This window comes from Kitasatospora sp. NPDC059327 (genome assembly GCF_042752535.1).
Taxonomy (GTDB): domain Bacteria; phylum Actinomycetota; class Actinomycetes; order Streptomycetales; family Streptomycetaceae; genus Kitasatospora.
In genome coordinates this window covers 1-42,123 of the sequence record NZ_JBHYYB010000080.1, presented here as the reverse complement: position 1 = coordinate 42,123, position 42,123 = coordinate 1, and the positions used below count along the sequence as shown (strand labels likewise).

37 protein-coding genes and 1 tRNA gene are annotated in these 42,123 nt (G+C 73.5%); 12 read left to right on the top strand and 26 right to left on the bottom strand.

What is annotated here, in order from left to right; translation table 11 throughout:
- On the bottom strand, positions 1 to 1,265 hold a 1,265-nt coding region (gene arc, locus ACFXHB_RS33915), incomplete at its 3' end, for a proteasome ATPase (RefSeq protein ID WP_380578918.1).
- Positions 1,266 to 1,550: 285 nt separating this feature from the next.
- Between arc and ACFXHB_RS33910 the strand changes: the two genes are divergently transcribed.
- On the top strand, positions 1,551 to 1,853 hold the full coding sequence (locus ACFXHB_RS33910) for a ferredoxin (protein ID WP_380578916.1): 303 nt from the start codon (positions 1,551 to 1,553) through the stop codon (positions 1,851 to 1,853).
- Between the two features lie 208 nt (positions 1,854 to 2,061).
- Here the strand turns inward: ACFXHB_RS33910 and ACFXHB_RS33905 are convergent, their stop codons facing one another.
- From ACFXHB_RS33905 to ACFXHB_RS33895, 3 genes are all read right to left on the bottom strand, one after another.
- On the bottom strand, positions 2,062 to 2,667 hold the full coding sequence (locus ACFXHB_RS33905; RefSeq protein ID WP_380578914.1) for a hypothetical protein: 606 nt from the start codon (positions 2,665 to 2,667) through the stop codon (positions 2,062 to 2,064).
- A gap of 142 nt (positions 2,668 to 2,809) precedes the next feature.
- Positions 2,810 to 3,769 carry a tRNA (adenine-N1)-methyltransferase gene (locus ACFXHB_RS33900; RefSeq protein ID WP_380578912.1) on the bottom strand — a complete coding sequence of 320 codons (960 nt, stop codon included), beginning with the start codon at positions 3,767 to 3,769 and terminating at the stop codon, positions 2,810 to 2,812.
- 45 nt (positions 3,770 to 3,814) lie between these two features.
- Positions 3,815 to 5,041: a site-2 protease family protein gene (locus ACFXHB_RS33895; protein ID WP_380578922.1), complete on the bottom strand. Its 1,227-nt coding sequence runs from the start codon at positions 5,039 to 5,041 to the stop codon at positions 3,815 to 3,817.
- Positions 5,042 to 5,208: 167 nt separating this feature from the next.
- On the opposite strand from ACFXHB_RS33895, the gene ACFXHB_RS33890 reads away from it, so the two are divergent.
- Both ACFXHB_RS33890 and ACFXHB_RS33885 read left to right on the top strand, forming a co-directional pair.
- On the top strand, positions 5,209 to 6,117 hold the full coding sequence (locus ACFXHB_RS33890; RefSeq protein ID WP_380578910.1) for a RecB family exonuclease: 909 nt from the start codon (positions 5,209 to 5,211) through the stop codon (positions 6,115 to 6,117).
- Entirely contained in the window at positions 6,118 to 6,789 is a 672-nt protein-coding gene (locus ACFXHB_RS33885; RefSeq protein WP_380578906.1) for a response regulator, read from the top strand.
- A 99-nt stretch (positions 6,790 to 6,888) separates the two neighbouring features.
- Here ACFXHB_RS33885 and ACFXHB_RS33880 read toward each other — a convergent pair whose 3' ends face one another.
- The 3 genes from ACFXHB_RS33880 to metH form a co-directional block, all read right to left on the bottom strand.
- Positions 6,889 to 8,502: an ABC transporter substrate-binding protein gene (locus ACFXHB_RS33880; protein ID WP_380578904.1), complete on the bottom strand. Its 1,614-nt coding sequence runs from the start codon at positions 8,500 to 8,502 to the stop codon at positions 6,889 to 6,891.
- 357 nt (positions 8,503 to 8,859) lie between these two features.
- Entirely contained in the window at positions 8,860 to 9,564 is a 705-nt protein-coding gene (locus ACFXHB_RS33875) for an HAD family hydrolase (RefSeq protein ID WP_380578902.1), read from the bottom strand.
- A gap of 145 nt (positions 9,565 to 9,709) precedes the next feature.
- Positions 9,710 to 13,213 (bottom strand): methionine synthase, encoded by a 3,504-nt coding sequence (metH, locus tag ACFXHB_RS33870; RefSeq protein ID WP_380578900.1) that lies wholly within the window; start codon positions 13,211 to 13,213, stop codon positions 9,710 to 9,712.
- A 255-nt stretch (positions 13,214 to 13,468) separates the two neighbouring features.
- Here metH and ACFXHB_RS33865 point away from each other — a divergent pair, with 255 nt between their 5' ends.
- Entirely contained in the window at positions 13,469 to 14,446 is a 978-nt protein-coding gene (locus ACFXHB_RS33865; RefSeq protein ID WP_380578898.1) for a glycoside hydrolase family 18 protein, read from the top strand.
- A 50-nt stretch (positions 14,447 to 14,496) separates the two neighbouring features.
- On the opposite strand, the gene ACFXHB_RS33860 is transcribed toward ACFXHB_RS33865, so the two are convergent.
- Positions 14,497 to 15,015, bottom strand: coding sequence for an SRPBCC domain-containing protein (locus ACFXHB_RS33860; RefSeq protein WP_380578896.1), 519 nt, complete (start codon positions 15,013 to 15,015; stop codon positions 14,497 to 14,499).
- Positions 15,016 to 15,175: 160 nt separating this feature from the next.
- Here ACFXHB_RS33860 and ACFXHB_RS33855 point away from each other — a divergent pair, with 160 nt between their 5' ends.
- Together ACFXHB_RS33855 and ACFXHB_RS33850 are read left to right on the top strand one after the other, a co-directional pair.
- On the top strand, positions 15,176 to 15,988 hold the full coding sequence (locus tag ACFXHB_RS33855; RefSeq protein ID WP_380578894.1) for an SGNH/GDSL hydrolase family protein: 813 nt from the start codon (positions 15,176 to 15,178) through the stop codon (positions 15,986 to 15,988).
- A gap of 277 nt (positions 15,989 to 16,265) precedes the next feature.
- Positions 16,266 to 17,216 carry a PAC2 family protein gene (locus ACFXHB_RS33850; protein ID WP_380578892.1) on the top strand — a complete coding sequence of 317 codons (951 nt, stop codon included), beginning with the start codon at positions 16,266 to 16,268 and terminating at the stop codon, positions 17,214 to 17,216.
- A 29-nt stretch (positions 17,217 to 17,245) separates the two neighbouring features.
- On the opposite strand, the gene mshC is transcribed toward ACFXHB_RS33850, so the two are convergent.
- The 6 genes from mshC to ACFXHB_RS33820 all read right to left on the bottom strand — a co-directional run bounded on the left by mshC (position 17,246) and on the right by ACFXHB_RS33820 (position 23,324).
- Positions 17,246 to 18,475: a cysteine--1-D-myo-inosityl 2-amino-2-deoxy-alpha-D-glucopyranoside ligase gene (gene mshC / locus ACFXHB_RS33845; protein WP_380578889.1), complete on the bottom strand. Its 1,230-nt coding sequence runs from the start codon at positions 18,473 to 18,475 to the stop codon at positions 17,246 to 17,248.
- A gap of 217 nt (positions 18,476 to 18,692) precedes the next feature.
- On the bottom strand, positions 18,693 to 19,571 hold the full coding sequence (locus ACFXHB_RS33840) for a carbohydrate-binding protein (RefSeq protein WP_380578887.1): 879 nt from the start codon (positions 19,569 to 19,571) through the stop codon (positions 18,693 to 18,695).
- A 129-nt stretch (positions 19,572 to 19,700) separates the two neighbouring features.
- Positions 19,701 to 20,618, bottom strand: a complete 918-nt coding sequence (locus ACFXHB_RS33835; RefSeq protein ID WP_380578885.1) for a helix-turn-helix domain-containing protein — start codon at positions 20,616 to 20,618, stop codon at positions 19,701 to 19,703.
- A gap of 211 nt (positions 20,619 to 20,829) precedes the next feature.
- Entirely contained in the window at positions 20,830 to 21,636 is an 807-nt protein-coding gene (locus ACFXHB_RS33830; RefSeq protein ID WP_380578920.1) for an SCO1664 family protein, read from the bottom strand.
- Between the two features lie 44 nt (positions 21,637 to 21,680).
- Positions 21,681 to 22,250, bottom strand: a complete 570-nt coding sequence (locus ACFXHB_RS33825) for a DUF3090 domain-containing protein (protein ID WP_380578883.1) — start codon at positions 22,248 to 22,250, stop codon at positions 21,681 to 21,683.
- Positions 22,251 to 22,610: 360 nt separating this feature from the next.
- Positions 22,611 to 23,324, bottom strand: coding sequence for an MSMEG_4193 family putative phosphomutase (locus ACFXHB_RS33820; RefSeq protein WP_380578881.1), 714 nt, complete (start codon positions 23,322 to 23,324; stop codon positions 22,611 to 22,613).
- A 210-nt stretch (positions 23,325 to 23,534) separates the two neighbouring features.
- Here ACFXHB_RS33820 and ACFXHB_RS33815 point away from each other — a divergent pair, with 210 nt between their 5' ends.
- Positions 23,535 to 24,527 (top strand): magnesium and cobalt transport protein CorA, encoded by a 993-nt coding sequence (locus tag ACFXHB_RS33815; RefSeq protein WP_380578879.1) that lies wholly within the window; start codon positions 23,535 to 23,537, stop codon positions 24,525 to 24,527.
- Between the two features lie 124 nt (positions 24,528 to 24,651).
- On the opposite strand, the gene ACFXHB_RS33810 is transcribed toward ACFXHB_RS33815, so the two are convergent.
- Positions 24,652 to 25,701, bottom strand: coding sequence for an LLM class F420-dependent oxidoreductase (locus tag ACFXHB_RS33810; protein ID WP_380578877.1), 1,050 nt, complete (start codon positions 25,699 to 25,701; stop codon positions 24,652 to 24,654).
- 434 nt (positions 25,702 to 26,135) lie between these two features.
- Here ACFXHB_RS33810 and ACFXHB_RS33805 point away from each other — a divergent pair, with 434 nt between their 5' ends.
- Both ACFXHB_RS33805 and ACFXHB_RS33800 read left to right on the top strand, forming a co-directional pair.
- Complete coding sequence (locus ACFXHB_RS33805) at positions 26,136 to 27,116, top strand: aldo/keto reductase (RefSeq protein WP_380578875.1); 981 nt, start codon at positions 26,136 to 26,138, stop codon at positions 27,114 to 27,116.
- 247 nt (positions 27,117 to 27,363) lie between these two features.
- Positions 27,364 to 29,535: a helix-hairpin-helix domain-containing protein gene (locus ACFXHB_RS33800; RefSeq protein ID WP_380578873.1), complete on the top strand. Its 2,172-nt coding sequence runs from the start codon at positions 27,364 to 27,366 to the stop codon at positions 29,533 to 29,535.
- Positions 29,536 to 29,679: 144 nt separating this feature from the next.
- Here ACFXHB_RS33800 and ACFXHB_RS33795 read toward each other — a convergent pair whose 3' ends face one another.
- Entirely contained in the window at positions 29,680 to 30,060 is a 381-nt protein-coding gene (locus ACFXHB_RS33795) for a hypothetical protein (RefSeq protein ID WP_380578871.1), read from the bottom strand.
- Between the two features lie 1,025 nt (positions 30,061 to 31,085).
- Positions 31,086 to 31,691, bottom strand: coding sequence for a hypothetical protein (locus ACFXHB_RS33790; RefSeq protein WP_380578869.1), 606 nt, complete (start codon positions 31,689 to 31,691; stop codon positions 31,086 to 31,088).
- A 332-nt stretch (positions 31,692 to 32,023) separates the two neighbouring features.
- Here ACFXHB_RS33790 and ACFXHB_RS33785 point away from each other — a divergent pair, with 332 nt between their 5' ends.
- Positions 32,024 to 32,233, top strand: coding sequence for a DUF5703 family protein (locus ACFXHB_RS33785; RefSeq protein ID WP_380578867.1), 210 nt, complete (start codon positions 32,024 to 32,026; stop codon positions 32,231 to 32,233).
- A gap of 401 nt (positions 32,234 to 32,634) precedes the next feature.
- Here the strand turns inward: ACFXHB_RS33785 and ACFXHB_RS33780 are convergent, their stop codons facing one another.
- The 3 genes from ACFXHB_RS33780 to ACFXHB_RS33770 all read right to left on the bottom strand — a co-directional run bounded on the left by ACFXHB_RS33780 (position 32,635) and on the right by ACFXHB_RS33770 (position 35,699).
- The gene (locus ACFXHB_RS33780) at positions 32,635 to 33,486 is read right to left on the bottom strand and encodes a chaplin family protein (RefSeq protein ID WP_380578865.1); all 852 of its coding nucleotides are present in this window, start codon (positions 33,484 to 33,486) and stop codon (positions 32,635 to 32,637) included.
- Positions 33,487 to 33,850: 364 nt separating this feature from the next.
- Positions 33,851 to 34,096, bottom strand: a complete 246-nt coding sequence (locus ACFXHB_RS33775; protein ID WP_380578863.1) for a chaplin — start codon at positions 34,094 to 34,096, stop codon at positions 33,851 to 33,853.
- 256 nt (positions 34,097 to 34,352) lie between these two features.
- Entirely contained in the window at positions 34,353 to 35,699 is a 1,347-nt protein-coding gene (locus tag ACFXHB_RS33770; protein ID WP_380578861.1) for a M20/M25/M40 family metallo-hydrolase, read from the bottom strand.
- A 293-nt stretch (positions 35,700 to 35,992) separates the two neighbouring features.
- On the opposite strand from ACFXHB_RS33770, the gene ACFXHB_RS33765 reads away from it, so the two are divergent.
- Both ACFXHB_RS33765 and ACFXHB_RS33760 read left to right on the top strand, forming a co-directional pair.
- Positions 35,993 to 36,077 (top strand) — tRNA-Leu (locus tag ACFXHB_RS33765).
- Positions 36,078 to 36,310: 233 nt separating this feature from the next.
- Positions 36,311 to 36,658: a zinc ribbon domain-containing protein YjdM gene (locus tag ACFXHB_RS33760; RefSeq protein WP_380578858.1), complete on the top strand. Its 348-nt coding sequence runs from the start codon at positions 36,311 to 36,313 to the stop codon at positions 36,656 to 36,658.
- 8 nt (positions 36,659 to 36,666) lie between these two features.
- Here ACFXHB_RS33760 and ACFXHB_RS33755 read toward each other — a convergent pair whose 3' ends face one another.
- The 6 genes from ACFXHB_RS33755 to ACFXHB_RS33730 form a co-directional block, all read right to left on the bottom strand.
- Complete coding sequence (locus ACFXHB_RS33755; protein ID WP_380578856.1) at positions 36,667 to 37,920, bottom strand: SWIM zinc finger domain-containing protein; 1,254 nt, start codon at positions 37,918 to 37,920, stop codon at positions 36,667 to 36,669.
- 50 nt (positions 37,921 to 37,970) lie between these two features.
- Entirely contained in the window at positions 37,971 to 38,213 is a 243-nt protein-coding gene (locus tag ACFXHB_RS33750; RefSeq protein WP_380578854.1) for a hypothetical protein, read from the bottom strand.
- 126 nt (positions 38,214 to 38,339) lie between these two features.
- Complete coding sequence (locus ACFXHB_RS33745) at positions 38,340 to 39,374, bottom strand: DUF2278 family protein (RefSeq protein ID WP_380578852.1); 1,035 nt, start codon at positions 39,372 to 39,374, stop codon at positions 38,340 to 38,342.
- Between the two features lie 167 nt (positions 39,375 to 39,541).
- Positions 39,542 to 40,954 carry a chloride channel protein gene (locus ACFXHB_RS33740; protein ID WP_380578850.1) on the bottom strand — a complete coding sequence of 471 codons (1,413 nt, stop codon included), beginning with the start codon at positions 40,952 to 40,954 and terminating at the stop codon, positions 39,542 to 39,544.
- A gap of 249 nt (positions 40,955 to 41,203) precedes the next feature.
- Positions 41,204 to 41,956 carry a TetR family transcriptional regulator gene (locus ACFXHB_RS33735; protein ID WP_380578848.1) on the bottom strand — a complete coding sequence of 251 codons (753 nt, stop codon included), beginning with the start codon at positions 41,954 to 41,956 and terminating at the stop codon, positions 41,204 to 41,206.
- A gap of 77 nt (positions 41,957 to 42,033) precedes the next feature.
- Positions 42,034 to 42,123: acyl-CoA dehydrogenase family protein (locus tag ACFXHB_RS33730; protein WP_144385854.1), on the bottom strand; the 90-nt coding region annotated here is incomplete at its 5' end.

Sequence of the window (42,123 nt, the reverse complement as noted above, 5' to 3'; positions counted from 1 at the left end):
GCCTCGGCGTCCGGGCGCTCGATCTTGATCTTGACGTCCAGGCGGCCGGGCCGCAGGATCGCCGGGTCGATCATGTCCTCGCGGTTCGAGGCGCCGATGACGATGACGTTCTCCAGGCCCTCCACGCCGTCGATCTCGGCGAGCAGCTGGGGGACGATGGTGTTCTCCACGTCCGAGCTGACACCCGAGCCGCGGGTGCGGAAGAGCGACTCCATCTCGTCGAAGAAGACGATGACGGGGGTGCCCTCGCTCGCCTTCTCCCGGGCCCGCTGGAAGACCAGGCGGATCTGCCGCTCGGTCTCGCCGACGTACTTGTTGAGCAGCTCGGGGCCCTTGATGTTGAGGAAGTAGCTCTTGCCCTGCGGCCGGCCGGTGACCTCGGCGACCTTCTTGGCGAGCGAGTTGGCCACCGCCTTGGCGATGAGCGTCTTGCCGCAGCCGGGCGGGCCGTAGAGCAGCACGCCCTTGGGCGGGCGCAGCTCGTACTCCTTGAAGAGCTCGGCGTGCAGGTAGGGCAGCTCGACCGCGTCGCGGATCAGCTCGATCTGGTTGCTGAGGCCGCCGATCTGGCGGTAGTCGATGTCCGGGACCTCTTCGAGGACCAGTTCCTCGACCTCGGACTTCGGCACGACCTCGTACACGTAGCCCGAACGGGGTTCGAGCAGCAGCGCGTCCCCCGCCCGGATGGTGAGCTCGCGCAGCGGTTCGGCGAGCCGGACCACCCGCTCCTCGTCCGTGTGACCGACGACCAGGGCGCGCTCGCCGTCCTCCAGGACCTCCTTGAGGGTGACGATGTCGCCGATGCGCTCGAAGGCCATCGCGTCCACGATGTTGAGGGCCTCGTTGAGCATCACCTCCTGGCCGCGCCGCAGCTCGTCGAGGTCGACGGTGGGGCTGACGTTCACGCGGAGCTTGCGCCCCCCGGTGAAGATGTCGGCGGTGCCGTCCTCGTTCTGGCTGAGGAAGGTGCCGAATCCGGCCGGGGGCTGTGCCAGCCGGTCCACTTCCTCCTTGAGGGCCACGATCTGGTCGCGGGCCTCACGCAGGGTGGAGGCGAGCCGTTCGTTCTGGGCGGACGCGCCGGCCAGGTTGGTCTGGAGCTCGACGATCCGCTCTTCGAGGATTCTCGAATTGCGCGGCGAGTCGGCGAGCTTGCGGCGCAGCACGGCGATTTCCTGCTCAAGGTACGAGACCTGAGCGGCCTCGTCGGAACCACGAGCGGGCCTGCCGGTGCTGCGGTTGTAGTCGTCATCGTGGGCTGCCACGGTCCTCACCTCCTCCGGGGAGCTGGACGCTTCCAGACCCTACCTGGGACCAGGGGTCCGTAAACCCCTAGATCAAGAAAGATGGAACGGGCGTGTCCGATCTTCGCCCTCGCGTGCTTCCCCTCTGCTAAGGAGATACCCAGCGCGCACCACCCAAAGCCGACCAGATGTATCGTCGAACAGGTCGATATCCGATCGGGACCGCGGGTCGCGGTCAGATCGTTGTACGAATGGCGGGATTGCCTCCCAATAAGGGGCGACCCGGGACAAAAAAGGCAGGGGACCATGTCGGTGACCGAAGAGGCGACGGCCGGCGAGGCGCTGGAGGTGTGGATCGACCAGGATCTGTGCACCGGCGACGGCATCTGCGCGCAGTACGCGCCCGAGGTCTTCGAACTCGACATCGACGGCCTCGCCTACGTGAAGGGCTCGGACGACGAACTGCGCCAGCAGCCCGGCGAGACCGTGCCGGTGCCGCTGACGCTGCTTCAGGACGTGGTCGACTCGGTGAAGGACTGCCCGGGCGACTGCATCCACGTCCGCCGGGTCTCCGACCGGGCCGAGGTCTACGGCCCGGACGCCGACTAGCCCCGCGCCGGCGCCGGGACACCCCGAGCCGAAGGGCCGCGCCGGCTGCCGAAAGAGTGGGCCCCTCCTGCCCGATGGCGGCCAGGAGGGCAAGCGAGGACGACGCGAGGGACGAGTGTCGTCGGAGCGCCGACCGTCGGCACCGGGTCGAGCGGCCCGGAGGCGAGCGGGCGAAGACACTGCCCGAGGGGCGAGGCGACAGCCCCCCTCAGGCCTGCGCCAGCGGAGCGGCGGTCTGGGACCGGTTCCAGCCGCCGCTCCCGCGCGTCCAGGTGAGGTCCAGTGAGATGTCCGGGCTGAACCGCGGCACGTCGTCGCTGGAGTACCCCTGCGCGTGGCCGGTGATGACGCCGTCGCTGCGCAGGCCGAGCCGGCCGACGGTGAGGTTCTCGCGTTCGGAGAGCAGGGTGGCCACCACGGCGGGCCGGCCGTCGGCGCCGGGGGCGAGCAGGTAGACGGCGTCCGGCGGAGTGCCGTTCTCGGCCGCGCAGTGCGCGGCGGCGACGGTGCCGGGCCGGCCGTCGCCGAGGTCGGCGGCGAAACTGACGGATATCTTGACCGGGAACGGTCCGCAGTCCAGCGGGAGTTCGGCCTTGGCCGGATCGGGCGCGGCGGCGGCCGGGAGGGCCTTGACGGTGGGACGGGCGGGTTTCGGCGTGCCGGTCGCCGGGTCCGCGGCGAGCGCGGTGGCCACCACGGCGGCGCAGCCGCCGATCGCGAGGGCCCAGTGCCAGGGGGCCGACCGGGCGTGTCCGGGCCCGCTGCGGGCCTGCGGTGTCTGCTGCTCAACCGTCGCCGTGACCGCGGTCTCCACCAGGCGTTCCCCTCCAGTGGGTCGGTGTGAGCGAGCATCGTCCCACACCGGGGTGAGCCGGAGGCGGCCCGGGTGCGCCGGTAGCACGAAGGGGTGGTACCCGGGCGCGAAACCCGTGGTACCACCCCTTGGCGACGTACCGTCAGCCGAGGTCCGGCTGCTCGCCGTCGCCCGCGCGGGCGGCGGCCCGGGCGGCGGCGCGCTCCTGGAGGCTCGGCTCGGGCGTGCCGTTGTCGTAGTCCTCGCCGTACGCGCCCTTGGCCGGACGGCGGCGGCGCAGGGGCGGCTCGACGCCGTCGGCGAGGCGACGGGAGGTCAGCAGGAAGCCGGTGTGCCCGATCATCCGGTGGTCCGGGCGGACGGCCAGGCCCTCCAGGTGCCAGGTGCGGACCATGGTCTCCCAGGCCTGCGGCTCGGTGAAGGTGCCGTGGTCGCGCAGCGCCTCGACGGTCTTCGACATCTGCGTGGTGGTGGCCACGTAGCAGCAGATCAGACCGCCGGGGACGAGCGCCTTGGAGGCGACGTCCAGACACTCCCAGGGGGCCAGCATGTCGAGGATGACGCGGTCCACGTCGGACTCGACCAGGTTGTCCTGGAGGTCGCCCACGGTGAGCTTCCACGCCGGGTGGGGCCCGCCGAAGTAGCGCTCGACGTTGCCCTGGGCGATGTCGGCGAAGTCCTGCCGGCGCTCGTAGGAGGCCAGCATGCCGGTGTCGCCGACGGCACGCAGCAGGTACGTGGAGAGCGCGCCGGAGCCGACGCCGGCCTCGACGACGCGGGCGCCGGCGAAGATGTCGGCCATCGCCAGGATCTGCCCCGCGTCCTTGGGGTAGATCACGGCGGCGCCGCGCGGCATGGACAGGACGTAGTCGGGGAGCAGGGGGCGCAGCGCGAGGTACGGGACGTTCCCCGTCGTGCGCACGACCGTGCCCTCGGGGGCGCCGATCAGCTCGTCGTGCGGGAACGCACCCTTGTGGGTGTGGAACTGGTTCCCGGCCTGGAGCGTGAACGTGTAGTGGCGGCCCTTCGGGTCGGTCAGCTGGACCTGGTCCCCGACCTGGAAGGGCCCGCGTCGGCGGGTGGCACCGGTCGGTTCGGACATGCGGACAATCTTAAGGGAAGCGGGCGCTCCGGCCGACCACGATGATCACCGGCCGGCGATGGCGGCGGTCAGCCGCTGCTCGATGTCGCTGAGCGTGGCCACGCCGTAGACCCGGCCGTCGGGCTCCACGACCAGGTACTCGGTGGCCGGGCTGGCCTGGAGGGCGCTCAGCAGGTCCTCGCCGGCGAGGTCGACGGGCAGCCGCAGGCCCGGTTCGAGGTCGCGGGACAGCGCGCCGACGGCGACCCAGGGGCGGCGGTGCTCGGGGATCTCGCGGACCTGGGACTCGCGGACCAGGCCGATCGGCTCGCCGCGGCCGTCGATCACGACGAGGGCCCCGGCCTGCGCCTCGCCGACCTGGCGCAGGGCCTCGCCGAGCGGGGTGTCGGCGGTGACCTCGACGACCCGGCGGACGAGGTCGCGCAGCCGCAGACCGGGCAGGACCTCCTTGAGCCGGGCCTGGTGCACGCCGGCGCCGGCGCCGTTCCAGATGATCACCGCGAGGACGGCGGCCAGCACCGCGTCGACCAGGGTGTCGGTGGTGGTGCGCTCGACGCCGCGGGCGGCGCCGAGCAGCGGGAGGCCGATCAGGACGGCGACGGCCAGCGCGCGGCCGACCCAGGCGGCGGCGACGGTGCCGGCCATCGGCCGGCCGGTGACGGCCCAGACGACGGCCCGCAGCATCCGTCCGCCGTCCAGCGGGAGCCCGGGCAGCAGGTTGAAGGCGGCGACGACGAGGTTGGAGACCATCAGACCGGTGAGCAGCACTCCGGGGACGCTGGAGAGCTCGACGGCCTGGCCCCCGAGGTAGAAGACGCCGCCGAGCACCAGGGAGAGCAGCGGGCCGACGAAGGCCAGCCAGAACTCCCGCCAGGGGCTCTCGGCCTCCTTCTCGATCTCGGAGACGCCGCCGAGGAACTGCAGCCGGATCCGGCGGACCCCGAGCCGGTAGCGGAGCGCGACCACGGTGTGGGCGAGTTCGTGGATCAGGACGGAGCCGTAGAAGGCGACCGCGAAGAAGAACGCGACCAGGTAGCGGGTCGCGCCGAGCCCGGGCAGGACGTGTTCCAGCTGGCCGCCGAAGACCCAGGTGATCAGCGCGGCGATGACGAACCAGGAGGGGGTGACGTAGACCGGCACGCCGAACGGGCGGCCCATCAGGATGCCGCTGCGCCGGTCCGGCCCGTCGGGCGGCCGGGGGCCCGGCCGGGCACCGCCGTCCTGCGGTGGCCGGTCGGAGGTCTGCCGACCGCTGCTGTCGCTCACCGTGATCCCTTCGGTCGGTCCACCGCTCGTGCGCCGTACGCCGGTCCGCCCACGCTACGTGATCGGCGCCGGGTACCGTCGCTCGCCCCTCTCGCAGGGTTCATACCCACTGGGAGGGCGGTGTGGCAGCACCGTGGCAGCGGGATGACAGTTCGGGGCAATAGGGTCGGGGTATGCAGCAGACCGACACCAGCAGCGCCGTCGCGGCCCCGGCGCGTCCCCCGGCACCGCCGACCGGGCTGTCCCCGTCCCGCGCGGGGGACTTCCTGACCTGCCCGCTGCTGTACCGGCTGCGCGTCATCGACAAGCTGCCGGAGCCGCCGAGCGCGGCGGCGACCAGGGGCACGCTGGTGCACGCGGTGCTGGAGCGGCTGTTCGACAGCCCGGCGGCCGACCGGACCCCGGAGCGCGCGCTGGGCCTGCTGCGGCCGCAGTGGGAGCGGCTGCTGGGCGAGCGCCCGGAGCTGGTCTCGCTGTTCCCGGAGGACCCGGACGGCGCGGCGCTGACCCGCTGGCTGGCGGACGCCGAGAAGCTCGTCGAGCGCTGGTTCCGGCTGGAGGACCCGACCCGGCTGCACCCGGTGGAGCGGGAGCTGTACGTGGAGACGGCCCTGGAGTCGGGGCTGCTGCTGCGCGGGTACATCGACCGGGTCGACGTCGCGCCCACCGGGGAGGTGCGGCTGGTGGACTACAAGACCGGCCGGGCGCCCTCGCGGGACTTCGAGGGCAAGGCGATGTTCCAGATGAAGTTCTACGCGCTGGTGGTGTGGCGGTGGAAGGGCGTGATCCCCAAGCGGCTGCAGCTGGTCTACCTCGGCGGGGGCGGGGACGTGGTCAGCTACGACCCGGACGAGGCGGACCTGCTCGCGGTGGAGCGCAAGTTGCAGGCCCTCTGGGAGCGGATCGCCGAGGCCGTGGCCACCGGAGACTTCCCCGCGACCCGCAACCGGCTCTGCGACTGGTGCGACCACCAGGCCAGCTGCCCGGAGTTCGGCGGCACTCCCCCGCCGTACCCGCTGCCGCTGGCCCGTACGTCTGACGAGGACGATCCCACGGGGGATCCGATGAGCAAGGAGTCCTAGGTGACGATCCGAGTGCTGCTGGTCGACGACCAGCCGCTGCTTCGCACCGGTTTCCGGATGATCCTGGAGGCCGAGGCCGACCTAGTGGTGGTCGGTGAGGCCGGCGACGGCCAGCAGGCGCTGGACCAGGTCCGGGCGCTGCAGCCCGACGTGGTGCTGATGGACATCCGGATGCCCCGGATGGACGGCGTGGAGGCGACCCGCCGGATCGCCGGCCCGGGTCGGGACGGCCCGGCGAAGGTGCTCGTGCTGACCACCTTCGACCTGGACGAGTACGTGGTGGAGGCACTGCGCGCGGGCGCCAGCGGCTTCCTGCTGAAGGACGTGCCGGCCGAGGAGCTGGTGCAGGCGATCCGGGTGGTCGCGGACGGCGCGGCGATGCTGGCGCCGAGCATCACCCGGCGGCTGCTGGACATGTACGCCACCAAGCTGCCCTCGGGCGAGGACGCGCCGCCGCAGGCGCTCAACGCGCTGACCGAGCGTGAGCTGGAGGTGCTGAAGCTGGTGGCGCGCGGGCTGTCCAACGCGGAGATCGCGGCGGAGCTGTTCGTCAGCGAGACCACGGTGAAGACGCACGTCGGCCATGTGCTGACCAAGCTCCAGCTGCGCGACCGGGTGCAGGCGGCGGTGTACGCCTACGAGAGCGGGCTGGTGCGCCCCGGCGCGCTCTGAGCCCGGCCGGACCGGAACATGACGGTGGCCCGTCCGCTCCCCTTGCACCCTGGGGGGAGTGGACGGGCCACCGTGCTGAGGGTCACCCGGTGGACCGGGTCACTTGCCGAGGCGGCCGATCTCCCAGAAGCGGAAGAAGCCGGTGGTGTCGACGGTCGACTCCACGCCGGTGATGTTCGAACGCGACGCGAAGAAGGCCTTGTTCTGGAACAGCGGGATCAGCGGCGCGTTCTCGGCGACGATGCCCTGGATCTGCGCGTAGGTGGCGGCGGCCGCCGCGCGGTCGGCCTGCTTGAGGCTCTCGGGCACCAGCTTCTGGCTGATCCGCGCGTCGTCCCAGCCGTGGTGGTAGGCACCGCCGTCGACGACCAGCGGCGCGACGTAGTTGTCCGCGTCCGGGTAGTCGGCGAACCAACCGATCGTGTAGGCCTGGTACTTGCCCTCGACCCAGCCCTTCTTGTAGACCTCCCAGTCCGCCTCGTGCTGGACGGTCACCTGGAAGAGGCCGCCGTTCTCCAGCTGCTTCTTCAGCGCGTCGGCCTCGGCGCCCTCGGCGCGCGAGCGCGACCAGGTGAGGGTCAGCTTGACCGGCACCGGGACCTTGGCCGCGGTCAGGATCGCCTTGGCCTTGTTGACGTCCTGGTCGCCGTACTTGTCGAAGAAGGCGGTGTTGTGGCCGGCGACGCCGGCCGGGACCATCGAGTAGAGCGGCTGGACGGTGCGCGCGAAGACGTCGCGGGCGAGCGACTTGCGGTCGACCAGCTGGGCGGCGGCCTGCCGGACGGCGACGTTGCCGCCGGTCGCGTCCTTGGTGTTGAAGACCAGGTAGCGGGTGTCGTTGCTGTCGCCCTCGACGACCTGCAGGTCGCTCTTGCCGCCCTGCTGGTCGGCCAGGACCTGGGCCGCGGTGTTGGGCTCCAGGCTGTTGTCGGCCAGGTCGATGTCGCCCTTGTCGAGCGCGGCCTTCAGCTCGGCCGGCTTGTCGAAGTACCGGAGGGTGAACTTCTTGTTCCGGAGCTTGGCGTCGCCGGTGTACTTGTCGTTGGGGGACAGCGCGACCTTGCCGGGGACCTTGGCGCCGCCCTCGACGGCCGTGGTCTCGATCGAGTCGATCTTGTACGGGCCGGAGCCGACCAGCTTGTCGTTGGACAGCAGCTTGTCGGCCGGGAAGACCTCCTGGTCGACGATGGCACCGGCCGGGCCCGCGAGCTTCGCGGGGAGGGTCGCGTCGGGCGCGGAGAGGTGGAAGAGCACCTCGGCGTCGCCCTTGGCCTCGACCGACTTGATCGACTCCAGCAGGCCCGCCGGGCCGCTCGGGTCGGCGATCTTCTTCGTCCGCTCGATGGAGTGGACGACGTCGGCGGCGGTGAGCGCGTGGCCGTTGGAGAACTTCAGGCCGCTCTTGAGCGTGCAGTGGTAGTGGGTGGCCTCGCCCGCGGTGAACTCGCAGGACTGCGCGGCGTCGGGGCCGGGGGTGCTGGAGGCGGCCGGGTAGGACAGCAGCGACTGGAAGGTGTTGCGCAGCAGCAGCCAGGAGCCGGCGTCGTACGCGCCGGCCGGGTCCAGCACGTTGGTGACCGAGGTGGTGCCCATCGTGATCGCCTTGTCGCCGCCCCCCTTGACGGCGTCGGTGACCGAGCCGCAGCCGGCCACCGAGACGGCCACCAGGCCGGCGCAGCCGAGCGCTGCCAGTCGTTCAGCTGAAGTCTTCACGGGTCGCGTCCTTCGGGTGCGGTCCAGCCGGGGGGCCGGCGGCCCGCGCTCGGTTGGTCCTCCGGGGTCGTGGAGGTCGCGCACGGACCGGGCGCCGTACGACCGCGGGCAGGACGGGGTTGCCCGTCAGCGGCGGTGGCATGGCTCGGGGGTGGGGAACGAACTGGAGTAGCGTGCCATATCGAACACACACCACCGATACCCGTACAAGTGACAGTTGGGACACGAGGGGACGGTGCGATCGCGGCCGCTCGACGAGTTGTCAGGCAATGCCCGATTTCTCCCCGAGGGCGTGCCATGAGCGGACGGCACCGGCCACGTACCGGTCGGTAAGACCCCTCCGCAATGAGACGACAATCACACTCGCGAGGCGACCAGCGAGCGGAGCAGCTCAAGATCGACACGCTCCAGCGAGGGCAGCACGAGCCGGCCGGGGGCCGGCTCGATCGCCGCCACCGACGGCACCGCGATCACCGGGCAGCCCGCCGCCTCGGCCGCGCGGACCCCGGTCGGGGCGTCCTCCACCACCACGCAGCGGGACGGCTCCGCCCCCAGCCGGCGCGCCGCCTCCAGGTACGGGTCCGGGTGCGGCTTGGTGCGCGGCACCTCGTCCCCGGCGACCGTGAAGGCGAAGTGGTGGGCGCCCAGCGACCGCAGCACGATGTCGATCACGTGCCGGTGCGAGGCGGACACCAGGGCGGCCGGAACGCCGTGGGCGGCAAGGGTGTTGAGGAGCCGCTCGGCGCCCGGCATGAGCGGCACGCCGCCGCCCAGCAGATCCACGAAGCGCTGGTTGATCAGGACGGTCAGGTCGGCCGGCGCGAGGTCCACCCCGGTGGTGGCCAGCAGGTAGTCGATCACCCGGCTCATCGGGCCGCCGACCACGTGGGACCGGTCGTTCTCGTCCAGCGTGTAGCCCAGCTCGGCGAAGAGCGAGGCCTCGGCCTGCCACCAGAAGTTCTCGGTGTCCACCAGGGTCCCGTCCATGTCCAGCAGCACCGCCTGCAGGCCCCGGCCCTCGTTGTGGTCGAGGGCGCGGGTGGCGGTGGAGATGGTGGTCATGGCGGGGTCCTTCCGTCCGTGCCCCGGGGCGACCGCCCCTGGGGATGGCACGGGCCGGCCCGCTGGTGAGCGGACCGGCCCGTTCAGGATGATCCAGGATACGCCCCGCCTCGCGGAAAAGGGCGAACGGTGCGCGACGCGGGGGTTACCGCGCGTTGAAGTACGTGGCCTCCGGGTGGTGGATCACGATCGCGTCGGTGGACTGCTCGGGGTGCAGCTGGAACTCCTCCGACAGCACCACGCCGATCCGCTCGGGCCGCAGCAGCTCGGCGATCTTGGCGCGGTCCTCCAGCTCCGGGCAGGCGCCGTAGCCGAGCGAGAAGCGGGCGCCCCGGTACTTCAGCGCGAACATGTCCTTGACGTCCTGCGGGTCCTCACCGGAGAAGCCCAGCTCGAAGCGGACCCGGGCGTGCCAGAACTCGGCCAGCGCCTCGGCCAGCTGCACCGAGAGCCCGTGCAGCTCCAGGTAGTCGCGGTAGGAGTTGTTGGCGAACAGCTCGTTGGCCGCCTCGGAGATCCGGTTGCCCATGGTGACCACCTGCAGGCCCACCACGTCCTTGGCGCCCGACTCCTCCGGACGGAAGTAGTCGGCCAGGCAGAGCCGGCGCCCGCGCCGCTGGCGCGGGAAGGTGAAGCGGGTCCGCTCGGTGCCGTCCTCGTTGAAGACGATCAGGTCGTCGCCCTTGGAGTTGGCGGGGTAGTAGCCGTAGACCACGGCCGCCTCCAGCCAGCCCTCGGTCTGCAGCCGGTCCAGCCACATCCGCAGCCGCGGCCGGCCCTCGGTCTCCACCAGCTCCTCGTACGAGGGGCCGTCGCCACTGCGGGCGGCCTTCAGGCCCCACTGCCCCTTGAACAGCGCATCCTCGTCCAGCCAGGAGGCGTAGTCGGCGAACGGGACGCCCTTGACGATCCGGTCGCCCCAGAACGGCGGGGTCGGCACGGTGTTGTCGACCGAGACGTCCGAGCGGATCTGGCCGAGGTTGACCTCCTCCGGCTCCTCGACCTCCACCCGGGCGTGCCGGCGCTGCTTGAGCTCCGGCAGGGTGGCGCCGGGCACGCCGCGCTTGACCGCGATCAGCGCGTCCATCAGCCGCAGGCCCTCGAAGGCGTCCCGGGCGTAGCGGACCTCGCCCTCGTAGATCTCGTGCAGGTCCTGCTCGACGTAGGCGCGGGTGAGCGCGGCACCGCCGAGGATCACCGGGTAGTCGGCGGCCAGCTTGCGCTGGTTCAGCTCCTGCAGGTTCTCCTTCATGATCACGGTGGACTTGACCAGCAGGCCGGACATCCCGATCACGTCCGCCCGGTGCTCCTGGGCGGCGTCCAGGATCGCCGAGACCGGCTGCTTGATGCCCAGGTTGACCACGGTGTAGCCGTTGTTGGACAGGATGATGTCGACCAGGTTCTTGCCGATGTCGTGGACGTCGCCCTTGACGGTGGCGAGCACGATGGTGCCCTTGCCCTCGTCGTCGGACTTCTCCATGTGCGGCTCCAGGTGGGCCACCGCGGTCTTCATCACCTCGGCGGACTGCAGCACGAACGGCAGCTGCATCTGGCCGGAGCCGAACAGCTCGCCGACCACCTTCATGCCGGCCAGCAGCGTGCCGTTGACGATCTCCAGCGCCGGACGCTCCGTCAGCGCCTCGTCCAGGTCCGCCTCCAGGCCGTTGCGCTCGCCGTCGATGATCCGGCGCTGGAGGCGCTCCTCCAGCGGCAGCGCCGCCAGCTCCTCCGCCTTGGACGCCTTCATCGAGGTCGAGGAGACGCCCTCGAAGAGCTGGAGCAGCTTCTGCAGCGGGTCGTAGCCCTCGCTGCGGCGGTCGTAGACCAGGTCGAGGGCGACCTCGCGCTGGTCCTCGGGGATCCGGGCCACCGGCAGGATCTTGGAGGCGTGCACGATCGCGGAGTCCAGGCCGGCCTCGACGCACTCGTTCAGGAAGACCGAGTTGATCACCATGCGGGCGGCCGGGCTCAGCCCGAAGGAGATGTTGGACAGGCCCAGGGTGGTCTGCACGTCCGGGTGGCGGCGCTTGAGCTCGCGGATCGCCTCGATGGTCTCGATGCCGTCCCGGCGGGACTCCTCCTGGCCGGTGCCCAGGGTGAAGGCCAGGCAGTCGACCAGGATCGAGCCCTCGTCGATGCCGTACTCGGTGGTGAGCTGGGCGATCAGGCGCTCGGCGATGGCGACCTTGGTCTCGGCCGTCCGGGCCTGGCCGTCCTCGTCGATGGTGAGGGCGATCAGGCCGGCCCCGTGCTCGCGGGCCAGCGAGGCGATCCGCCCGAACCGGGTGTCCGGGCCGTCGCCGTCCTCGTAGTTGACCGAGTTGAGCAGCGCGCGGCCGCCGAGCGCCTCCAGGCCCGCCCGCAGCACGTCCGGCTCGGTGGAGTCCAGCACGATCGGCAGGGTGGAGGCGGTCGCCAGCCGGCCGGCGATCTCCTTCATGTCGGCGACGCCGTCGCGGCCGACGTAGTCCACGCAGAGGTCCAGCAGGTGGGAGCCGTCCCGGATCTGCTCACGGGCGATCTCCACGCAGGCCTGCCAGTCGCCGGCCAGCATCGAGTCGCGGAACTTCTTCGAGCCGTTGGCGTTGGTGCGCTCGCCGATCGCCAGGTACGAGGTGTCCTGACGGAACGGCACCGCCTGGTACAGCGAGGCCGCCGAGGGCTCCGGGCGCGGGTCGCGGGCGACGACCGGACGGCCCTGGACGCGCTCGACCACCTGGCGCAGGTGCTCGGGCGTGGTACCGCAGCAGCCGCCGACCAGCGAGAGGCCGTACTCGCGGGTGAAGACGTCGTGCGCCTCGGCCAGCTCGGCCGGGGACAGCGGGTAGTGGGCGCCGTCCTTGCCCAGCACCGGCAGGCCCGCGTTCGGCATGCAGGACAGACCGATCTTCGCGTTCTTGGCGAGGTAGCGCAGGTGCTCGCTCATCTCGGCCGGGCCGGTCGCGCAGTTCAGGCCGATGTAGTCGACGCCCAGCGGCTCCAGGGCGGTCAGCGCCGCGCCGATCTCCGAGCCGAGCAGCATGGTGCCGGTGGTCTCGACCGTCACCTGGACGAGCACCGGCAGGTCCAGCCCGGCCTCGGCGAGCGCCCGCTTCGAACCCAGGATCGCGGCCTTGGTCTGCAGCAGGTCCTGGCTGGTCTCCACCAGCAGCGCGTCGGCGCCACCCGCGATCAGGCCGGCCGCGTTCAGCTGGAAGCCGTCGCGCAGGACCTCGTACGGGGCGTGGCCGAGGGTGGGCAGCTTGGTCCCGGGGCCGATCGAGCCCAGGACCCAGCGGGTGCGGCCGTCGTCGAAGGAGTCGGCGGCCGCGCGAGCGATCGCGGCACCCGCCTCGGAGAGCTCGAAGATCCGCTCGGGGATGTCGTACTCGCCGAGCGCCGAGAAGTTGGCGCCGAAGGTGTTGGTCTCCACGCAGTCCACACCCACCGCGAAGTACGCGTCGTGGACGGAGCGGACGATGTCGGGCCGGGTGACGTTGAGGACCTCGTTGCAGCCTTCCAGGTTCTGGAAGTCCTCCAGGCTCGGGTCCTGGGCCTGGAGCATGGTTCCCATCGCCCCGTCGGCCACCACCACCCTGGTGGCGAGCGCCTCACGCAGCGCGTTCGCGCGGCTCTGCTGAGTGATGGACGGGTCGGCTGCAGTGGCCATGGGGCTTCTCCCTGGGTGCGACGGCTGTCGGCTTTGCGCACCCGCTGAATCGGGCACGCACGTGGCCAGGGTATCCGGCCGGTGGCGTGCACCGGTGGAGCATTTCGTATCCTGAGCACTCGGCCGCACGGGGGGAGCGACTGCATGACGGGGACCGGTGCACGGATCCGACGGTTCGGACGGGCCCTGGGGGCGCCGTCACGAGCCCTGCGAACGCGCTGGCGACGGTGGTCGCGGTGGCGCCGGACCCTCGCGGTGGCACTGGTCGTGGCCGCCGTCGCCGTACTGCCGGTCGGCTCGGCGGCGCTCGCGCTGCGGCTGCAGTACGTCGGCGACCCCTCCCCCGAGGCCCGCACCCGCGGCAAGGACGTCGTCTGGCTGGGTCACGCCTGGGTGGACGGCCGGAAGGGTGACGCCGATGTCGCCGACCTCGCCCGGCGGCTCGCCGGGACGGGCGTGCGCGACCTCTACGTCCACACCGGCCCGCTGGAGCACGACGGCTCGCTGCCGCCGGCCGTCCACCCCCGCGCCCGGTGGTTCACCGAGGCGGCCCACCGGGCGCTGCCCGGCATCCGGGTGCAGAGCTGGCTGGGTGACGAGGTCAAGCCCGAGAAGGACGCCCTGGACCTGGAGGACGCGCCGACCCGGGACCGGGTCACCGCCTCCGCCCGCCAGGTGCTGGACCTCGGCTTCGACGGGGTGCACTTCGACATGGAACCGATCCGCCCCGGCTCCGCGGGCTGGCTCGCGCTGCTGGACCAGGTCCGGCCGGTCACCGCCGGCCGCGGCGCCCGGCTGTCGGCGGCCGTCCCGCAGATCGACCCGCTGCCCTACCAGCACGACGTCGCCATCGCGCTGACCGACCACGGCAAGTGGTGGGACCAGGCCTACTTCGCCGAGACCGCCCGCCGGGTCGACCAGATCGCGGTGATGACCTACGACTCCAGCATGCCGACCGAGTCCCTCTACGGGGGCTACAACGCCTACCAGACCGAGCTGGCCCTGGAGGCCACCCCCGAGGACGTGGACCTGCTGATGGGCCTGCCGTTCTACTGGGACGACAAGTGGGGCCACTGGGGTCACGCCGAGACGGTGACCGCCGGAATCCGCGGCATCCGGCTCGGCCTCGGCCGGTACGACCTCGACCGGGAGAACTTCGGCGTCGGACTGTACGTCGACTTCGCCGCCACCGAGCAGAACTGGACCGACTACCGGCGCGACTGGGTGCGCTGAGCCCGGGCGGGCGCGCCGGGTCCGCCGGGCCGTGACGAGCACCGTCCCGGCTACGCCATCCGGTGCGCGAGGGCGGCCAGGTAGCGCCGGACGCCGGCGCTCTCCCCCGGGCCGTAGTGCGAGACGGCCCGGTAGAACGGCTGGTACACCTCGCCGCGCTCGGTGACCGTCAGACTGCAGCCCCGGCCGGCGGGCGTCAGCACGAGCGTCCAGGTGCCGCCCCAGGGGAGGTCCGGGTCGGCCACCCCGGTCACCAGGCGGTGCGGGGCCTCGCTCTCCACCACCTCGAAGGTGGCGTGTCCGTGCCGCCCGTACTCGCGCCAACGGGGCCGGCCGCCGACGCCCGCCGGCAGCCGCTCGACGTGGGACAGGCCCGGGCGCCACGCCGGGTAGAGGTCGATGTCGGTCAACACGTCCCAGACCGCGCCCGGCGGCTGGGACAGCTCCAGACCGCCCTCGGTCACATGCTCCACCGGCAGGCGCCGGCCCGCCGCCACGGCCGCCAGCACCACCGCCGCGGCCCCGGCGGCCACCACCGCGCCGACGCCGATCCACCACCGTCCGTCCATCCGCCCGGCTCCTCACGCCCGCCGTCCGACCCCTCCCCCCATCATCGCGCCGCCCCGGCGCGCGGGCACGGGAGACGACTGTGCGTCACCATTCCGATACGATCCGTGCCCGATGGGCCGAGGCGGACCGCGCCCGGCCGCCGGACTCCGGAGAACCGCCGTGCAGCGCCACCCCTTCCTGGCCGCCCTGGCCGCCGTACCGCTCCTGTTCTGCGCCGCCCCCGCCGGCGCCGCGCCCGCCGACACCCCGCCCCGGTACGCCGCCCTGGGCGACTCCTACGCCGCCGGGGTCGCGGCCGGCGCCTACGACCCGGCCTCCGGTGACTGCCACCGCAGCGCCAACGCCTACCCGGCACTCTGGGCCGCCGACCACGGCGCCGCCGGCTTCCTCTCCGCCGCGTGCGGCGGCGCGACCACCGAGGACGTCCGGAGCGGGCAACTGCCCCGGGTCGACGCGGACACCACCGTCCTCACCCTCACCGTCGGCGGCAACGACCTAGGCTTCGCCGGGGCCGCCACCGACTGTCTCCAGCCGCTGACCACCGAGGCCCGCTGCACCGCGACCCTGGACGAGTCCGCCCGGCGGCTGCGCGAGGAGCTGCCCGGTCGGCTCTCCGGCCTCTACGACGCGGTACGGGCCGCCGCCCCGGCCGCCCGGGTGGTGGTCACCGGCTACCCGCACCTGCTGCGCACCGGCACCACCTGCCTGATCGGCACCGACGCGCGCCGGGTGCGGTTCAACGCGCTCACCGACGAACTGGACGAGCTGATCCGCGACCGGGCGGACGCGCACGGGTTCGCGTTCGCCGACGTCCGGACGGCGTTCGACGGCCACGGGGTCTGCGCCGGCGGCGGACAGGAGTGGATCACCGGCATCGTGCTCCCCCGCCTCTGGGAGTCCTTCCACCCCACGCCCGACGGGCAGTCCCTCGGCTACCTGCCGGCCGTCACCGCCGCGACCGGGCCGCGCTGAGCCGCCCCGGGGCCCGGCGGCGCCCGGCGGCGGGCCCGTGGCCGTCCCGGACCCCGCCGCCGGGATAACCGGTGGATCCCGGCGCCCCGCTCCCCCAGACTGTCCCGGTGCCCCGCCGGGAGGCGCATCAAAGCCCGTAGGCTGGGCAGGTAGGGACCGTGGAGCGAGGCGTTCCATGGGTGACGAGAGGTTCGACAGTCGGCAGCCGGCCCGTCGGCGCCTCGGCAGGCCAGCCGGGGCGGGGTCGGTCCGTCCGCCGACCGGAGGGAGACGCTGGGTGATCGAATTGGAAGATGTTCCCGAGTTGATCGACCCGGTGATGGTCTGCGCCTTCGAGGGCTGGAACGACGCCGGGGACGCCGCGTCCGCGGCCGTGGCGCATCTGGACGAGACCTGGGGCGGCAAGGTGTTCGCCGCCCTGGACGCCGAGGACTACTACGACTTCCAGGTCAACCGGCCCACGGTCTGGCTGGACGGCGGCATCCGCCGGATCACCTGGCCTACGACCCGACTCTCGGTGGTCCGGGTGACCGAGCCCACCACCCGGGACATCGTCCTGGTGCGCGGCATCGAGCCCAGCATGCGCTGGCGCTCGTTCTGCAACGAGCTGCTCGGCTTCGCGCACGAGCTGGGCATCGAGCTGGTGGTCATCCTGGGCGCGCTGCTCGGGGACACCCCGCACAGCCGCCCGGTCCCGGTCAGCGGGGTCACCTCCGACCCGGACCTGGCCCAGCGGCTGGACTTGGAGGAGAGCCGCTACGAGGGCCCGACCGGGATCGTCGGGGTGCTCCAGGAGGCCTGCACGCATGCCGGCGTCCCGGCCGTGACGCTCTGGGCGGCGGTGCCGCACTACGTCGCGCAGCCCCCGAACCCGAAGGCCACCCTGGCGCTGATCAACAAGCTGGAGGACCTGCTGGACCTGCGCATCCCGCCGGGCGAGCTGGGCGAGGACGCCCGGGCCTGGCAACTGGGCGTGGACCAGCTGGCCGCCGAGGACACCGAGGTGGCCGAGTACGTCCAGCAGCTGGAGGAGGCACAGGACACCGCCGAGCTGCCGGAGGCCTCGGGCGACGCGATCGCCCGGGAGTTCGAGCGCTACCTGCGCCGCCGGGAGAACGTCGGACCGGGCGGCGAGAAGCCGGTCGCCGGCCATGCCACGGCGGAGCGGCCGAGCGAGCCCGAACCGCCCACCGCGCGGGAGAGCCAGGACGGCGGCGAGGAGGACTGACCCTCCCCTCCGCCGTGTCGGGCCCCGTCCTACAGCGCGATGCCGAGCAGGGCGTCCACCGTGCGCGAGACCAGACCGGGCGCGCCCATGTCCGTGCCGCTCCCGGCCTCCTGGGCGGCCGCCCAGCGGTCGACCGCGGCCAGCGCCGCGGGCGCGTCCAGGTCGTGCGCGAGCGCCTCCCGGACCTCGGCGAGCAGGGCCTCGGCCGGCGGGCCGTCCGGGCGGGAGACCGCGGCGCGCCAGCGGGCGAGGCGCTCGACGGCCTCGTCCAGGGTGGCCTTGGTCCACTCCCAGTCCTCGCGGTAGTGGTGCGAGAGCAGGGCGAGGCGGATGGCCGCCGGGTCGACGCCGTCGCGGCGCAGCGCCGAGACGAAGACCAGGTTGCCGCGCGACTTGGACATCTTGTGGCCGTCCAGGCCGACCATGCCCGCGTGGACGTACGCCTGCGCGTACGGGTGGCTCCCGGTGGCGACCTGGGCGTGCGCGGCGCCCATCTCGTGGTGCGGGAAGGAGAGGTCGCTGCCGCCGCCCTGGATGTCGAAGGACATCCCGAGGAACTGCAGGGCGATGGCGACGCACTCGATGTGCCAGCCGGGGCGGCCGTGGCCGAGCTCGGTGTCCCAGGCGGGCTCGCCGGGGCGGGCCGAGAGCCAGAGCAGGGCGTCCAGCGGGTGGCGCTTGCCGGGGCGGTCCGGGTCGCCGCCGCGCTCGGCGAAGACCGGGCGCATCGCCTCCCGGGTCAGGCCGGACACCTCGCCGAAGTGCGGCTCCGACTCGACCGAGAAGTAGATGTCGTCGTCGACCTTGTAGGCGGCGCCGCTCGCCAGCAGCTTCTGGACCAGCGGGACGATCCACGGGATCGACTCGACGGCGCCGATGTAGTGGGCCGGCGGGATCAGCCGCAGGGCGGTCATGTCCTCGCGGAAGAGCGCGGTCTCGCGCTCGGCGAGGGCCACCCAGTCCTGGCCGGTCTCGATCGCCCGCGCCAGCAGCGGGTCGTCCACGTCGGTGACGTTCTGGACGTACAGGACGTCGTGGCCGGCGTCCCGCCACACGCGCTGCACCAGGTCGAAGGCGTTGTACGTGGCGGCGTGGCCCATGTGGGTCGCGTCGTAGGGCGTGATGCCGCAGACGTAGATCCGGGCGGTGCCGTCCTGCGGGACGACCTCCCGGATACAGCCCGCGGCGGTGTCGTGGATACGAAGGGGGAGCCCCTGACCAGGCAGGGCGGGAACCTCGGAGGCGGGCCAGGCATGCATGGGAATGACTTTAACCGCGCGAACATTTGAAAGCCTAACCAGTGCGCAAGATCGACTGGATTCGCTTCTCATCGTTGCCTGAGCGCTTCCGGACTGATAGTGACCGGCGCTTGACGTGCTCCGCCCGCCGTACCGTTCGTGGACAAGCGGAATGAGCGCCCGGCCGGCCCTGCCGCCGACCGGGCGCCCGACCCTCCGGGGGACGCGGCTGGAGCCGCTACAGCCGCTGCCAGAGGGCCGGCACGTTCGGCGGCTCCCAGCCGGTGATGGCGGTGTGCCCCTGGAGGCAACGGTAGGAGGCGCCGGCGTAGGTGACGCGGTCACCCGCGTTGTAGAGCGTCCCGGCGGCCCAGGTGCCGCCGGGCGGGGTCGTCGGGGACGAGGTGGGCGAGCCGGTGGGCGTGGTGGGGTTCGGACTGGTCGGCGGCGTGGTGGGGGTCTGCGGCACGTTCAGGACGAAGTCGTAGGTGCCCTCCTTCGCCGAGCCGACCTGGCGGACGTTCATCAGCAGCCGCGCGTCGTAGATGGTGTCGGTGCTGTTGCGCGGCTCGCCGGGGAAGTAGAGCTGGGTGGTGAGCACCGGGCGGCCGGGCGCCTGGAGCTTGACGTGGATGTGCCGGGTGCGGCCCGGGTACAGGCCCGGGACGATGGTGGTGAGGCTGAACGCGCCCTGGGCGTTGGTGAACTGGTGGCCGCGGAAGGCGAAGCCGGTGTTGTCGTAGGCGCCGTTGACGTCGGCCTGCCAGAAGTCGAGCAGCACGCCGGAGATCGGCAGGCAGGCCCGGCCGAAGACGTAACCGCTGACGGTGAGCCGGGTGCCGGGGGTGCTGTCGGTGATCAGCGAGGTCCGCAGCGGGGAGTTCGGCTTGAAGTAGGGGCCCTCGGTCTGCTCGATCGTCGGTTCGTCACCGTCGTGGCAGGCGGGGGTGAGACCGGGCGCCTCGCCGGTACCGACCCGGTCGCGGGCCAGGGCGACGCCGCCGCCGATCAGCAGCGGGGCGGTGCCGAGGACGGCGGCCGCCTTGAGGACGGTCTTGCGGCTGATCCGGCGGTCGATCAGGCCCTCCGGCCGGGTGGGCTCTTCGGACGCGGGCATGCGCCGACTCCTTCGGTGAGGGGTGTGGGGGATGTGGGGGACGGCCCTTGTCATGGTGGGGGCATGACAAGGACCGGGCCGACGGCCCACCCGTTCGTACGGGTCGGCCACCGGTGGCCAGCAGTCAACCTACGGGGCCCCCGGAGTCGCCGCGATGGACATGATCCGGGGATCGTGGTGATTTCCTCCGACCCGGGCCCGGAACTCCCCCGGCGTCATCCCGGTCTCCCGCCGGAAGAAGCGGCAGAAGTAGGCCGGATCGACGAACCCGGCCTCTCGGGACACATGACGAATCGTCAGTTCCGTCGAGGCCAGCAGCCGTTTGGCCTCCAGGGTCTGCTGCTGGCGGATCAGCCGGCCGGGCGTGCGGCCGGTGGCCTGCTTCACCAGCGTCTGCAGATGGCCGGGCGAGACGCCCAGCTCCTGGGCGCAGGAGGCCACCGAACGGTGCAGACCGCCCGGGTCGGCGATCAACCGGCCGAAGGCGGCGGCCACTTCGCTCCCCCGACCGGGCGGCGCGCCAGCCGTGCCGGGGGCGCAGGCCCGCAGCGCGCGGACGATCAGGATGTGCAGGCTGGCCCGCAGCACACCCGGGAAGCCCGCCGGCCGGGCCCGGTACTCCTCCTCCATGTCGGCCAGCAACGCGGCGATCGGCCCGGCGTGTTCGCCCAGCGCCAGGGCAGGCCGCGCGGACAGGCCGCGGAGCGCGGCGAGGTCGTCGGGGTAGGAGAGCAGGAAGTCCTCGTTGAAGAGCACCACCTGCCCGGTCAGCTCGTCCGCGTCGGCCCAGTAGTGCACCTGGCCGGGCGCGATCACGCACAACTGCGGGGGCCGCAGCGTCCGGTGGACCAGGTCCAGGACGTGGGCGCCGCGACCGCCGGTGACGTAGACGATCTCGAAGAAGGAGTGCCGGTGGGGGAAGCCCGCTCGGGAGAGCGGGCCGATGGCGTCGAAGCTGCCGATCGCGAACGGGAGCAGATGCGGCAGCGGAACCTGTAAGCGATGCAGCGGCAGGTCCAGGTGGGGGGTGGTCCGTCGCTCGTCCATCGGAGCAGTCTGCGGCCGAACCACCGTACCGGTCCAGACCATTGCAGGGCCGGGCGGTGCGGCGGGCGGGCGCGGGGCGCGCGCGGCACGGGCACCAAGGTCGCACGCCGGCGCGGGGCAGCGCGAACGGCGCGGGCACGGGGCGCGCGCGGACAGCGCGGGTGCCCGCGGGCCGCGCGGGTGCCGTTGCGGGGGCCGCCCGGGGCGACCGTCAGATGGGCGGCCAGGGGATGGACGGCCAGTCCTGCGACGGCAGCGGGTGGAGGCCGGTACGGAGCAGCTCGGCCACCCTGTCCCGGGTGACGGTCAGCTCGGCGGCGGTCAGATGCGGGGCGAGCCGCTCGCCGAGCGGACCGTCGAGCTGCTCGGCGAGACCGCCCAGCACCTCCAGCGCCTCCGCCGGCAACGGCTGACCGGCCCAGCCCCAGAGCAGGGTGCGCAGCTTGCCCTCGGTGTTGAAGGTGACCCCGTGGTCGATGCCGTAGATCCGGCCGTCGGCGGCGGCGATCAGGTGCCCGCCCTTGCGGTCGGCGTTGTTGAGCACCGCGTCCAGCACGGCGAGCCGGCGCAGCCGCTGGTCGTCGGGGTGGACCAGCAGCGCCGTCCGCCCGTCGCCGACCTCGGCACGCACGATCGGCAGCCAGCCGTCCTCGGGCCCGCGCGGGTCCTGGAGGGCGAGCAGCGGATCCGCCTCCGGGTCCGGCTCCACCCAGAGCTGCACCATGCCGGGCCCGTGCGGGCCGTCCCGCAGCACGGTGGGCGGGATCGGCGCCCAGCCGGTGGCGGCGGCGAGCTCGTACGCGGCGACCTCCCGGCCGGCCAGCGTGCCGTCCGGGAAGTCCCAGAGCGGACGCTCACCGGCCACCGGCTTGTAGACGGCCTGCGCGGTCAGCCCCTGCGGGCCGTCCAGCGTGACGCTGCAGTAGAGCGCGGCGTTGGAGGCGTCGGTCAACCGGCCGTGGACGGTCAGCCCGCCCTCGCGCAGCAGGCGCAGCGCGGTCGGCACGTCGGCGGCCAGGGCCGCGCCGGCCACCGGGTCCGCCTGCGGAGCGGTCTCGGTGTTCAGCGCCGGTACCCGTTCGCGCGCGGGCACAGGTGGCCCTCCGGGTCGAGCGGCAGGTTGCAGAACGGGCAGGGCTTGCGACCGGCCGCGACGAGGTCCAGCGCACGCTTGGCGAACACCCGGGCCATCGCGCCGGAGAGCCGCACCCGCAGCATGTCCGGGCCGTTCTCGTCGTCCTCGAAGACGGTCTCGGCGGCGTCCTCGCCCTCTTCCTCCTCGATCACCGCCTGCGCCTCGACCACGAGGCAGCTGTCGACGCTGTCCCAGGCCAGGGCCATGGTGCCGACCCGGAACTCCTGCTCCAGCGGCAGGTCCAGCGGCGCGGTGTCGAGCAGGTCCACCGGGGCGGCGGCGGGGATCGCGGAGTCGCCGCCGCTGCGCCGCAGGGCCTCGTCGAGGACCTCCTCGATCCGCTCGGCGAGCGCGGCGACCTGGGTCTTCTCCAGCAGCACGCTGGTGATCCGCCCCCGGGCGCTGGCCTGCAGGTAGAACGCCCGGGCGCCGGGCTGGCCGACGGTGCCGGCGACGAACCGTTCGGGCTGGTCGTAGAAGTAGACCTGACGGGGCACGCTCTCGCTCCGGATCGTTTCGATCGTCGTATGTCGGGTGTGTCGTGGATGTCGGTCGTGCGGGTGGCGGGGTCGTGCGGCCGGCGGACGTACGTCGTGTCGCTGTGCTGCGGGTGCGGGCGCCCGTACCACCGGACCGTCCGGGCGCGCCGGCCGTCCGGACACCGGTGGCCGGGGCCCGGCAGGCTCGCTAGTCACCCTACGACCTCCGGGCCCGGCCCGGGGAGCCGAGCCGGTGACGAGGGGTCCGGCGACCCGGCGGCCGGCCCGCGGCGGGGTGCGGTCGCCCCCGGCGGTCGGGGCCCGCCCCGGCGGCCGGGGCGTCGTCGACGCGGTCGGACCGCCACCGGAACGGGTCGGTCAGGCCGTCCCGCCGACCACCGCGTCGCCGGCCGGCGTCGCGTCCCCGCCCCGGCCGCCGTGCCCGTCGCCACTCGGCCTCGGCGCGAGCGAGGAGAGGTCGCCGGTGTCGCCCATTCTCAGCACGAAGGGCCGCTGCGCGGTGTAGCGGATCGCGGTGACCGAGCAGGGCTCGACGCTGATCCGCTGGAAGTGGTCGAGGTGCAGGCCGAGCGCGTCGGCCACCACCGCCTTGATCACGTCACCGTGCGAACACGCGACCCAGACCGCGTCCTCGCCGTGCTCGGCCGCGACCTTCGCGTTCCACTCGCGGACGGCGTTCACCGTGCGGTGGCTCAGCTCGCGCAGGGACTCGCCCCCGGGGAAGGCGGCCGCCGCCGCGTGGTCCTGAACGGTGCGCCAGAGCGGCTCCTTGGCCAGTTCGGCCAGCGGGCGGCCGGTCCACTCGCCGTAGTGGCACTCCCCGAGGCGCTCGTCCTCGGCGGGCCCCGAGAGCTCCGGACGGACGGCGAGCAGCGGCTCCACGGTCTGCCGGCAGCGGTCCAGCGGGCTGCTGACGACCTGCGCCAGTGGGATGCCGGCGAGCCGGCCGGCCAGCGCGGCGGCCTGCGCGCGCCCGGTGTCGTCGAGATCCACGCCGGGTGTCCAACCGGCCAGGATTCCGGCGGTGTTCGCGGTGGATCGGCCGTGGCGGACGAGCAGCAGGGTGGGCATGGGGCCCAGCGTAAGGCCTCCCGGGCGGGCGGTGGGGCCGGCCGGGGTCGCTTCCGGCGTCCTGCCCGTCGTGCCGCCCGTTCTTCCAGCCGTTCTCCCGGCCGTCGTGCCGCCCGTTCTCCCGGCCGTCGTCGCGGCGCCCGGTGGCACGCCCGGTGTCACGCCCGCGTGGCGCCGATGTGCCGTCGGCACGGTCGCCGAGGGGCCACAATGGCCCGCATGATCGTCCATTGCGCCATCTACCGCGACGGCCGCCGGATCGAGGGGCCCGAGGACCACACCGACGCCCTCGCCGCCGCGCGGGCGGCCGGCGAGGGCAGCTTCGTCTGGATAGGCCTCTTCGAGCCGACCGTCGAGGAACTCGACCAGGTCAGCGCGGAGTTCTCCCTGCACCCACTGGCCGTCGAGGACGCCGTCAGCGCCCATCAGCGCCCGAAGGTGGAGGCCTACCAGGGCTCGCTGTTCGTCGCGCTCAAGACACTCGGCTACCACCCCGGCGGGCACGCGGTGACCAGCGGCGAGGTGATGGTCTTCGTCGGCGAGGACTTCGTGATGACGGTCCGGCACGGCACCGACAGCCCGCTCGGCGGACTCCGGGCGGAGCTGGAACGGCAGCCGGAACTGCTGAGGTACGGGCCGAGCGCCGTCCTGCACTCGGTCTGCGACACGGTGGTGGACGGGTACGTCGACGTGGCCGTCGGGCTCCAGGCCGATCTCGACGAACTGGAGGCCGACGTGTTCGCCCCCACCCGCGTCGGCCGCGACACGGCCGGCCGGATCTACGGCTACAAGCGCCAGCTGGTGACCGTCCGCCGGGCCACCGGCCCGCTGCTGGACCCGATGCTGCGGCTGGAACGCGGTGGCGTGCCGTTCGTCCGCCCCGAGGCGCTGCCCTACCTGCGGGACGTCGCGGACCACCTCGCCAAGGCCAACGACCAGGTCGACGGCATGGACCGGCTGCTCTCCGACATCCTCAGCGCCAACCTGGCGCAGGTCAGCGTGCAGCAGAACAACGACATGCGGAAGATCTCGGCGTGGGCGGCGCTGGCCGCCGTACCGACCATGATCGCGGGCGTGTACGGCATGAACTTCGAGGACATGCCCGAACTGCGCCAGCCCTGGGGCTACCCGGCGGCGCTGGCCCTCATGGTGGCGGTCTGCGTCGTGCTGCACCGGGTGTTCAAGCGGCACGACTGGCTGTAGACCCGCGGGCGCGGGAGCCACGGGCGCGGGAGCCGCGGACCCCGAAGGCGCGGCGGGCGCGGCGGGAACACACCCCGGACGCCGGCCGGGCGACACCCCCGGCCGGCCCGCGAGGCTCCCCGGATCACGCCAGACCGGCACGCTCCAGCGCCTCGACACCGGTGCGCAGCGCGCGGATCCGCTCCTCCAGGCCGAACCCGGCCGGGGCCAGGGTGAGCGTGGTGACGCCCGCGTCGGCGTAGGCCTGCATCCGGTCCGCGATCCGGGCCGTGTCGCCGACCAGCGAGGTGGCGTCGATCAGGTCGTGCGGCACCGCCGCCGCGGCACCCTCGTAGTCCCTGGCCAGGTACTTCTCCTGGATCTCGTCGGCCGCCTGCTCGTAGCCCATCCGCCGGGCGAGCTGGTTGTAGAAGTTCTTCTCCTTGCTGCCCATGCCGCCGATGTAGAGCGCGGCGTAGGAGCGCTGGGAGTCGACCCCGGCCTTGATGTCGTCGCCGACCGCGATGGTGACGGTCGGGCAGAGGTCGAAGCCGTCCTCCAGGGTCTGCCCGACCTTGGCCCGGCCGGCCCGCAGCGGGTCGAGGGAGAGCGCGGCGTGCTCGGGCGAGAAGAAGATGCCGAGCCAGCCGTCGGCGATCTCGCCGGTCTGCTCCAGGTTCTTCGGCCCGATCGCGGCGATGTACAGCGGGATGTGCTCGCGCACCGGGTGCACGGTGAGCTTGATCGGCTTGCCCGGGCCGCCGGGCAGCGGCAGCGTCCAGTTCACCCCTTCGTGGACCAGCCGCTCACGGGACATCGCCTTGCGGATGATCTCCACGTACTCGCGGGTGCGGGCCAGCGGCTTGTCGAACTTCACGCCGTACCAGCCCTCGGAGACCTGCGGGCCGGAGACGCCGAGACCGAGCCGGAAGCGCCCGCCCGAGAGGGTGTCCAGGGTGGCCGCCGTCATCGCGGTCATCGCCGGCGTGCGGGCCGGGATCTGGAAGATGGCCGAGCCGACGTCGATCCGTTCGGTCTTGGCGGCGACGAAGGACAGCACGGTGGCCGCGTCCGAGCCGTAGGCCTCGGCGGCCCAGCAGACCGAGTAGCCGAGCCGGTCCGCCTCCTGGGCGACGGCGGTGTTGTCGGCGTCCATGCCGAGTCCCCAGTAGCCGAGGTTGATACCGAGTCGCATCTGCCCTGCCTTCCAGTCGGTTTGTCCGTGAGGGTAACCGCACGTCCGGCGGCAATGCTACTGGCCGGTAGCTGTGGGCCGGGTCACATCCGGAGCGGCCGGTCGGGTGGTGATCGTTCTGCGGGTCTGCACCCCTGCCCGGGCACCGGCCGCTACGCTCAGCCGACGTGGGGACGCCTCTCCCCACCTGCGCGTTTGCCGGGACCGCCGGACCCGCCGGGACCGCCCGGTGCCGGCGTACCACCGACGCGGGCGACGTGGGCCACGCGGGCGGGGCGAACGGCCCGGGTCGCGCGGTCGGCATCGGCGGTATCAGGGGTGCCGGCGGTATCAGGGGTGCCGGCGGCTTCCGCGGTACCCCGGGTCCGGGTGTCAGCGGTGTTGTCGGTGTTGTCGGTGTCAGCGGTGTTGTCGGCCAGTGGAGGGCCCGTCCGATGGAAAAACGTCACCTCGGCCGTACCGGGCTGCAGGTCTCCCGGCTCGGTCTCGGAACCATGACCTGGGGCCGCGACACCGACGAGCACGAGGCCGCCGAGCAGCTCAAGGCATTCGTCGACGCGGGCGGCAACCTCGTCGACACCGCCGATGTCTACGGCGACGGCGGCGCCGAGTACCTGCTCTCGCGGCTGACCGACAACCTGATCCCCCGCTCCGAACTGGTCATCGCCACCAAGGCGGGCAGCGTCCCCGACTCCGCCCGCCGCTTCGACGGCTCGCGCGGCCACCTGCTCGCCGCCCTCGACGCCTCGCTGCGCCGGCTCGGCACCGACCACGTCGACCTCTGGCAGGTGCACGCCTTCGACCCGGCGACCCCGGTCGAGGAGACCCTCAGCGCCCTGGACATCGCCGTCGCCTCCGGCCGCGCCCGGTACGCCGGAGTCTGCGACTACAGCGGCTGGCAGCTCGCACGGGCCGCCACCTGGCAGCGCGCCCACCACGGCCGGGTACCGCTGGCCGGCGCGCAGCTGGAGTACTCGCTGCTCCAGCGCGGCCTCGAACGGGAGGTGCTGCCCGCCGCCGAGGAGGCGGGGGTCGGGCTGCTCGCCTCCTCGCCGCTCGGCCGCGGCGTCCTCACCGGCAAGTACCGGCACGGCGTCCCGCAGGATTCGCGCGGCGCGTCGCCGTACCTGTCCGGCTTCGTCCAGCCGTACCTGGGGGAGCGCTCGCGGCGGATCGTGGACGCGGTCGCCACCGCCGCCGACGGGCTGGCCAGCAGCCCGCTCGCGGTGGCGCTGGCCTGGGTGCGGGACCGGCCGGGCGTGGCGAGCGCGCTGGTCGGGGCACGGACGGTGGCACAGCTGCAGTCGGCACTGTCGGTGGAGGCGCTTACGCTTCCGGGTGAGATCCGCGGTGCGCTCGACGACATCTCGTCGCCGGTCCACCGCTATCCGGACCAGGGGTGGAGCGAGCTCTAGAGCTCGCTCCACCGCCCGGTGCGACCGGATCTCGACGACCGATGACGACGACCGAACGCTGACGGGTGACGGGTGACGGGTGACGGCCGATGACTGATGACTGATGACGACATGACCGACCCGGCCTGACCGGATCCGGCCCCGACCATGCCGACCGCTCGTGCGGTGCGGCGGCCACGCCCGGCCGCCGCACCGGCGCGGCGCGGACGGCGCCCCAGCAGTGGAGTGACCTTTCTTGGAGCGAACGATGAGTGACACGGAGAACGGCGCTCCGGAGGAGACCTCGGCGACGCCGGGTACGGACGGCCCCGACAAGGCGGCCGCCGTCGCGGCACTGGCGGAGGCGATCCGGGTCGTCGGGCAGCAGTCGACCCGCCGGTCTGACGCTCCGGCCGCCGGGAGCGCCCCGCGCGTCCCGGCCGATCCGCAGGCCCCCGCCGAGGACGCCGGTACGGCGGGTGCGCCCGGTCCGGCCGAGGCACCCGCCGTCACCCGCACCGCCCCGCTCCGGGCCGAGACGGACGAGCAGCGCGCGCAGGCCCTGCGGAGCACCGCCGAGGTACTGGCCGCGGGCGGCGCGCCCACCGACCTCGCGCCCGCCGCCGTGGCCGCGTTCGGCGACGGCGCCGCCGAGGAACTGCGTGCCGACCCCTGGGCCGTGCTGACCCTGCCCGGGGTCCGCCCCGAGCACGCGGACGGGTTCGCCCGCGGCCTGCTCGGCCCCGCCGCCGGCCCGGCCGACCCGCGCCGGGCCCAGGCGCTGGTGCCGTGGCTGCTGGAGCAGGCCGCCCTGCGCGGCCACTCCGCCGTGGAGATCGGCGAGGTGACGGCCGGGCTCGACCGCCTCGGCCTGCCGGACCCGGCGGCCGCGCTGCAGTCGGCCGTGGTCGACGGCCGGGCGATGCCCTTCCAGGAGGAGCTGACCGGCGCCGAGGCGCACAGCGCGGGCGGTGACGAGGACGACGAGCCGCCGACCCGCACCGTGCTCGCGCTGGAGCGGCTGGCGCTGGCGGAGGAGAGCCTGGCCGACGGACTGGTCCGCCTGATGTCCACGTTCGTCCCCGGGGTGGACGAAGCCGAGACCGACGGCGAGGCCGACGGCCACGGTGAACGCGACGGCGACGGCGACGGCGCACCCTCGGCCGAGGACTCGGCCGCGGATGCGGAATCCACCGCCGACCCCGACGTCGACGCCGCGCACGCGCCCGCCGCGCCCGCCGCGCCCGCCGCGCCAGGCCCGGACGCCTGGGAGGCGGCCGCCGTCGCGGCACCGTCCTCCTCGGCGACCGCGCTGATCCGGGCCGCCGCCGAGAGCGCCCTGGTCACCCACACCGGTGGCGAGGCCGCCCGTGCCGAACCGGTGGCCCTGGTCCGGGCCGCCACCGGCCTCGGCCTGCGCGCCTGGGCCGCCACCTGGACCGAACAGGGCCGGGACAGCCTCGCCACGATCACCGACAGCCCGGTGTCCGCCGTCAGCCTGGCCGAGCTGCTGTCCGGAACGGCCGGCCCCGGCCGTTGCTCCGACGGCACCCTCGCCCTCGACCTCCTCGTCGTGCTGGACGCCCCGCTGCTGGACGTCGAGTTGGCCGCCACCCTGCTGGAGTCGCTAGCCGACGGCACCCGGCTGGTCCTGAGCGGCGACCCGGGCCAGCTCTGGTCGGCCGGCCCGGGCCGGTTCTTCGCCGACCTGCTGACCGCCAAGGTCTGCCCCGCCGTGGCCTCCCGCACCCCGGACTTCGGTCCGATCGGCGAACTGGTCTCCGGCATCGGCATCGGCGAACTCCAGCCGGTGGAGGCGCCGGACAAGGAGGTGGTCATCCTGACCGCCAAGGACGGCGGCGAGGCCGTCCACCGCGCCATCCAGTTGCTCACCGACTCCATCCCGCGTGCGCTCGGCATCCCCGCCGAGCAGGTGGTGCTGCTGACGCCCGGCCACGGCGGCGGCGCCGGCACCCGGGCCCTGAACGCCGCCGCGAAGGCCCGTCTCAACCCCGGCCCGGGCCGCTTCGGCGGCTTCGACCCGGGCGACCGGGTGGTGGACTCCCCCGCCCCCGGCGTGGTCCGCCCCGCCCGGGTGCTCGACGGTGACGCCACCGGCCTGCACCTGGAGTACCCGGACGGCTCGCGCCGCAGCGTCCCGCCGGCCGAGGCCGGCCGGCTGCGGCACGGTTGGGCACTCACCGTCCACCAGGCGGTCGGCCGGCGCTGGCCGGGCGCGGTCGTCGTCCTCCCCGAGGACGCCGGCGCGGCCCTCACCCGCCAGTGGGTCTACACCGCCTTCGGCCGCGGCGAGCGGCACCTCTCCGTGGTGCACGCCGCCGGCCCGGCCCTCGCCCAGGCCGTCGCCGAGCGCCCGGCCCCGCCCCGCACCACCCGGCTGCGGGCGATCCTCGCCGAGAACGCCGCCCAGGCCTACTGAGGCCCGGGTCCGGTCACCGGCGGTGGCCCGGTCACCACGGCCCGCCGACGGTGACCGGACCACCGCCGGGCGGCGGTCGGGGTGCCCGGTCGCCCCAGGGGGCGGCGGCGCTCGGGGACCGGGTCGAGGTGCTCGCCGCCGATCTCACGGAGCCCGACCGGGCTGGTCGTCGAGCGGGTGCCGGCCCGGTACGGACGGCTGGACGCGCCGGTCGCGGACGTCGGCGGACCGGCCGTCCGGACCGGCTTCCCGGAGGTCGCCGACGAGCGGTGGCCGGCCACCTTCGAGCTCGACTTCCACACCGCGGTGCGGATGAGCCGCCGCGCTGCCCGCGCCGCCGCGCGAGGGCGGCGCGCCGGTGCATGTCGCCAGTGCGGCGGCCCGGCTGCCGGACAGCCCGCCGATGGACAGCCCGCCGGTGGACCACGCCGCCGCCAGGGCCGCACTGCTCTCGCACTCCACGTCGCTCGCCGTCGAGTTCGGCGCATGCGGGGTCCGCTCCGAGGTGGTGTCGCCGGGCCCCACCCGGACGCGGCTCCGGGAGGCCCGGCGGCTTCGGCGAGCGACTCGCCGCCGGCTCCGGCCTGCCCGCGAGGCGGCCGTCGAGCACTTCGTGCGGGAGGGTCCGACGCCTGCCGAGCACACGGCTCGGCACACCCGAGGACGTCGCCCGCGTGATCGCCCGCCTGGCCTCGCCGCTCGCCGGCCAGGTCGCGGGCGCCGAGCGGGCCGTCGACGGCGGCGCGCTCCGGGTCGCACACCCGCACCCGCACCCGCGAGGAAACGTCCGAAATCATGCGCTCGCAGCAACGTTTCCGCACCGGCACCGGCACCGGCACCGGCACCGCACTCGGCCTCGCCGGCCTGCTCGTCACCGCGGCGGCGGTCTCCACCGGCGACCGCCGCCTCCACCCGCGAAGCGGACCGACCCACCACCGAGCGGCCCGGCGGCCGGTCGACCGGTGCCCCGGCATGGTCCAACCACACGCACTGACCCTCGACGGCTCGCTCGGCACCCGACGGGCGGCCAAGGAGGTCGGCCGGCGCAGCAGCGCTTCCGGAACACCGGCGAGCAGCGCTACCTGGACGTCGCCGTCGCGCCGGACCCACGGGGACGCCACGCTTCCGAAGGGCCGCCGCCAGGGCCCCAGCGGTCCCGCGTCCGCCCCGCGTGTCTTCCGCGCCGCAGTACCGGACCTGCCCTGCGAGACCTGCCCTGCGAGCTGTCGGACCTGCTGGTCACGGGCGGCCGGATCACCGCCCGGCCGGTCTGCCGCAGCCTCTTCAGCGACGCCTTCGACGGCCGGCGGGGCGACAGCCGGCACGTCGAGTTCGACGCGATCGACATCCAGCACGTCGGCACGTCGCGGATCACCGAGGGCCGGCACAGCGAGGACAACCGGACGCCGCCGACGCGGCCCGGCACAGCCCCCGGCCGCCGAGCACCCGGCCGAGCACAGCGGGACGGCCCGTCCCGCTGTCCGGCCCCGGGGGCCGCCCCGCCCCGCCGCCCCGGCAGGTGACGGGCGGCGGGGCGGGGCGGCCCGGGGTCAGTCGTCGGGGTCCTCGTCGTCGTAGACCTCACTGACGTCGAACCGGCAGATCAGCAGCTGCGGGTCCGCGTGCTCGAACGGCTCCGGCAGCCACTCCCCCGGCTCGGTCGGCTCGGCGGCGGCGACCCAGAGCGTGGAGTCACCCTCCTCCAGGCCGAACTCCTCGCTCCGGGCAGCGATCTCGTCCGGCTCGTACTCACCGAACAGCACGCCGATCGCGGCGTTCACCTCGCCCGCCCCGCCGCCGCCCGGGGTCAGCGAGTCGTCCAGCCGCTCGGCCTGGGCGCGCAGCCGCTTCGGGTCGACCACGTGGTAGTCGCGGCGGATCAGCACGCTGATCGCCTCGGGCTGCTCGGGGCCGTGGTACCCGCCCGGCCCCTCGTCCCCGGGGACCTCGAACGGGGTGACCTCGTCGTAGACCTCGTAGAGGAGTTGGTCGTAGGCGATGGCCGCCGTCGCGAGCTGCTCGTAGGCGGTGAACACAGCGGGATCGTCCGCTGCGCTGTGGCTTGACACCGCTTCCAGATGACGGTCGATGGCGGCCTTGACCGCCTCGGCGGCGGCGCGTACCTCGGCAATGGTGGGCTGCGCGGCATCAGACATGGTGCAGACGCTATCTCCCCGCGGTGTCGGTACGCACAGCGGTTGTCACCTACACCCGCGATTTCACCGCAACTTCCCCCCTGATGTCCGATCTGCACGGTTTCGTCCCCGCGCACGCCCGCGCGGGGCGCACGGACCCGGCACTGCTGGGCCGTCCGAGTGCCGCATCCGCGAGCCCCGATCGGGGTATCCCGTTCCACGACAGGAACGGAACTGATGCACTGTCAGGAGCGCGGGTGGCGGACCTGCCGGAAGGGCGGCCGAAAATACCTGGGCCCGTTGTCGGAGGCAGGCCGTAGGCTTGCCCGAAGGTGTCCTTCAGGAGGAGCGTTTTGACCCCAGCGAAGCCGGTCCGGCAGCCGGAGTACGAGTACCAGTCGTTGCGCATGCCACGCGGGACGTCCCGCAACGCGGCGCGCCAGCTACTCACCGAGCACGCCGAATACGGGCATTGGGAGCTGGACAGACTGCGACTGTTCCCGGACGGCAGCCGAACGGTGCTGCTGCGGCGGCGGATCATCCGGCAGGTCCGGAGCTGGTGACGGGGCCCACCCGCTGATCGCCCTGGTGCCCCGGGTCCTTTCCGCTCGGGCCACGGACCGCGCTCGCCCGCGGGATCCCCGGACGGCCGCGTGTACCGCGCCGGTCCGCAGGGGGGCGTCACGGTTCTGCCCGTCCTGGCGACGCCGTCCACGCGGCGCCGTCGGCGCGACCCGCCCCCGGTGCCCGCGGCCGTCGGTCGGACCGACGGCCGCGGGCACCGGCGTTCACTGCCGGGCCCGCACGGCGTGCGCCCCCCACGGCGGCCGTGCCGGGCCCCACTCGGGAGCCCATGGCAGCACGGGAACCGGTTCAGGCCCGGCCCCCGCCCGCGGACGACCTCCCGACCGGAGCGCGGCTACCTCGCCGAGCGCGGGACCTCCGCCGAGCGCGCGGCCTCCGCTCAGCGCGCGCCGGCGCGGGCACGGCGGTAGAGCACGCCGCCACCGAGCAGCAGCGCGAGGCCGGCAGCGCCGAGCAGCTCGGTGCCGCCGGCGCCGGTCGAGGCCAGCTGGCCGCCCCCGGCCGCCTCCGCGGCCGTGGTGCGGGCCGAGGCCGGCACCGCCTGACCGCTCTGACCGCCGCCGGGCGCGGTGGTCCTCGCGGGCGTGCCGGTGGGCGTGCCGGTGCCGGGCGCCCCGGCCGGGGTGGTGGCGGTCGGGCTGCCCGTCCGGGGGTTGCCCGGCGTGGTCTCACCGCTGCCCGGGTGCTGCGACGGCGGCGTGGAGGGCTGGCCGGTGCCGGGCGGCGGCGGGTTGTGCGAGCCGTGCTCCTCGGGGCAGTCCTCGTCCTGGTGGGTGGGCGGCGCGGCCACCGCCGAGGCCTCGTTGCCGCAGGCGTTCCCGAAGGCCGGGTTGCCGACGCCGACCACGTCGACCGAGTTGCCGCACGCGTTGACCGGGATGTGCACGGGCGCCTGGACGTTGTTCCCGGAGGCCACACCGGGCGACCCGGCCGCCTGGCCGGAGGCGGCGGCTCCCGAAGCGCTCTGCCCGCTGCCGCCGGGGTGCCCGCTGATGTTGGCGCAGTGGTTGCCGTACGCCGGGTTCAGGACGCCGATCACATCGACGGTGTTCCCGCAGGCGTTGATCGGCACCTCGACCGGCACCTGCACCGAGTTCCCGGAAGCCACGCCCGGGGAACCGACGGCGCCACCCTGCGCCTCGGCGCCCGCGTAGGCGTAGCCGGCGGTCGAGGCCAGGACACTGCCGGTGGCCACGGCCGTGAGGAGCCCCTTCTTGGCTACATTCCTCATATTTTCCCCTGACGTATCGAGACGACGTGATGACCTACTGAAAGTCGGACTTTCCGAACAACGAGCAAGGTCTTCGAGTGCACAGGGGACAACGAGGCGCAAGCGGCGAGGTTGAGTCGAACAAACCCGCTTCACCCGATCGAGTGACACTCCGGAGGGGCCCGGGAATACACCCCGGCGGCCGACCCCACCCCTCGGCCCCGGTTCCGGACGCACAAGCGCCCCCGGAGTGGCGCGTCCGCCACCCGGGGGCCAAGTGAGTCGATCCGATGAGCGGCCCGTCGACCTGTCGGCCGGTGAATCACCGGCCGGTCGACCCGTCGACCGATCACACGGTCATCGCGTGCTCAGGGAGCGGCGCGGCTCAGAAGTTGGCGCAGTGGTTGCCGAACGCCGGGTTCAGGACGCCGATCACGCTGACGGTGTTGCCGCAGAGGTTCACCGGGATGTGCACGGGAATCTGGATCTGGTTGCCCGCGACCACGCCGGGGGAGCCGGCGGCCACACCGTTGGCGGCGGCGCCGCCGTGGGCGGACGCGGTACCGGCGACGGCCATCACCAGACCACCGGTGACAGCGGCGACGGCGGCGATCTTCTTGACCTTCATCATTCCTCCTGTATGGACAACGCAACCCGTTCGGCGGGCTGCATAGGAGTGAACGACGGTGTGGCAAACGGGGTACGGAGCCTCTTCTCCATTCACCCGCAACGGTGATGACTCGCACAGACAGTCGATCAACGGGCCCTTGCAGAATCGTTTCTCTCGATCTCCATTTCACCGTCCCAAATCATTAGCTCGGACAATGCGGACGGCCCGCGCCCGGTACCTCGGGAGCGGGCCGCGGTCGCACCTGCGGGACGGTCGTTCAGCAGGCGTCGATGAAGCGGTCCAGCACCCGCACGCCGAACTTGAGGCCGTCCACCGGCACCCGCTCGTCCACGCCGTGGAACATCCCGGCGAAGTCCAGCTCCGGCGGCAGCTGCAGCGGCGCGAAGCCGAAGCAGCGGATGCCGAGGTCCTGGAACGACTTGGCGTCCGTCCCGCCGGAGAGGCAGTACGGCACGGCCCGCGCGATCGGGTCCTCCGCCTGCAGCGCGCTCTGCATCGCCTCGACCAGCGCGCCGTCGAAGCTGGTCTCGATCGCCTTGTCGGAGTGGATGCTCTCGCGCTTCACGCGCGGGCCGAGCACGCTGTCCAGCTCGGCCAGGAACTCCTCCTCGTAGCCGGGCAGGAAGCGCCCGTCCACGTGCGCGGTCGCCTGCCCGGGGATCACGTTCACCTTGTAGCCGGCACCGAGCATCGTCGGCTGGGCGGTGTTGCGCAGCGTGGTGCCGATCATCTTGGCGATGCCGCCCAGCACCCGCAGCGTCTCGTCCATGTTCTCCGGGTCGAGCCGCACGCCGAGCGCGTCCGACAGCTCGTCCAGGAACGCGCGGACGGTCTTGGTGATCCGCAGCGGGAAGGTGTGCCGTCCGAGCCGGGCCACCGCCTCGCACAGCTCGGTGATGGCGTTGTCGTCGTTCTCCATCGACCCGTGCCCGGCCCGGCCCTCGACCGTGAGCCGCATCCAGTGCATGCCCTTCTCGGCCGTCTCCACCAGGTAGAGCCGGACCTGGTCGTTGACGGTGAACGAGAAGCCGCCGACCTCGCCGATGCCCTCGGTCACCCCCTCGAAGAGGTCCGGGTGCTTGTCCACCAGGTACCGGGCACCGAACGTGCCGCCCGCCTCCTCGTCGGCCACGAAGGCCAGCACCAGGTCCCGCGGGGGCTTGCGCCCGGTCCGCAGCCGGTCGCGCACGACGGCCAGCGTCATGGCGTCCATGTCCTTCATGTCGACCGCGCCGCGCCCCCAGACGCACCCGTCCGCGATCTCGCCGGAGAACGGGTCGTACGTCCAGTCCGCCGCGTTGGCCGGCACCACGTCGGTGTGCCCGTGGATCAGCAGGCCGGGGCGGGAACGGTCCTCGCCCTCGATCCGGACGACGGTCGAGGCCCGTCCCTTGGCGGACTCGAAGATCTGCGGCTCGATACCGAACTCCGCGAGCTGCTCCGCCACGTACTCGGCGGCCTTGCGCTCGCCCGGGCCCGAGCCGTCGCCGTAGTTGCTGGTGTCGATCCGGATCAGATCGCGACAGATCTCGGCGACCTCCGACTCGGCCGTCACCTTCGGCGCCGCCGCCCGCCCCGCCGTCGACTCGCTCCGCTCGCTCACGGTCACTCCTCGTCTCTGGCCCGCACCGACGCACCAGTGCGCCAGCCCCGGGACCTGCACCCGGGCCGTACGAGCACGTCCGCCCATCCTCCCCCAGGCCCCCACCCGTATCCACCCCGCGGGCACCCGGGAAACGACGCGAAACCCCCTGGTCACACCCCCGCCACAGAGCACCCCTTGCCCTGGTCACCACCCTCCGCCCACCCGCCCGGGGCCGTTTTGGGAGCGCAAGCCGATCTTTGCTACAGTTACATCTGTCAGCGCGGCCGACGAGGCCGAAGAGACAACACCCGGTCCGGGTGGCGGAATGGCAGACGCGCTAGCTTGAGGTGCTAGTGCCCTTTATCGGGCGTGGGGGTTCAAGTCCCCCCTCGGACACAATCCGCTTGCCGAGCGCGAGCGAACCCCATGCGGGTCAGGAGCAATCCTGACCCGCATGTCGCGTTGCGCGTGCGCGCCGTGGCGGCTAGGTTGCCGGCCGCCCCCGGGTCGGGGCCGGGCCCCGGGCGGGACGACCGGTGAGGGCTCGCTCCGGTCGGGCGGCGATGGGTGTGCCGCGGCGGGTCCGCGCAGGTGGGGGGCTGTTTCGGAGGCTCGGATAGGGTGGGTCGGTGAACGAGAACCTGCCCCCGTGCCCCCGGTGCTCCAGCGAGTACACCTACGCGATGGACGCGCTGATGGTCTGCCCGGAGTGCGGGAACGAGTGGACGCCGGCGGAGGGCGACGGCTCCGGCGGGGAGCGGGTGGTCAAGGACGCCGTCGGGAACGTGCTGAGCGACGGCGACACGGTGACGGTCGTCAAGGCGCTCAAGGTCAAGGGCAGTCCCTCGGGGATCAAGGCGGGCACCAAGGTGCGCAACATCCGCCTGGTCGACGGGGTCGACGGGCATGACATCGACTGCAGGATCGACGGGTTCGGCCCGATGCAGCTCAAGTCGAGCGTGGTCAAGAAGGCCTGACCGGTCGGTCACAGCCCGTGCTCGTCCAGGATCCGCAGCAGGTTGCGTTTGCGCCGCTGGTCGGCCCTGAGGGCCGCGAGATCCTCCGCGAACGCCTCCTCCGTCCCCAATGCCCGGTGGCAGGAGCGGGCTTCGAGCAGGAGCCGGGCCATTTCCCGGTAACGGGCGTCACCGGTGAGCGGCTTGAGCCCCTCGATCGCGCGGCGGTGCGCCGCCAGTGCCTCGTCGGGCCGGCCGGCGGCGCCGTCACGGCCGGTCTGCGCCGGCAGGACCGTGGCCCGGTCGCCCTTGCCGACGGGCGGCTTGAGGCCGCGCTCGGCCTTGGCCAGCTGCTGCATCAGGTGCTTCTCGGCCCAGCCGGACGGATTGCGCCGGCCGGCCTCCTCGGCCAGCTCCCGGACCCGTCGCAGGCCCGACTCGCCGAGGAGGTCGCGGTAGTCCCCGAGTTCGGCCTCCAGGAGATGGTCGCGGTCGCCGAGCAGCCGGTCGACCAACCAGTCGGCCAGCTCGGTGCGGTCCGGCGGAGCCGCCCGGCACGCCTCCAGGTGAGCCTCGTCGAGGTCGGCCGCGACACCTCCGACGCACCCCGCGGAGTCGTCGATCCGGTCGTAGGACCGGCCGAGCAGCCTGATCGCCTCCCGGGCCAGGGCGACCGCCTGCGCGGCCTGGCCCTCCGCCGTCAGGGCGCGGACGGCGGCCACCGCCTCACCGGCCTGGAGGGCGTAGACCTGGGCGTCGGCGTACTCGACGTACCCGTGCCGGCTGAAGCGCCCGACCGCGAGCAGGTCGGCGATCCGGGCCCGCAGTTGGGCGGGGTCGGCCTGGGCGGTCGCCGCCCGGAGCTCCAGACGGCGGCGCAGGCTCCGGTCGCTGTCCATCAGTTCACGGACCAGCAGCAGCAGGTCGTCCCGTGAACGCGAGCCGAGCCAGGACTCCAGGCTGCCGGCCCGTGCCTTCCCCTCGGCCTTCAGCCGGGGCAGCTCGTCCCACTTCTCCAGCACGACCAGGCCGACCGCGACGCAGTGCTTGCAGAAGTTGCCGTCGAGTCCGTAGGGACAGTCGCACTCGCCCGACAGCCCGTACTCCTCGTCGAGCTCCAGGACGACCTCGTAGGCCTCGGTGCCGCTGACGACGGCGGTGAACCGCTGTGCCCCGACGTCGAGTTCGGCGACCGCGTCCCGGTAGCCCAGACCTCGTTCGAAGGAGCGCGGCCCGGCCAGCCCGCTCAGGTCGTCCTCAGTGAATCCGGCGCTGCTCGTCACACCGTTCATTCAAGCAAATCGCGACGACCGGTCGACCGGCTTCCGTCCGGTCAACGAGCCGTCCACACCGGGCAGGCGCGTTGGTGGCGGTGGGTGCGGATGATGGTGCCGCCGAGGGAGCGGTGTTCGGTGGTGGAGACGGCGCAGCAGCGCGGTGGCACGGTGGCGGGCGCGAGGCCGCGCGGCAGCACCGACACGGTCGGGGTGGACGGGGCGGAGGTGTGCGTCGGGGCCGGCGTCCGGTGCGGGGCGGCCGGACGGCGGCGCCGACGGCGGGGAGCGGAAGTGGTCACGGAGCGAGATTGCCCCGGCCTCGGCCGGTGAATCCGGGGCTCACCCGGACGGAGGAACGGGACCAGGAACGACATCGGGGAGAGGAGCGGAGGGGAGGCGGGGGAAGAGGAGCCGGGCGGGTGACCTCAGAAGGTGATCGTGCGGCCCTCGGCGGCGGCCTCGCGGGCGGTGTAGGCGACACCGTGGACCTTGAGCCCGCGGGGGTCGAGGAGGGTGATCGCCCCACCGTGGTTGCCGAGTGTGAAGCCGCCGGCGGCGTGAACGGTGAGGGCGGCGCCGGCGGCCAGCGGTCCGGCGGGCAGCGCGAGGCGCTGCTTGGTCTGGTCGGCGAGGTGCCAGCCGGTCAGGTCGACCGCCGCGGCGGAGGTGTTGAGGACCGTGACGGTCTCGTCCTCGGGCGCCGGGCCGACCGGGTTGACCACGGCGGCGACGATCCGCAGCGCGGCCCCGCGGCCGGGCGGGTCGACGGGACCGGGCGGGTCGGTGGGGCGGGGCGGGGTGCCGGGGAGGGGATGGCCGGTGGTGTCGTCGGTGTGCCAGGCCTGGGACTGGAAGGCCAGGAAGACCGCGACCCAGCGGTTCTCGGCGGGCAGGTGGATCAGCAGGCCGCCGTCCTGGTAGACGCCGTTGTCGGAGCGGAACCGGCCGCTGTTGCCCTGGTTCATGTGGATGTCGTGGACGCCGTTGCCGGGCCGGAAGCCGAACACCTTGTCGGGGACGCCCGGTTCCGGTCCGAAGCGCTGGCCGATCAGGTGGACGGCGGCGGCCGGGTCGTCGATCGCCCGCCGCACGTAGTGGTCCAGCAGGTCGGCGAGGTCGTTGTCGGTCCCCGGGAGGCCGGCCGGCAGGACGCGCAGTGCGGCCGGGTCGAAGAGGTTGCCGCGGATGAAGTCCAGCGCGGCCGTGCCGGGCTTCGAGGGCAGGTCGGTCCAGCCGCTGCCGGCGGCCGGCAGCAGGCCGGTGACCGGGTGCCGGAAGTCGTCGACGACGACGTAGAGCAGCTCCGAAGGCGCCTGCTGGGACTCGACGTTGACCGCGGCCCGGTAGTCGGTGCCGGCCGCGTCGCGGAGGTGGATCTGGTAGTGCGGGGTGTCGGTGTTGTCCTCGCGACGCCGGTCGACCGCGGTGGCGGCGAGTACGCCGTAGTTCTTCAGGGGCATGGTTGAGGTGTCCTCGGGCCGGTTCGGTGATCGGAACGCACTCCGTTCTCCCGCACCCGAGGCCGCCGCTGCCGGGGAATCGACGGATGTTCACCCGGTGTACGCCCGAACCGTTCGACGGGTACGGGCCGGCGTTCACCGGCGGCCGGGTGCGCCGGGGGGCCGGTTCACCCTTCCGCCGGTCGCCCGGCCTCGGTCCGGGGCCCGGGGCCGAGCGGGGCCGCGGCCCGGCGGCGGCCGACACCGCGGATCACCTCGCCGACGACGAAGGCCGTCACCGAGGCGACGATCAGCAGCGGCATCGCGTTGGCCGAGTCGGCGCCGAGCAGCGCCGACGCCAGCACGGTACTGGTGACCGGCAGCCGGGTGACGGCGGCGCCGGAGGCCGCGAGACCGGCGGCCAGACCCGGGGTGTAGCCGAACCCGGGCAGTGCGCCGCAGGCCACCCCGACAGCCGCGCCGATCAGCAGTGCCGGGAAGATCGGGCCACCGCGCATGCTGCCCAGCGCGATGCCCCAGCCGAGCCCCTTGCAGAGGACCAGCGCCACCAGGACGCCCACCGGCCAGGACGCCGGGTCGGCGGCGACGTTGGCGAGGGTGATCTGCCCGGAGAGCGCCGCCTCCTCCGGTGAGCGCCCGGTGAGCAGCGCGTACGCGCTGATGCAGACGCCGACCGCGACGGCGCAGAGCACCGTCCGGACGGCCGTCGTCCGGACGGTGGGCGGGGGCCGGTCCGGGCCTCCGGTGACGTACCCCTTGACCCGGCCGCCGAGGGAGCGGCCGGCCACGCAGATCGTCGCGACCACGATCGCGACCGGGATGCCCCACAGGAAGTCACCCGGGTCGGGGATGCCGGACGGGGGCACCGAGGGCAGCGAGAGGGCCCCGATCGACAGCCCGGTCCAGTGGCCGAAGCCGGTGAACACCAGTGCGCCGATGCCGCTCGCCAGCAGGCACGGCAGGATCAGCGCGGTCAGTTGCGGGCCGCCGAGTCCGGCCGCCTCGATGATCATCACGGCGGCCACCAGCGGGCTCCCGAAGATGGTGGAGATCGCCGCCGTCGAACCGGCCGCGCCGAGCACGGGTGCCAGCTGGGGCTTCGCGGTCAGCCAGGCGGGCCGGACGGCGAGCAGGGCGAGGCCGCTGCCCAGCGCCATCAGAGGTGCCTCGGGGCCGAGCACGACACCGAGCGGCAGACAGGCCAGGGCCGCCAGCACGACGCCGGGCACGGCCTTCGGCAGCGTGGGCGGCCCGCCGAGCCCGTCCACCGGGATGTGACCGCCGCGGCCCGGCAGCCGGATGACGACCGGGACCAGCAGCAACCCGGCGAGCAGCAGCGCGGGCAGCGGCCACCACCAGGGCGCGCGGTCCAGGCCGAGGGTCTGCGGCAGGCTCTCCCAGACCCAGTGCTGGAGTTCGTGCTCCAGGCTGACGAAGCCGAACGCGGCCAGGGACACCGGGATGCCGACGAGGGACGAGATCAGCAGGAGGAACAGGTAGCCCTTCTTCAGCAGCACCGCGCGCACGGCGTCGGGACCGCCGCTCCGCTGACCGCTCTGCTGACCGGTCTGCTCAGGCATGCCCGCTCCTTCGCGCTCACCGGGGCCGGCCGCCGCGCGGTCCCCTCCTGGGACCGAGTCTCGCCCGGGGCCCCGGGGGGCGCACGGCGGCCCGCGCCCGGGCACGGCGCGCCCCCGGGCGGGTTGCGCCGTACGGGTGAGCGACCGACAGGTCCCGGGCACGCAGCCGCCGGGACGGCGGGGGCACGCCCTGGCGCAGCCGCCGGAACGGCGGGGGCAAGGCTCGGCCGAGCCGCCCGGACGGCCGGGTCACGCCTGCGGCACCTGCCGGGACTCCTCCAGCGCGCTCTCGATGCCCTGCACCATCCGCCAGAGCGGCGCCCGGCGGCTGGCGACCAGCACCACCACGTCGTCCGGCTCGGCCGCGCCGTCCGGCGTGCCCTCCGCCGACCGGTCGTTCCAGGTGCCGGTGACGAAGGCCATCGCCGCGTCCACCTCGGCGGTCCAGTCGCTCTCGCCGCCGGAGCGCAGCCAGGTGCGCAGCGCGTGGTTGTGCGCGGAGACGACCGCGGCCGCGATCACGTCCGCGCGCAGGGCCCCGTCGGGCCGCGCGGCGAAGCGCCCCCGCAGGTAGTGGGCGAGCATGTGCTCGTAGCGCCAGACCACCGACAGCTCGTACGCGCGCAGGCCGGGCACCTTGCGGGTGAGCCGGTAGCGCTGGACGGAGAAGGACGGCTGCTCGGCGTACATCCGCAGGACGAGGCGGGCGGCGTCGCAGGCGTGCCGGACCGGGTCCTCCTCGCCGGTGCCGGACTCCAGGAACTCCGTCATCTCGGCGAGGCTGCGTTCGTGGTCGGGGAAGACCACGTCCTCCTTGGCCGGGAAGTAGCGGAAGAAGGAGCGCCGGCCGACTCCGGCGAGCGAGACGATGTCGTCGATGGTGGTCTGTTCGAAACCGCGTTCCAGGAAGAGCTCGAAGGCGGCGGCGACGAGCGCCTCACGCATCGCCGGCTTCGGCGGACCGTCGTTCATGGGCTGGTCCTGCTCTTCCTTCTCGCTCATTCCCGGAACATAGCACCGGCTTCGAACAGCCGAGCCAGGGTGTGCGGTGGGGTGCCCGGGGGCGCCCCACCCACGCGCTACGGCAGGTTGCGGGCCATCACGATCCGCTGGACCTGGTTGGTGCCCTCGTAGATCTGCGTGATCTTCGCGTCCCGCATCATCCGCTC

Excerpts from the sequence above, each read along its gene's own strand:
- ACFXHB_RS33910 (WP_380578916.1), top strand. The coding sequence starts at position 1,551 with ATGTCGGTGACCGAAGAGGCGACGGCCGGCGAGGCGCTGGAGGTGTGG.
- ACFXHB_RS33900 (WP_380578912.1), bottom strand. The coding sequence starts at position 3,769 with ATGTCCGAACCGACCGGTGCCACCCGCCGACGCGGGCCCTTCCAGGTC.
- ACFXHB_RS33890 (WP_380578910.1), top strand. The coding sequence starts at position 5,209 with ATGCAGCAGACCGACACCAGCAGCGCCGTCGCGGCCCCGGCGCGTCCC.
- ACFXHB_RS33875 (WP_380578902.1), bottom strand. The coding sequence starts at position 9,564 with ATGACCACCATCTCCACCGCCACCCGCGCCCTCGACCACAACGAGGGC.
- metH (WP_380578900.1), bottom strand. The coding sequence starts at position 13,213 with ATGGCCACTGCAGCCGACCCGTCCATCACTCAGCAGAGCCGCGCGAAC.
- ACFXHB_RS33860 (WP_380578896.1), bottom strand. The coding sequence starts at position 15,015 with ATGGACGGACGGTGGTGGATCGGCGTCGGCGCGGTGGTGGCCGCCGGG.
- mshC (WP_380578889.1), bottom strand. The coding sequence starts at position 18,475 with ATGCATGCCTGGCCCGCCTCCGAGGTTCCCGCCCTGCCTGGTCAGGGG.
- ACFXHB_RS33840 (WP_380578887.1), bottom strand. The coding sequence starts at position 19,571 with ATGCCCGCGTCCGAAGAGCCCACCCGGCCGGAGGGCCTGATCGACCGC.
- ACFXHB_RS33835 (WP_380578885.1), bottom strand. The coding sequence starts at position 20,618 with ATGGACGAGCGACGGACCACCCCCCACCTGGACCTGCCGCTGCATCGC.
- ACFXHB_RS33820 (WP_380578881.1), bottom strand. The coding sequence starts at position 23,324 with ATGCCCACCCTGCTGCTCGTCCGCCACGGCCGATCCACCGCGAACACC.
- ACFXHB_RS33815 (WP_380578879.1), top strand. The coding sequence starts at position 23,535 with ATGGCCCGCATGATCGTCCATTGCGCCATCTACCGCGACGGCCGCCGG.
- ACFXHB_RS33810 (WP_380578877.1), bottom strand. The coding sequence starts at position 25,701 with ATGCGACTCGGTATCAACCTCGGCTACTGGGGACTCGGCATGGACGCC.
- ACFXHB_RS33805 (WP_380578875.1), top strand. The coding sequence starts at position 26,136 with ATGGAAAAACGTCACCTCGGCCGTACCGGGCTGCAGGTCTCCCGGCTC.
- ACFXHB_RS33800 (WP_380578873.1), top strand. The coding sequence starts at position 27,364 with ATGAGTGACACGGAGAACGGCGCTCCGGAGGAGACCTCGGCGACGCCG.
- ACFXHB_RS33790 (WP_380578869.1), bottom strand. The coding sequence starts at position 31,691 with ATGTCTGATGCCGCGCAGCCCACCATTGCCGAGGTACGCGCCGCCGCC.
- ACFXHB_RS33780 (WP_380578865.1), bottom strand. The coding sequence starts at position 33,486 with ATGAGGAATGTAGCCAAGAAGGGGCTCCTCACGGCCGTGGCCACCGGC.
- ACFXHB_RS33775 (WP_380578863.1), bottom strand. The coding sequence starts at position 34,096 with ATGATGAAGGTCAAGAAGATCGCCGCCGTCGCCGCTGTCACCGGTGGT.
- ACFXHB_RS33745 (WP_380578852.1), bottom strand. The coding sequence starts at position 39,374 with ATGCCCCTGAAGAACTACGGCGTACTCGCCGCCACCGCGGTCGACCGG.
- ACFXHB_RS33740 (WP_380578850.1), bottom strand. The coding sequence starts at position 40,954 with ATGCCTGAGCAGACCGGTCAGCAGAGCGGTCAGCGGAGCGGCGGTCCC.
- ACFXHB_RS33735 (WP_380578848.1), bottom strand. The coding sequence starts at position 41,956 with ATGAGCGAGAAGGAAGAGCAGGACCAGCCCATGAACGACGGTCCGCCG.